This window comes from Pseudomonas sp. SST3 (assembly GCF_003325755.1).
This window is the reverse complement of sequence record NZ_QORI02000006.1, coordinates 173,015-230,685: the sequence shown is the minus strand read 5'-3', so window position 1 is coordinate 230,685 and position 57,671 is coordinate 173,015. Positions and strand designations below refer to the sequence as shown.

Sequence of the window (57,671 nt, the reverse complement as noted above, 5' to 3'; positions counted from 1 at the left end):
GTTGCCTTGGACGCGATAGATTCGCGAATCACCGGCATGAAATAGATGCGCCGTTGCCGACTTGATGACCATGGCGCTGAAAGTGCAGACGTAACCGCGATCCGGGTCGAAGCGGTCAGGGCTTCGTTGGCCCTGGGAATGCAACCATGAGTTGGTCGCCATCAGCACCCTCTGTGCTGATGTTTTGACTGACCATGCGTCGGAGGTGCAGTAGTAGTCGGCGAAGAAACCGGTGACAGCCGACTCGCTGGCAATATGGCTGACGGCGCTGCTGCTGATGCCGTCGGCCAGTGCAATGGCGACGCCCTTGCTGCTCAATTGGGGCTCTTTGGGAATGTATACACCGTGGAAGTCCTGGTTGGTGTCCTTCAGGCCCTTGTCGGTGCATTGGCCCACCGAAATCTTGAGTTGATTGGTCATTTGCTCGAAATCTAACCCAACCCAGCCTTGCGGTTATCGCTGCTGGCGCGCTTCGTAGGAGCCAGCTTGCTGGCGAAGCTGTTCCACCGTCGCGATCATTGCAGCGTCGGCCCGGCTATTCGCGAGCAAGCTTGCTCCTACGGTATGTGTTCCTACTTCAGCTTGTTGCCGCTGCCTGCCCGCTTCTGTAGGAGCCAACTTGCTGATGAGGCTGTTAGATACCGCTTGATTGCCGCCTCAACGCACCAGCGCTCGCTTCGCGCCGGTCTTGACGTGGGTGGTGTAAAGCGTGAGGCCGGTGAAGGCCAGACCGCCAACCAGGTTGCCCAGCGCGGTCGGGATTTCGTTCCAGATCATGTAATCCATGACCGAAAAGTCACCGCCCATGATCATTGCTGAGGGGAACAGAAACATGTTCACCACTGAATGCTCGAAGCCCATGTAGAAGAACAGCATGATCGGCATCCACATGGCGATCGTCTTGCCGCTGACTGTCGTGGAGATCATTGCACCCACCACGCCCATCGACACCATCCAATTGCACAGCATGCCGCGTAGGAAAATGGTGACCCAACCGGCCGCGCCGAACTCGGCATAACCCAGGGTCCGGGCTTCACCGATGGTGGAGATTTTTTCGCCGATGACGCCCGGATCGGTTGCAAAGCCTGTGGTGAAGACGAACGCCATCATGAAGGCCACGGTCAGCGCGCCGGCGAAGTTACCGAGAAATACCAGCCCCCAGTTGCGCAGCACGCCGTTCACCGTCACACCCGGGCGTCTGTCGAGCAGCGCCAGCGGGGTCAGCACGAAGACGCCGGTCAACAGGTCGAACCCCATCAAGTACAGCATGACGAAGCCGACCGGGAAGAGCATGGCCCCCACCAGTGGCGAACCGGTTTGTACCGTGATGGAGATGGCGAAGACTGCCGCCAGCGCGAGGATGGCACCTGCCATGAAGGCCCGAATCAACGTATCCCGTGTGGACATGAAGATCTTGGACTCACCGGCGTCGACCATCTTGGTGACGAACTCCGAAGGGATGATGTAGGACATATTCAATTCTCTAAGTGGCGATCCGGCCCGAACAACGTCGGGTTTATCTTTCAGCGAGCCCCTCTGCGGACTGACGCCCACACAAGGGGCCGGCGGTGCTGCTCAGCCCGTGGCGATTTCCACCGCATCGCCGTTAAGGCGCACCGGCCAGACCTGCAGACGTTGTTCGGGGTACTCCAGGCAGGCGCCGTCCTGCAGGCGAAAGTGTTGCTTGTACAACGGCGAGGCGATTACCAGATCACCTTTCAGCTGCCCGACAATGCCGCGGCCGATGACGTTAGCGCCGGACTTCGGGTCCTTGTTGGCGATGGCGAAAATCTGCTCACCGGCCTCGTTATCAGGCAGGTGAAACAGCGCCACCTGTTCGCCATCGAGCCAGGCGACCACGCCTGAATGGGCGACCAGGTCCCGGCGGCTGCACAGCGCTCGCCAGCTGGCAGATTCTCTCGATTGCATGCGTACGGCGTTGGGCTGGCTCATCAGAGCACCTCCTCGGTGACGGGAATCAAATGGAGTTCGGACGCGTGCACCGGACGTCGCTGGCCGCGTTCCTTGACGAAATGAATGTCCGGGTCGCCGCGCTGATCGTTGACGAATGTGCGGAAGCGCTTGAGCTTTTCCGGATCCTTGATGGCGTTGGCCCACTCGCATTCGTAGCGATCGACCACCAGCTGCATTTGCGCCTCGAGCTCGGCAGCGAGATTCAGGCTGTCGTCGATGATGACTTCCTTGAGGTAGTCGAGACCGCCTTCGAGGGATTCACGCCATACCGAGGTGCGTTGCAGTTTGTCCGCGGTGCGGATGTAGAACATCAGGAAGCGGTCGATGTAGCGCACCAGGGTCTCGTCATCGAGGTCTGTAGCGAACAGCTCAGCGTGGCGCGGACGCATGCCGCCGTTGCCGGCCACGTAGAGGTTCCAGCCGTTTTCGGTGGCGATCACGCCGATGTCCTTGCTCTGCGCTTCGGCACATTCACGGGTGCAGCCGGAGACGCCGAACTTGATCTTGTGCGGCGAGCGCAGGCCCTTGTAGCGATCCTCCAGGCGCAGCGCCATGCCGACGCTGTCCTGCACGCCGTAGCGGCACCAGGTACTGCCGACGCAGGATTTCACCGTGCGCAGCGACTTGCCATAGGCGTGGCCGGTCTCGAAGCCGGCTTCGATCAACTCGCCCCAGATGTCCGGCAGCTCGTGCAGCTGGGCGCCGAACAGGTCGATGCGCTGGCCGCCGGTGATCTTGGTGTAGAGGTCGTATTTCTTGGCCACCGCACCGAGCGCGATCAGCTTGTCCGGGGTGATCTCGCCACCGGCGATGCGCGGCACCACGGAGTAGGTCCCGTTCTTCTGCATGTTGGCCATGAAGGTGTCGTTGGTGTCCTGCAGCGGGATCAGTCCCGGATCGGTGATCGGCTGGTTCCAGCAGGACGCGAGGATCGAGCCCACCGCCGGTTTGCAGAGGTCGCAACCGGTGTGGCCGCGGCCGTGCTTGGCCAGCAGTTCTTCGAAGCTAATGATGCCCTCGACCCGGACGATGCCGTACAGCTCCTGGCGTGTATGGGCAAAATGCTCGCAGAGGCTCTTGTCGACTTCGACGCCGCGAGCGGTCAGCTCGTGCTCGAAGACCTGCTTGAGCAGTGCGCTGCAACCGCCGCAACCGGTGCCGGCTTTGGTTGCAGCCTTCAGCTCGCCGAGGTCAGTGATGCCAGCATCGACCTGACAGCACACCGCCCCTTTGGTGACGTTGTGGCAGGAGCAGATGGTCGCGGTGTCCGGCAGGGCATCGGCGCCCAGCGTCGGTGCGCCATCGGACAGCGGCAGGATCAGGCTGGACGGATCGGCCGGCAGCTTGATGCCGTTCTGTGCGTACTGCAGCAGGGTATCGTAATAACTGTTGTCGCCGATCAGCACGGCGCCGATGACGCGCTTGCCGTCCTCGGAGAGCACCAAGCGACGGTAACTGGCGTTGGCTTCGTCGATGAAGCGATAGCTCTTGGCGCCTGGCGTGGCGGCATGGGCATCGCCGATGGAGCCGACATCGACACCGAGCAGCTTGAGCTTGGTCGACATGTCCGCACCGCTGAAGGGCTGGTGCGGCTCGCCGCAGAGCAGGGCGGCCAGGTTGCGCGCCATGGTGTAGCCGGGTGCGACCAGGCCGAAGACCATGCCGTTCCAGGAGGCACACTCACCGATGGCATAGATCGAGGGGTCGCTGGTGCGGTAGTCAGCATCGATCACCACGCCGCCGCGCGGCGCGATCTCCAGCTCGGCGCTGCGGCCCAGCGCATCCTGCGGGCGGATGCCGGCTGAGAAGACGATCAGGTCGGTTTCCAGATACTCACATCTACCATCAGCGCCATCGTTGAAGTTCATCCGATAGGCGTACTCCTCACCGATGACGATTTCCTGCGTGGCGCGGGACAGGTGCACACCGACGCCCAGTGCCTCGATACGGGCCTTGAGCGCCTTGCCGCCTTCCTCGTCCAGCTGAACAGGCATCAAGCGCGGGGCGAACTCGACCACATGCGCTTCAAGACCGAGCGACTTGAGTGCGTTGGCCGCTTCCAGTCCGAGCAGGCCGCCACCGACGACCACGCCGCGCTTGGCGTTGTTGGCAGCGGCGCGAATCGAATCCAGATCGTCCAGGGTGCGGTAGACCAGGCGCGAACTGCCTTCGGCGCCTGGAATCGGCGGCACGAACGGGTAGGAGCCGGTCGCCAGGATCAGTTTGTCGTAGGGCTGGCGACCTTCGCGGGTGATCACTTCCTTGCGCTCACGGTCGATTTCCAGCACCTGGACGCCGAGGTGCATGTGTACGCCGTGGGCCGCGTAGTAGTCGGCTTCGCACATGGCCAGCGATTCGGCGTCGCGGCCACCGAAATACTCGGAGAGATGAACTCGGTCGTACGCCCGCTGGCGTTCTTCGCCGTAGACATGGATGTGGTACTGGCCAAGGGCGCCGCGCTCGACCAGCTGCTCGACGCAGTGATGCCCCACCATACCATTGCCGATGACCACCAGCGTTTCACTCTTGATCGGGGTGACGATTGCGTTCATGACCGGTTCCTCCGTCGAAGCCCTGTTCGGCGTCGTCGTACAAAAACAAAAAGGCGCCTGGAGCTGTCGGGCAGCTCCAGGCGCCTTTGCCTGGTATTCAAGAATTGTGAGGTGATGGTTCGAGCGGCGTTGCTCGTTGCACCCGTCCCGGGCCGCTTTCGGCTGATGGTCATCGGTGACCCCGGGAGGCTCTGTCGAATCGTTCGGCAGGCTTTGCAGGAGACTTAGCAGGTTGCATGCCAGTGTCGCGTGCAGGTGCCAGCGTCCAGGGAACCGCGGCGAGGAACTGGTGGGCTAAAGCCCGCCCTACACAAGCCTCCGTCTACCGTAGGGTGGGCTTTAGCCCACCAATGGCCCTCATCGACTTCTCGCCCGGTTCCGCTTGCAGAGGCGCGGCACTGACCCAGAAGGGTGCGTGCTCGAGGCCGGTTCCCTTTTTTGGGGCGGTATATGGCAGGCGTCTCGACCCGGAGCCGAACCTTGCGCGTTGGGCTCGGTCAGTACACCACCGCCAATACTCGGTAGGGTTGCCTTGCCTCTGGCCCCAATCTCTGACGAGGAGATCACGTGAACAAGGTCGTCGAACAACCCCTCTTGCTAGGCATGATGCGCCTGATGCAATACCCCGAACTGGCGCAGCCACAAGCGCTGCTGGGCTTTCTCGAACGCTGCGTCGAGCGCGGCCTGAGAGTCTTCGATCACGCCGATATTTACGGTGCCGGCGAATGCGAGGCGCATTTCGGTGCCGCTCTGAAGCTGCGCCCCGCGTTGCGTCAGCAGATTCAACTGATCGGCAAGGCCGATATCGTGCCTGTTTCGCAGGACAGCTCCCGCTGGCGGGTCAAGCACTACAACACCCAGGCGGACTATCTCACCCAGGCGGTGGAGGGCTCGCTGAAGCGACTGGGCGTCGAACGCCTGGATGGTTTTCTGCTGCATCGCCCAGACCCCTTGCTGCGGGTCGAAGAGGTTGCCCGGGCGCTGGACGATCTGGTCGGCAGCGGCAAGATCGGCTGGCTTGGCGTCTCCAATGCCGAGCTGCTGCACTGCCAGACGCTGGCGCGGGAACTGCCGTTGCGCTGCAATCAGATCGAACTGTCCCTGCAGACCCAGGCGGCCGCATGGGATGGGCGGCTGCACGCCATGGAAAGCGAAGGGTTGCATGTGCTGGCTTGGTCGCCGATGGGAGGTGGACGCTTCGGCCCGCAATTGCAGCAGGCGCTCGAAGAGGTTGGCGCGGCGCTGGGCGCCACAGCCAATCAGGTCGCCCTGGCCTGGCTGCGTAAACTGCCCGGCAAGCCAGTGCCGATCCTCGGCAGCCTGCGCTGGGAGCGCATCGAGGAAGCGCTGCTCGGTGCCGAGCTGCAGCTCGACACTCCAACTTGGTTCTATCTTGCGCAGGCGGCGCGAGGGCATGAGGTCGCCTGATGCGCAGTCATGGCCGGGCCGCTCGGCGCTTCTCAGTGTGCGGTGACGTCCGATTGACGGATTTTAGGCTATAGTCATATTGCTGACACAGTGATTTTCTAAGGTGGTTCTCCGGTGCCAGAGTGCCGCGCATGTCGCACGGTGCCGGCTCCAATCGGATGGAGACACTGACTCATGCGAATCCCGAAGCCATTGGTCGTGGCGCTTGCCATGGCGATTTCCGCCCCAGTGATGGCGGCCGGCAACACCTTGGTCGGCTGGGCGATGATGCCCGCCGATACTTTCTCAGATGGCCCCACCTCGGGTCAGATGGCGACCGGCAACCCTTACGGCACTTTCCAGCCGCCTTATGACGGCCGCCAGCCGGTGCAGGGGTTCTCAGCAGTGTTGCCGGGCGCGGATGAAAACAGCTTCGTGTTCATGACCGACAATGGCTTCGGTGGGCAGGGTAACTCTGCCGATACGCTGTTGCGTCTGTACAGCGTGCGGCCGGACTTCCGTACCGCCAATGGTGGCAGCGGTAAAGTCAGTGCCAGTGACTACCTCAGCGGCGCTCCGCTGGCACGTTTCACCCATCCCTCACGTCTCACACTCAACGACATCAATCAGAAGCTCGAGCTGCCCATCCAGGCGGACTACCGCTTTTATTACAACGACGGGTCGAAGCCACGTGTCGACAGCGCGATCGACTTCGGTCGCCTGCTGACTGGCGCTGACCTGGACATCGAATCGGTGCGCCGAGACAAGAATTGCGCGATGTGGTTTGGCGACGAGTTCGGGCCCTATTTGGTCAAGACCGATGCGTCCGGCACCGTCACTCGCAGCGCCATCTCACTGCCGGGTGTCTACGCGCCGCAGCATGCCGATGTGGTGGCGGGGCGAGCAACCGCCAACCTGGGCGGGTCCGGCGGTTTCGAAGGCATGGCGATCAACCCGCGTGGTGATCGCCTGTACGCGCTGCTGGAGAAAACCGTCAGCGGCGATCCGGCCGGCACCTTGCGCATCAACGAGTTCGATATCGATCAGGAGCGCTACACTGGCAAAGTGTTCTTCTTCCGGCTGCAGGCGCCCGAGCATGCGATCGGTGACATGACGGCGATCGATGAGACGCGCTTCCTGGTCATCGAGCGCAATAACGCAACCGCCACCAACGGCACCCCGTTCAAGAAAATCTACCTGATCGAAACCCGCGGTGTCGCCAGTGGCGGGGAAGTGCGCAAGACCGAAGCTGTCGACCTCATGCAACTGGCCGATCCTGATGATCTGAACGGCGACGGACAAAGGACGTTCTCGTTTCCCTACGTGACTATCGAGAGCGTGCTGCCGCTGGATTCGCGGACCTTGTTGGTCACCAACGACAACAACTTCCCCGGCGGCGGTGGTCGCGAGCTAGCGGCGGATGCCACGGAGTTTCTCAAGATCCGGCTGGCGAAGCCCATACCAGGCGTTCGCCCGCCGCACCTGCAACAGGCGAAGGGCGAACGCCGCTGCGCTGTCTCGGGTCCCACGGCTCAATATTGATTTATCCGGACCGTATTCATTTGCAGCGCCAGCTGTTGAACTGCGTCCACCGGAGCCGGTGAAACGGCCCCGAAATAGTCCGCCCCCAGCAAACTGAGGGCGGATAAGGTGAGTCTACTGGCCGATCAGGTTGATTGTGTTGTTGATGGGCATGTCCCTGACTGACTGCGCCTGGGCGAGCAGCTGTGAAACCATCGAAAGCACGGCGCCGGACTGGCCGCCAGCGGGGCCCTTGGGAATCCAGTACTGATCGCCGGCGAACTCGGTGCTGACGACCGCATCCCTGGCCAATCCGGTTTTCACGCGGATGATGGGCTGCGGCCCGGAGTGGGTTCTGATGGTCGGCAAACTGCGTTTTTCTTCCTGCACGCGCACGCATTCACCCAGGTAATCGAAGACTTCCGCCAGAGAGCGGGTGTGCAGCTCCACCTTGCCAACACCCTCGGCTTCGAAGTACACGCGGCCTCCGCCCACACTGCCAAAGAAGTCGGGATCATCCAGCTGAAACTCTTTCCGGCCTTCAAGTTCGCAGCGGGCGCGCTTGAACAGCTTTTCGCGGGGCCGCACGAAGCAGAACCGGGCGCTCTCCACCGCTTCAGTGAGTTGGTAGCGGTTGTTTCCAAGGGCACTGAAGGCAAGGTTCTCCTTGCGCGCGGAAACCAGCTGATCGATCGAGGGGGCTTGCTCAAGCTCAAGTACCGGCCCGTAGCGGCTGAGAACCAACGCGGTTTCCATGGTGATGCCCTGGTCCACGAAACGATTCACCATCTGTTGGAATCGCTCGAAGTCGCTGACCTTTGACGGATTGTTGTAAAAGCGCTCCGTCCCGTTCGGACTCTGGATATGCACGCTTTCGAGGAACAGCGAAAGAATCAATTCCGGCGCGTGGTCCTGGCGCAACATGAATGCCAACGACGCGGTGCTGATCGGGGCCACGTAGCCCCGGTAGAACTCCTGATTATCCTGGGTCGAGACATCGAACCCGGGCCCTTGCTCGACGGATACATGCGGATTGAAACTGAAGTCCGATGGTGCCTCGCCACCGAATGGCAGGGTCAAGTTGGCGCCGGCGAAAACACGGCTACGGCCACGGATGGTCGTCACCGTCGTGAAGTGCGCTGGCAGTGAAGCACTACGGCGTACGATGTTCAGCAGTAACGCTTCGTCCTGCAGCCGGCTGTAGTCCTGGTTGATCGTCGCCATCGCCGAGGCAAGGCGTTCGGTTCCTACGCAGCCTGCCAAAAGGGTGAGCGAGGCGGCTACCAGCAGCCGTCCTGCCCGCATCGAGCGGCTCATGTGCATTGCATTCCCGATTCGCTTTCAAAGTGATTGGATAGCGAAACGGCCAGACCCACCGGGCATATTCGCCAACAGGGCGGTGCATACCTAACGCCACGGAGCTCTGGTGAGCCGACATGGCCAAGTTCCGTGCAGGCATTTCCATGCGAGTGCGGTGCCGCCTGCTTATCAAGGTTGCCCTATTCGAGTTCGCCCGGGCTCGCCGATTCATGCGGCGGATCATCGGTAACCGTTTCCTGCTCGGTGCGATGCATGTTCCGGTTGGGCACCGTTTCCTCGTCCTGCATGCCTTTAACAACGCGACCATCCTCAGTCACGATCTGACCTTGCTCGTTGCGGTGGGTCTCGAGTTTCTCCATCGGCGTAGGGTTACCCATCGGGCTCGGCCTAGCGCCGGTATCCTCTCGTGGCGTGCCTGCTGGCCATTGTGCAAAGGCAGCTTGGGTGGCGGCCAGCAGCGTGGCCATCGTCAAGGATGCTAAAAGGGATCTGGTCATTACGATCTCCTGTCTATCGGCAGGTGGATGGCGGACTTTCTGGTCGTCACTGTTCTGGAGTGCCTTCCGGCTTGCACACCAGCAGGGCGATTGGCCCACCCGCGGAGTATTTGCCCGGCACACGCATGACGACTTGCTCATTGGGGTTCACCGAAAACGCCGGCGCTGCTGTCATGACGGTTTCTTCGGGCAGCGCGTGGAACTGACACGACGCAATTTCGTTGCTGCGGTTGGTTACCTTGACCGCCGGCACGCCAACCAGATCAACCTTGCTGGACTCTGCCTCTGGTACCCCGAGGGGCGTCACTTCGATGTCCATCCCGTTGAGCCGAGTGGACACTTCAACATCCTGCGCAATGGCTGGGATTGCTATGGCCAGGCTGGCCAGCGCCAAGAGTGGGCTTTTCATCTAGATCTCCGCATGAGCGATATAAATATGTGAACAGCACTGGCACGCTGAGTTCGGGGCGGGTGACTCGGTTTTAGCTGCGTTTAGATTCGCACGACGCCATAAGCGCCTTGCCTGGCTCATTCCAGACTTCACCATCTTCGTGCTGATAACGATTCGTGTTTTGGCGTGTCAATAGCCAATGCACGTTTTGTGCGTCCTTTCATTGCCGTGCAGTGAACCTCCTCGATCTACGTCGGTCGGAGCTGAGCGCTGTGCCTAAATCCGGAAAAACTGCCGCAACGGCGTCCAAAAATCGATATACCACCGCCGGCAGTTGCTTGTCTGAAATGACCTGCCTCTCGCTCAGAGACCAATCGCCCCATGGATCAGATATACGCTGTCGTACTCTCGTACAAACGCAAGCATCTGCTTGAGCGCTGTCTGGCCGGGATCAATGCCCAGAGCCGACCATGCGACGCCATCATAGTCGTGGACAATGCCAGCAATGACGGCACCGAAGAGATGCTGCTCGAGTCGAAGCTCGAAAATCTCAAGGTATACGTCCTATCGCACAACACCGGCGCCTCGGGTGGCTTCAGCGCCGGGTTTCGCATCGCCTATCAACAACGTGCCGACTTCGTCTGGATGATGGATGACGACGTCATACCTGAGCCCGACGCCCTGCAAAAGCTGCTCGATGCCGATGAACAACTTCATGCACTCGGCAAACCGCGCTCGTTCCTGATTTCGATGGCGTATACCGAAGAAGGGCTGCTGACCAACGTTCCGCGAGTCGATGAGCGTCCCAACGCGATCGCCTATGAAAACTGGCCGGCACTTCTGGACCTGGGCATGATTCCGGTGCGCCCGGCAACCTTCGTCTCGATTCTGGTTCCCAGGGCCTCGCTGCAAACCTTCGGACTGCCGATTGCCTCGATGTTCATGTGGGGAGATGACACCGAGTTCACCATGCGCATCAGTCAGGATGCACCCGGTTACCTGGTCGCGGCGAGTAAAGTGCTGCATATGCGACAGGTTAGCGGGGCCATTGATATCCACCGGGAGACCGATCCGAATCGGGTCGCATTGCATCGTCATCTGGTGCGCAACGAGCTGTTCGTGGCACGTAAATATTTCCGCAAGCGCCGTGTTCTGGGCCTATTGATGTCGCGCCTGGGCCTGATAGCGCAGATGCTCCAGCGTCGCGAGTTCAATAAAGCAGGAATCGTAATGAATGGCCTGGTTGAGAGCTTCCGCTTTTCTCCAGAGCCAGAGCCGGCCGACGCGCCGGTTGAGGCGCTTGGTGTCACCATGCGCGAATTGGTCCTCAGGCCGCAGAGCGCTATCTCGGCCGCGAACGCATCACTCTTTTCCGCCGATGCGGCACCGGTTGCCGCAGCGAATACGCCCTCAGGGGAAGCGCACGAAGAGATATCGGAGCGCCCACGCGCACCCAGGTCAAACATGCGCGTCCTGATATGCGGAGCCGGCGGCCAGGTGGGGCATTGCCTGGTCAATCAGGCTGCGAGCTTTGGGCTGGAGGCCATCGGGCTGATGCATCAGGATCTCGACATTCGATCCGCGGAGCAGATCAGCCAAACGCTCGAGCGTTACCAGCCTGCCCTGATCATCAATGCGGCGGCTTATACCAATCTGGATCATGCTGAAGCCGAGGTCGCGCAAGCCGAGGCGGTGAATCGCGATGGCGCCGCAAATCTGGCCCGCGCCGCCAGGCACTTCGATATACCGTTGTTTCATCTGTCCAGCGAACATGTTTTTGCCGGTGACAGCTCGGTGCCTTACCGAGAGACCGATGCGGCTCTGCCGATCAGCGTCTATGGAGAAACTCGGCGGGCGGGGGAAATCGCGATCCGCGAAACCCTGGATCGGCATCTGATATTGCGCACCAGTTGGATCTACGGCGAGCACGGCAACAATTTCGTCAAGACGATGCTGAAGCTCGGCCGTAAGACGGACGAGGTATCGGTCGTCAGTGATCAGGTTGGCTGTCCGACACGTTCGCGCAGCGTGGCGCGCGTACTGATCGAGCTTGCGCTGCGCTACTGTCGCGACGGCAATCTCGAATGGGGTCTTTACCATTACAGCGGTTCATCACCTTGCTCATGGGCCGAATTCGCCGTTGAGATCTTTCGCGAAGCCGAACGGGCAGGCCTGGTCGACAAGGCGCCAAGGGTGCTCCCGGTTACCAGCGGAAGCCTGCCGCGCGCTGCAGCTCGGCCAGCCTGGTCGGTCCTCGACTGCAGTCGGATCGAAAGCACGTTCGGAATCAAGCCCAAACCATGGCGAGACGAGCTGCGCCATGTGATAAGGCAAATGGGCGATCTTCCTTCGACACCCTTCGGGCCGGCGCACAGTCGCGTGCCATTCCGGACTTATCCGCAAGCTGGAGGAGAGGAACCGAGCCTGGCGCGGTTCGAGGTCGCGCAAGCAGCAAGCCAACAATGAGGCCGTTCAAATCGGAAAACTTTTGCTAAATGTTACGGTCTGATCTTCACATTAAAAACAAATGGAATTCTGTGATGGCCGATTCAGCGGTTACACGCGTGGGTGTTTCAGGCACAGGGATGATCTCGCATTGTTTCGTTCGCTTGATCATGGGGCACTACAAGGATCTGCAGATCAGCCGGGTCCTGACGCGTCGAAACACCGGAACGCTGGCCGATTTTCCACTGCCGGACGTGCTGACCAACTCCATTGACGAACTCATCGCACATTCGGACATCATCGTCGAATGCACTGGCGATGTGTTTTTCGGAACGGAAGTGATTGAGCGCGCTTTCGAAGCCGGACTGCCAGTCGTCACCGTCAATGCCGAGCTGCAGGTCACCACGGGTTCCTATCTGGCGGGCAGGGGATTGCTCACCGAAGCCGAGGGCGATCAGCCCGGCTCCCTCGCTGCGCTGCGCGAAGACGCGCTGCAGATGGGTTTTCAGCCGCTCGTCTACGGCAATATGAAGGGATACCTGAATCACAATCCAACCCCTGAAGACATGGCTTACTGGGCCAAACGGCAAGGCATCAGTATCGACCAGACCACATCCTTCACCGATGGCACCAAGGTGCAGATCGAACAGGTGGTGGTGGGTAATGGCTTCGGCGCGACCATATCGCGGCGCGGGCTGGAGGGCTTGGCGTCCACCGATCTGAACCGCAGCGGCAATATTCTTGGCTTGATTGCCGACGGTATTGGCCAGCCCATCGTCGACTACGTCGTGCCCAACGGTTATCCCGCTGGTGGGGTTTTCCTGGTCTGTCGCCACGATGAGGTCCAGGCGCCGGCGATCGAGTATTTCAAGCTAGGCACCGGCCCCTATTACGTGCTGACGCGTCCCTTCCATCTCTGCTCGCTGGAAGTCGGAAAGACCGTACGCCGCGTGCTGGCCGGTGGCAGTGTGCTGTTGAACAATTCCGTCGAGCCCACGCTGGGCGTGGCGGCCATAGCGAAGCGTGAAATGAAAGCGGGCGAACTGATCAGCCGGGGGATCGGCGGTTTTGATGTTCGCGGCGAAGCAGTGCGGCTTGCCAACGAAATCGACCATGTGCCCATTGGGCTGCTGCGCAACACCGTCCTGAAAAGAACCGTTGAGCCAGGTCAGATGATCACCTTCGACGATATCGAGATTCAGCCCAGTCGGGTGCTGGATATCATCTTTCAGCAGCGCCAGAGAGTGATACGACAGGTCGAGGCTGCGACGCAGGCGGATCGCGTGATGCAGCAAGCGTGCAGTTGAGGGGCATTCGCGACGAGGCGGAAGTCTGGGCCGATGGCCATGGGTTCGTTGAGTTCCAGCGAACCGGGACCGGTCTTATCCCCTATCACTACGAGCCGGGTGCGTCATTGACGCCGCCTGCGCAAGGCGCTGTTTCAGCTGAGGGCAAATCGCAGCAAAGCGAGATGCCATCCAGCTTTTTGGCCTGATCAGCGGCTTATCAGGCCTGGCGGCTTCTCGAGAAGCGCCTCGATGTTCGCCGATCCGCCAGACAAAGCATCTGTACCAATCACCGGGTGCCTCAGCTCAAGCATTTCCACGCGGTTCGCCCGGGTGCGTTTCGTGCCCCATCGGGGTGGTATCCGGAAGGGCTACTTCTGGCTTTTCGAAGTCGGGACTGTGCACTTCCGAGTCGAGCGGCATATGACTATAGCGCTGCTTCTCCGCCAGCTCTTGATTGGGCTGCGGCTGCTCCGTTTCGGTGAGAATTCGTTTGGCCTCGCAGCGTCCGCTGATACCACGCGCCAAGGCCATGCCGCCCATGGCCAATTGCAGAATGCCGCTCACGCCACCATGCCGCAGGCCACGGCCCAACAGCATCAGTCCTCCGGCAATGGAAGCGGTGCGTTCCCAGCCGTGCACGTTCTGTGGAGCGGTCTTGTTGAAGAGTCGGTTCATGATGATTTCCTTGAGTTCAATGTCGAATGCCAAGATACGAGCCAACAGCATGATCGGCGCGGTGACAAGGCGTTCATGACCGCCGTATCGCCCGGAATGCGCTGGCTTCGTCCTGTCCGTCGTTACGGCTCGCCTCGCGTGCATAAATTCGGCACCTTGCCGGGCGGATTCGTTCTATATGAGGGACGAGCGGCGCTTCGCGGCGGGCGGCTCGGCTTCGGCGCTGGCCGATAAGGGCTTGACAGTCGAGCGAGGCTCCCGCAGATTTCGCTAAACGTAATTCGATTACGCAAAAATAACAGAGCACTCGCAAGACGAAGTGCGACCTTGCAGGCGTGGCATCAAATATGGATCCATCCAGCTATCACCGTTCGGCTCGAATCGCCTCGATGAGCGAGCAGTCATCCAACGGGACGAATCCGGTCAATACCCTTTGCGTGGCCGGCACGAGCGGGCGCGCTGTGCCCGTCGGGCTGGGCGACCCGATTATTTTTCTCGCCGCGATCACTCAACGTCCTGGCGAGCTGCTGAGATGAAAACGCTCGGCTTTCGATTGATTCTTGGCGATCACCTCGGCCGCAGCGTCCGTGGGATTTCCTGTGCACCGCCGGGCTGATGTTTCTCACGTCATCCCTTTCTCACGCACAGCCAAGTCAAGGAGCCAATCATGGCCGACCTATTTGAAAACCCCATGGGCCTCATGGGCTTCGAATTTATCGAATTCGCCTCGCCAACGCCCAACGTCATCGAGCCTGTTCTGGAAAGCATGGGTTTCACCCATGTCGCCAACCACCGCTCCAAGGATGTAGCGCTCTATCGTCAGGGCGAAATCAACGCCATCGTCAACCGCGAAACCACTGGAATTCCGGCTTATTTCGCAGCCGAGCATGGCCCGTCGGTGTGTGGCATGGCGTTCCGTGTGAAGGATGCGCAAAAAGCCTACGCTCGGGCGCTGGAGCTGGGTGCGCAGGCCATGGAACTGCCCACTGGCCCCATGGAGTTGCGCCTGCCAGCGATCAAGGGCATCGGCGGTGCACCGCTTTACCTGATCGACCGTTTCGGCGAGGGCAGCTCGATCTATGATATCGACTTCGTCTTCCTGGACGGCGTTGATCGCCATCCGGTCGGCGCCGGACTGAAGATCATCGATCACCTGACCCACAACGTGTACCGCGGCCGCATGGCCTATTGGGCGGACTTCTACGAGAAACTGTTCAACTTCCGCGAGATTCGTTACTTCGATATCAAGGGTGAATACACCGGCCTGACGTCCAAGGCCATGACCGCGCCGGACGGCATGATTCGCATCCCGCTCAATGAAGAGTCATCGAAGGGCGCCGGGCAGATCGAAGAGTTCCTCATGCAGTTCAACGGTGAGGGCATCCAGCATGTGGCGTTTCTCACCGACAACCTGATCGAGACCTGGGACAAGCTGAAGGCCAGCGGCACGGTGTTCATGACCGCACCGCCGGAAACCTATTACGAGATGCTGGAAGGGCGACTGCCCAACCACGGCGAGCCGGTCGAAGAACTCAAATCTCGCGGCATCCTGCTCGATGGTACGTCCGAAGACGGCGAGCAGCGCCTGCTACTGCAGATCTTCTCCGGCACGCTGCTGGGCCCTGTGTTCTTCGAGTTCATACAGCGCAAGGGGGACAGCGGTTTCGGCGAAGGCAACTTCAAGGCACTGTTCGAATCCATCGAGCGCGACCAGATCAAGCGTGGCGTGTTAAGCACCGCTGAGTGATCGAACCAACGGCAGCCGGGGTGGTTCGCCTTCGGTTGCCGTTTCGGTCCAGCCCATCCGTTCCTGGCCCGGCTCTGGCGATCGCGAACATTTCTGTCTCGCCTATCAGCGGCTCGATGACATCCCTCCGGCACCACTATCTGAGTGAGAAGCGGGCAGGCACAGCTGGCGTCTGATCAAACCCGCAGTGCGCCGCGAAACCCTCGTGCGGCGTAGTAGGACTGCGCGCCGTTGTGATACAGGAACACACAGTCATAGCGTCGATCGCAAAAGAGGGCTCCACCGAGCGCTCTGATGGCAATAGGCGTTTTCACCCAGCTGGATGTCTTTGCATCAAAGCAGCCCAGTTTCTGTAGCGCCCGATACTGCTCTTCCGTGAGGATCTCGATGCCCATGTCGGCCGCCAGATCAGTGGCGCAATTGGCAGGCTTGTGCTCCTTTCTCGACTCCAATGCCTCGCGGTCATAACAGAGGCTCCTGCGGCCAGCGGGACTCTCTGCGGAACAGTCCACGAAGATGAACTCGCCGGTATCCATGTCATGAAAAACTACGTCAGGCTCGCCACCTGTGGTTTCCATTTCCTGGAGCGCGCGCAGCTTCTCCGGTGCCGACTCCAGCCTGGCATGTACCTGGTTCCATTCAATCCCTTCATGCCGGCTCGTATTCCTATCGAAACGAACCTTCAACGTGCTGAGTAGCGCCTCGCGCTGCTTTTCGTTCATGCGCTGGACCTCCCTTCGATTTGCGAGCTGCACACGATCTCTCGATCCCTGGGGCGCAGGATCGCGGCAGATTTCAAATGTTCCGCTACTGGCCGACGAATCAGCCAAACGGGTGACTCGCCAACTGTTGATAAACAGCCAGCAAGTATTGCTCATATAGGCGAATCGCTGCCCCGATGAGTTTCACCCAGGCAGTGAACGTTCGGCCCTCGGGAAGTCGAGTGGCAGTACGCGGAAACCGGTGATGCTTACGACATAGCGCCGATTCCCAACGAAGCTCGACGAGTTGCCCGAAGTCAGGTGCTCACTCGCAGGCTGCGATTTTCCGGTTCAGCGGCGCTGAGCTCTGTGGATACATTCATTCGTCTCGTGATTGATGCGGCCTATCCGGTGCTGCCGAGAGCGCCGTACAACGCAGCTCTGCGCGTAGCTTGGGCAAACTGGCTTAGAACGAACTGTTACAGGCAAGATGGCTCCACATGCACGGAGCGAATCCACGGGAGATTGCTCTCGCGGCGGCATCTCCGTTTAAAAATGAAAGTTCGCATGGAGTCGTTCAGTGCTTGTCATACCCAATGCTTTTTCGCGCAGATGCCCTATCTCGACCACTGCGGTAACGCTGTTGACCCCCCTCAGCGAGGTGCAGCAGTGAATCCGCATGCCAACGACCGCATCGGCACGATCCAGCAGCTATATGACGGCGCGCTCATGCCTGATATTCAGGTAAACACCTTGCGAAACATCGAGCGGCTGTTCGCCACCGCAACGGTCAGGCACGGCGCCGCTGTCCTGCCGCTTCCCGCTGCGGCGAAGTCACTGGGAGACGTCGGATTCGACTCCGGGGGCAAGCGATACGATCTGTATGACTACGTGTCGCTAAACCGTGTCAGCGGGTTGCTGGTGATCAAGGACGGCAGGATCGCCCACGAGAGCTATCAGTTCGGTAACACCCCGCAGACGCGCTGGACATCCATGTCGCTGGCGAAGTCGATCACCGCCACCCTGGTCGGCGTCGCCATCCAAGACGGGTATATCGAGTGCATCGACGATCCCATCGTCCAGTATTTACCAGCCCTCGAAGGCAGCGCCTACGACGGTGTGAGCGTACGCGATCTGTTGCAGATGGCCTCTGGGGTGGGCTGGAACGAAACCTACACCGATCCGCTGTCCGACCGCCGCCGCATGCTCGAAGTGCAGGGCACCCAGACACCCGGCGGCGTGCTGAAACTGATGGCCAAGCTGCCACGCGTGGCCGCACCGGGAACCCGCTGGAACTACAGCACTGGCGAAACCCACGTCGTCGGTGCCTTGGTCCGCGCTGCAGTCGGTAAGCCGGTGAGCCAGTACCTCTCGGAGCGGATCTGGAGCAGGGTCGGCATGGAATCGGACGCCAGCTGGTGGCTCGAGTCGCCGAATGGCCTCGAAGTCGGCGGCAGCGGCCTGTCGGCGACGCTGCGCGACTATGGACGCTTCGGCCTGTTCCTGCTCGATGATGGCCTGGCCGGAGGCGAGCGAGTCCTGCCCAACGGATGGATCGAGGAGGCGAGTTCACCGAAAATCATCAATGGAGAGCAGGTCGACTACGGCTACATGCTGTGGCCGATTGCGGACACGAAAGGCACGCCGAACGAGAGTGCCTTCGAGGCACGCGGCATCTTCGGCCAGCATCTCTACATGAATCCGCGGGCGGGTGTGGTAATCGTGGTTTGGGGCGCGCTGCCCAAGCCCAAAGGCATGGCACCGATCAAGGACGATGACTTCTTCGCTGCGGTCGTCGAAGCGCTGGGGCCCTAACCGTCATTCCCGCTTCGCCCACGGCGTTGTGGGCGAGGGCGGTTTCGAGTTGCCGGGTGGGATGCTCAAGGAGTTCCGGGACGCCGTCACTGATCCTGCGTTAGCGACGGATGCGGTGTTCGATTCGGTGCTGGTCGGCTTTTTCGTCGGCCTCTCGCTGGCCCTCGCTCAGGCTTGCAACTGGAAAAGGCCTACTGGGTGCCGGTCAGCTGTCTGGCGGTAATTCAGGGGGCGTCGCTGCGGGCGGTGTGGAACAAACAATTGCAGCGCGTCATCGGCACTGGCCTCGGCCTGCTCGTCGCTTGGAGCATGCTACTGATGCCGCTGGACAAGTGGACCATTCCGCTGATGATGATGGTGCTGTGTTTCGTGGTGGAAACCGCCGTCGTGCGGCACTACGCCTTCGCGGCGATCTTCATCACCCCGCTGACGATCCTCCTCGCCGAGGCCGCCACGCTGGGCCACGGCTCGGCTGGGACACTGATCGAGGCGCGCTTTTACGATACGGTGCTGGGCTGCCTGGTTGGACTGCTCGGCGCCATCTGTTTGCATAACCCGCGCTTTCGTCAGCTAATGGGCGACCTGATGCGGCGTTTGATTCCGGCGCGTTTCGAGTCGATATCCTCTAGTCAGGAACAATGATCGGTCGCCGGGCCTGCTCGGGTAATGGCGGGGTGCAAGCCAGGCCATCAGCCTATCGATCCTCGATCAGATGGGATATCGCGAAAACCTTCACTTTGCAGGCCAAGCCGTCATGGGCGGGACGGAATCTCTGCACCCATCCGCGCGCTGATCTTATCGGCCACCTGAAGCAGTCGTTGCGCTTCCACGCCACCCGGCTCGGCCGTGAAAGCGGGTTCTGCGCCGACGACCGTGATGACCCCGGCCAATTTCTGCCCGCCGCTGAACAGCGGTGCCGACAGCGCATTGACGCCCGCCATCAACAGGCCGTGCACGGGTTGGATATGGGTGCGCTGCAGCGCACTCATGGTGGCGAGCAGGGCATCGGAGGAGGGGGCTGATGGCAGCTGCATTTCGGCTTCGCGCAGCTGGACGGTTTCCGCGTTCGGCATGAAGGCGTTGAATACCAGGCCGGTTGATGAGCCCAGCAACGGCAGCACCGAGCCCACCTGCGTCACCAGCGTGACGGCGCGTACTGCCTGTTCAACATGCACCACCGCCGGACCGCGGTTGCCCCATACCGCGAGAAAGCAGGTCTCATTGAGTTCATCGCGCAGTTGCGCCAGATGCGGTGTTGCCAGCTTGACCACGTCCAGTCGCCCCAGCGCCGCCAGCCCAACGAACAGCGCGGCGCGGCCCAGACCGTAATGATTGGTCAGCGGATCCTGCTCGGCGAAGCCGCTCGCCATCAGTGCTTGCAAGTAGCGATGCACCTTGCTGGCAGGCATGCCGACGTGCTCGGCCAGGCGCGACAGGGAGGTCGCCGGGGCTAGTTCCGCCAGTGCCGTGAGGATCTCCGTTCCCACCTCTGCCGCCTGGACTTTCTGCCGCCTTGGCGCTGTTTCCGCGTTGTTGTCTGCCATGAGTTCGATTGCCTGCCCGTGAAGGCGCTGTTTATAGCTTGACGCTGGAACGAGTTCAAATTACTTTTTGCGTAATACGGTTACGCAGATCGAGAGGCAGCCATGCTCAGCCAAGAACAAGATATTCAGGCTCATCGATACCAGTCCGGCTTCGGCAATGAATTCAGCAGCGAGGCGTTGCCCGGTGCGCTACCGGTCGGGCAGAACTCGCCGCAGAAGGTGCCTTACGGGCTCTACACCGAGCTGCTTTCCGGGACGGCCTTTACCGTCTCGCGCAGCGAGGCGCGGCGGACGTGGCTGTATCGCATTCGCCCATCCGCCAACCACGGCCAGTACCAGCGGCTCGGCCATCAGCTGAACAGCACGCTGGGAGCGGTCACGCCCAATCGGCTGCGCTGGAATCCCATGCCGATGCCCGAGGTCGCGACCGATTTCATTGATGGCCTGATGTGCGTTGCCGCTAACGGCGAGCCGGGCCAACCGGCAGGCGCGAGCATTTATCGCTACGCGGCGAATCAGTCGATGGAACGGGTGTTCTTCAATGCCGATGGCGAGCTGCTGATCGTGCCGCAGCAGGGCGCGCTGAAGCTGGTCACTGAGCTGGGCGTGCTCGAGGTGGCGCCGTTGGAGATCGTCGTCATTCCACGCGGCATGCGGTTCCGTGTCGAGCTGGTGGATCGAAACGCCAGCGGATACGTATGCGAGAACCACGGCTGTGCGTTGCGTCTGCCCGACCTTGGCCCGATCGGCAGCAATGGCCTGGCCAATCCGCGTGATTTCCTGGCGCCGGTTGCGTATTTCGAAGAGCGTGACGAGCCGGTGCAGCTGGTGCAGAAATTTCTCGGTGAACTCTGGGCGACTGAGCTTGATCATTCGCCGCTGGACGTGGTGGCTTGGCATGGTAACAACGTGCCGTACAAGTACGACCTGCGCCGTTTCAACACCATCGGTACGGTCAGTTTCGACCATCCTGATCCGTCGATTTTCACGGTGCTGACTTCACCCAGTGCCATCCATGGGATGGCCAACATCGACTTCGTGATTTTCCCGCCGCGCTGGATGGTGGCGGAGAACACCTTCCGTCCGCCGTGGTTCCACCGCAACTTGATGAACGAATTCATGGGGCTCATCGCCGGCGCCTACGACGCCAAGGCCGACGGCTTCTCGCCGGGTGGTGCCTCACTGCACAACTGCATGAGCGCTCACGGGCCGGATCACGTTTCGACTGAACAGGCGATCAACGCCGAACTCAAACCGCACAAGATCGAGAACACCATGGCCTTCATGTTCGAAACCGGCCAGGTGCTTCGCCCAACGCGCCAGGCGCTGGAAAGCCCGCAGCTGCAGGATGATTACGACAGCTGCTGGGCCTGCCTGACCAAGACCTTCGACAAGAACAGGAAGTGACATGACCGCACAAAACGAACTACGCAGCTGGGTCGAGTCCGCCAATGACCATTCGGACTTCTCTCTGGCCAACCTGCCGCTGGGTGTGTTCAGCCGCGACGGCGGACAGCCACGGGGCGGCGTCGCCGTCGGCGATTACATTCTTGATCTGGCTGCTGCCTGTGAGGCCGGCCTGTTCGAAGGGCGAGCCGCCGAAGCGGCAACAGCCGCCAGCGCCAGCAGCCTCAACACCTTCTTTGCCCTGGGTGTGTCGGCTCGCAAGGCGCTGCGTGAAGCGCTGCAAGGATTGCTGGCCGAGACCAGCGAACACCGCGAGCGCCTGCAGGGCATGGGTGAGTCCCTGTTGAAGCCGATGGGCCAGTGCCAGATGCACTTGCCGGCCCGGGTTGGCGACTACACCGACTTTTATGTCGGTATTCATCACGCTAACAACGTCGGCAAGCTGTTCCGCCCGGATAATCCATTGCTGCCGAACTACAAGTACGTGCCCATCGGCTATCACGGCCGTGCATCGACCGTCGATGTTTCGGGCGCGACAGTGAAGCGGCCCAACGGCCAGACCATGCCGCCGGGTGCCACCGAGCCGAGCTTCGGCCCGAGCAAGCGCCTGGATCATGAGCTCGAACTGGGGATCTGGATTGGCGAAGGCAACGCCCGTGGCGAGGCTATCCCGATCAGCGAGGCGGGACGTCACGTGGCGGGCTTCTGCCTGCTCAACGACTGGTCGGCTCGTGATCTGCAGGCCTGGGAATATCAGCCGCTGGGTCCGTTTCTCTCCAAGAGCTTTGCCACCAGCGTCTCGCCTTGGATCGTGACGCCGGAAGCGTTGGAACCCTTCCGCTGCGCCCAGCCGGCGCGTCCTGAAGGCGATCCGCAACCGCTGCCGTATCTGTATGACGAAAAGGACCAACAACAGGGTGCTCTGGATATCGAGCTGGAAGTGTTGCTGCTGACCGAGGCCATGCGCGAAAAGGGTTTACCGCCGCAGCGCATCACCCTGAGCAGCACCCGGAACATGTATTGGACGGTGGCCCAGATGGTGGCGCACCACAGCGTCAACGGCTGCAGCCTGCAACCGGGCGACCTGTTCGGCTCGGGCACATTGTCCGGCGAGAGCACCGACAGCTGCGGCAGCCTGCTGGAGATCACCCAAGGCGGCAAGCAGTCGCTTGAGCTGGCCAGCGGCGAGACGCGTACCTTCCTGGAGGACGGCGACGAGATCATCCTTAGGGCGCGCTGCCGGCGCGAGGGTCATGCCTCGATTGGCTTCGGCGAGTGCCGAGGTCGGGTCCTGCCTGCTTCGCGCTAACTCAATGAACAAGCCCGGTGGCTACTAAGCACCGGTTTTTTTCAGGGCGTTCAACGAATCAAGGTACCCCCGCTGTTTCCAGGGCTGGCGCAGGCCCTGGTCCGGTAGCCGCTTTTTGCATCTGCTCAGCCAGGGCAGCCGAGAACTCCTGGACGGCGGACCAGCGCATATGCACGGCATCGACGAACGAGGTGACCGGCGTGCTCCAATCCTTGTCGGCGTTCCAGTAGGTGCCGCTGGCGCCCAGACTCTCGACAATGCGCTGGTCGAAGTCGGCGAGGAAGGTACCGTCCGGGTCGTATTTTTCCTTCCATTGCGGATGCAACGGGGTGGAGACCACCATTAATTGCCGACCTTCCTGCTGTAGGCGCGCGCTCAGTTCGCGCAGGGCGTCGAAGCAGTTGCGGTCCAGCGCGTCTGGACGGCCGTACATCAGCTTGCGGGTGTTTTCGGTTACCAACGGGCCATCACCAAAGCGATTGAAGACCAGCGGATCCCATTCGATCTGTCCGGCGCGCTGAGCTTTGACCGTCAGCGCGTTTCGCGCCAATGACTTTGGCGAGAAGTAGCGCATGTAGTAATTCCAGCGCGAGGCACCCTGATAGACGTAGGGGTCGACATGCTCGCGGCTGAAAACCGCGTCTTGCACCTTCCAGCAGCCGGCGAAATCCTGCGGGTCGGCGATCATGACCACGCTGCGGATGCTCGACTCCCGGTCGAGTAGCCAGTGCGCGACATAAGCGGACTGATTGGCGAACAGACCGCAGAAGGCGCCATTCATTGGTCGAACCTCCGGCAGCGCCTGCGCCAGTACGTGGCCGTTCACGTGGCGCCAGGCCACGGAAGAACCAATCACCAGCAGGTTGGGAGACTCGATCCGGTTGGCACGCATAAAGCTGAGTTTTTCGTCGACGCACAGGTTGTTGGAGAATGCTGGCGGCGGCAGGTTGCCGGTTCGGTCGAGACTCAGCAGTGTCAGACAAAACAGCGTCAGGGCACCGACCAGACCGGCAAACAGGGACAACAAATACAATGAGCACATCTGGCCCGGCGCGCTGGCCGCGCTTGCATCTCCGCTTTGGGCGGTGCTCCCGTTCCCGGGTAATCCAGCGGCATGGGCCATGGCTATTTCCCTTCGAGTTTTGCGCTGATGACTTGAGCGAAATGGCCAACGTTGCGCAGCGACTCAAGCTCCGCCGTCCGAAACTTGATACCGAAGCGTTGCTCCGCCGCGACGGTGAGCATCACGTGAGCTTGGCTGTCCCAACCGTCGATGTCGTTGGCAGTCATTTCCGGTGAGAGGATGATGCTGTCATCGTCGAATATGTCGTGGAAAACCGGGGTGAGCGCGGTGAGTACTTCTGATTCGGTCATGCCGTTACCTCGATGAAATGGCAGGGAATGCGGGTGGTGTTGAGGTCATAGCGCCAGAATGTCGCCTGGCTGGAGGAATCGGTGGGCGCGGGGTATTGATCAAACCCCAGTCGTGGATAGTGTTCTGCGACCATGCCATTGCGTTCGGTAGGTCGGTATTCGCCGACCAACGCGCGGTAGCCGGCGGCGGTTGCGGCACTGACGAGCACCTGAAGCACGGCTTCTTCGACCTGTCGACCGAGCACGCGGCAACTCATCAGCCAGCTGTCGATGAGCAGTTCATCCTCGGCGATCGCTTCGTCCGGACGCGCCAGCACCACACTGATCAACCCGTTGTCGCCAAATTTGTCGGCCAGCCGGATGGCGAGCGCCACACAGCGCGGATCGCTGGCGATGCGCTCGATCTCCGCCTCGCTGTAGCGACGGGTGGTGAGATTGAACTGGTTGGTCTTGTTGATCAGTTGGGTGCTTCGCGCCAGCTCGGGGGCGCCGATCGGGGTCGCGGTCAGCACCATTTCCAGCCCGCGCAGATAAACTTCCATATCGGTGGCCTGGCTCATCGCCGCCTTGCGTTCGGCATTGAGCGCATAGTTGCGGCCACGGGTAGCGTCGTCGGGCGTGAAGGAAACCGCCTCGAAGTAGCCGGCCGCGGCCACTCGCGCCGGGTAATCGGCGACGTCATCGGGCAACTCGGGCACAGCGACTTCCGGCAATTCGCGGCGCACGATGTCGCGCTCGGCCGGGTTGTCGTCGACGAAAACCAGGCTGTCCAGGCCGATGTCCAACATTGACGCGATACACCGCAGGTTGCCGGCCTTGTCGTCCCAGTTCGCTATGAAAGCGGCAATGTCGCTGCGTTTGAGTGCCATCTCTGGATGGTTGAACGCCGACTCGGCGACGCTCAGGTCGTTCTTGCTACACACGGCGAGGATGACACCGCGCCGGGCAAGCAGCGCGGCGTAGCGCTGGAAGGCAAGGAAGGCCTCGCCGCTGGGTGAACCTTGGCCCAGGTGAATGCCGCCAACACTGTCGTCACCGACCACGCCGCCCCACAGCGTGTTGTCCAGGTCCAGCACCAGGCATTTACGCGACAGGCCAACGCTTGCCGCAGCGATGCGTGCCAACTGATCGCCATACAACGGTGCCAGGTTGGGGCTGACCAATTGCTTGGCCTGATGCCAGCGCAGCGGTTCGGCCAGGCCATCACCGTAGCTGCCGCGTGCCGTTTCCCAGGCGAGATCCATCAACAGCACGCCGTCTTCACGAGCGGCGGCGCGAATGGCGGCGTTCAATCGGTCGATTACTGCGTAGGGCGCGGCCGGCACCAGCGCTTCGAAGGAGCCGAAGATCGGCGGATCGGCCGGCACTAGCGTTTGCTGCACCACCTGCGCGGCGAAGCGCTCACGCGCTCGTCGCCAAAGCAGGCGCAGCTCGTCGATTCGCTCGGCCACTGCTGCATCGACCTCGGCCTGCGACGCTTCCAGTGGCAGCTGCAAGGGGGCATCCCGGGCATCCAGCGCCAGCACCAGCAGTTGCGGGGCAAAGGCAGCCAGCTCGGCATTGTCCGTCAACAATGCCTGGCGATACATGCCATAGGGCGCAACGTGAACGGAGAGCGCCAGACGGCGCTGCAGGCCTGCGATTCGGATAGCCGGCAGCAGGTGGTCCACCGTGTGTGAGGAGAGCAGGGCGATGCGTAAAGAGCACAATCCCGACACGGATGCCTCGCCGCGGGCCACACTGCGCAGGCCCTCGCTTGCCAGGCGATCCAGGCGCATCGTTTGGGTGAAGTCGCGGCGGTAGCCGGCCAGGCGTGCGGCTTCGGTGAGCCGCGCGATCGGGTCGAGTTCGCGTTTAGCCTCGCCGATGGCGGCGCCCAGGTCTTGATGTCGGGCTAGCCAGAGAAGCTGATCCATTAGCCATTCACTCCTTGCAGATTAGAACTGGAAGTAGAGAAACTCGGTTGGGGCCACGGAGAACGCGACGGCCAGCGCGAAGAAACCCAGCACGCCGATGGCTACGCCGATTGCCGGGGTCGGGCTCCACAAGGCGACCGGGAACCAGCGCAACAGCCAGTTTTCGCGGGGCTGCGCATCCAGGGCGGTACGAAAGCGCGCCATCCATTGCTGCACGTTGGGCATCAGCCAGACGAAGGCGAGCAGCAGTGCGATGGTGAGGAAATCCGATTTGTCGAACTTGGTGGTCTGCTCGCTCAGCCCAACCATGCCGGAGAGCATCGCCATCGCCGCCGGAACACTCGCTGCGCGGAAAAACACCATTGCCACGACCACGCAGAGGAAGGTCAGCAGGACGGCGCCGGTGTGATGCCAAAGCTTGTCGCTGTCGAGAGGCAAGCCCTGGCGCGCCTTATAGGCCCGGAAACCGTGCGCAACCACCAGATAGAAGCCATGTAACAGGCCGAACACCACGAACTGCCAGCCAGCGCCATGCCAGACGCCGGAGATGAACATGGTCAGCACCGTCGGATAGGCGACCAGCACGACGAAGGTGCTCAGGCTCATCTTGCCGCGACGTGGCAGCGGTTTGCCCGCCGCCATCCGAGAGCGGGTGATGCGCATGACTATGGGGTTGTAGAGGTAGGCGGTCAGGAAGCGCGTCAAGGTCATGTGCCAGCGCGACCAGTAGTCGATCACGTTGTGTGCCTTGAACGGGCTATTGAAATTCACTGGCAAGCGCAGGCCGAAGAGCAGTCCGAGGCCGATGGCCATGTCGCTGTAGCCAGAGAAGTCGAAATAGATCTGCAAGGTATAGGTGAGGGCACCGAACCAGGCGTCGTAGAGCGCCGGCACCGTGCCGTCGGCGGCGACGGCGAAGATCGGCGAGGCATTGGCGCCCAGCGGATCGGCAATGATTACCTTCTTGAACAGGCCAAGCAGGAATACCGTGAGGCCCAACGAGATGTTGTCGATTCGCGGGCGGAAGGTGCTGCTGTCGTTGAACTGCTTGAGCATCTCGCCGTGATGGGTGATTGGGCCAGCGATCAGCTGCGGGAAGAAGCTGATGAACAGGCAGTAATTGACGAAATCATGTTCGCTCACTTCCCCATCGTGGGCGTCGACCAGATAGGCGATCTGCTGGAAGGTGAAGAAAGAGATCGCCAGCGGCAGGATGATGTCGCCTACAGACCAGCCCAGGCCGAACGCATCGTCGAGCGCGCCGAAGAGGAAACCGGTGTACTTGTAATAGCCCAATAGTGCGACGTTGGCAGCGACGCCGAGCACCAGCAGCAGTCGCGACGGCCGGCGCAGCAGATATCCGCCGATCAGGTAGTTGACCACCATGCTGCCGACCAGCAGCGGCACATAAGCGGGGTTCCACCAGCCATAGAACACCAACGATGCCAGCGTCAGCCAGATCGCCGCGTAGCGTTGCCTGCCTGTGCCCGCGAAAAGAATGAAACCCAGTAACGCGACCGGAAGAAACCCGGCGATGAACACCACGGAGTTGAAGAGCATCGTCCTTTTCCCTATCCCTGAACATCCGCCGCCGTTCTAGGATCAGAACCGCGGCTTAGCGGTGAACCACCACATACCGATGACTGCCTATCGGTGCGTTCGCTGAAGACTCCTCGCCCTTTGCTGCATGCCCGAAGGGGGATTGCAGTCAGGCCTATTTCCTTTGCTTCACAGATGCGCTGCGCTGTCTGTTAACTGCGACACGATTGTGTAAGAAAAAGTTGCTGTCTGGATATGGCAAGAAACTCCATTCAGACGAGCGGATATGTCGGGAAATTAAGCGAAACGCCCGTGCCAGAGCGGCTCATCAGTTGACGGTTCGTTCAAGATGACCTATCGCCGCATGCCGCGCGCACGGCATGTAATGCACGCAGCCCGGCGGATGATGGCGAGCGTTCAGGCGGGCTGGTTCGTCTCAGAGCCGGCGGCGTTTACCGACCTGTAAGGTAGGCTTCAGCCCACCATTGTGTGGTTGCCCTGATTCCTGATGGGTGAAAGGCTGCCGCCTACATGGAGAGAGGCTGACGCCGTTGCGGCGTCAGCCTTTTTTGTCAGCCGAGGAAGTACAAACAGCCCGAAATGACGATGCCCGAATACACCAGCATCAGCAGGCAGTAGCCCATGATGTCCCGCGCGCCAAGGCCAACGATGCCGAGGATCGGCAATGCCCAGAAGGGTTGGACCATGTTGGTCCAGGCATCGCCCCAGGCAATCGCCATGGCCGTGACTGCTGGCGTCACGCCGAGTGCTTGGCCGGCAGGCAGCATGATCGGCCCTTGCACCGCCCATTGACCGCCACCGGACGGCACGAAGACGTTGACCAGACCGGCGCTGAGGAAAGCCAGCACCGGGAAGGTATCGGCCGACGACCAGGCGATGAAGGTGTCGGTGATCTGCTTGCCTAGCGAAAGCCCGTCAGCGTTGGCACCGACCATCATGCCCATGATCCCGGCGTAGAAGGGAAACTGAATGACGATGCCGCTGATGCCGCCAATACCGTCCTGGACGGCGCGCATGTAGCGCTCCGGTGAACCATGCAGCGCCAGACCGATGAACAGGAACAGACCGATGACGATGTTCAGCGTCAGGGCGAAGCCGTTCTCAGCGAAGTAATAACCGAAGTAGATGGCACCCAGTGCGACGATGATCAGGTTGAGGATACGGCTGTCGTCCAGGCGTTGCGCCAAGGTGCCGCGCGGCAAGGGCTCATGTTCGGGATCAAGCAGCAGTGCCGGGTCGGCGACCTTCGGCTGCTTGGGGTGCATCGCCCAGTTGAGAATGGGCAGGCCGATCACCAACAGGGCAATGATGGTCAGGTTCAGGGTGGTAAACAGCGTGTCGCCAACGCCGATGGCGGCTGTCACGACCCCGCCGGTCATACGTTCGACGTCCGCGCCGCCGGTGGCCAGTGACAGCGGAATGGAGCCGGACAGGCCGCCATGCCAAATCAGGAAACCCGAGTAGGCCGCCGCCACCAGCAGGGGGTAGTCGACGCCTTTGACCTCACGCGCCAGGGCGCGGGCGAACACCGCGCCGATGACCAGACCGAAGCCCCAGTTGATCCAGGAACCGGCCAGCGCTATCAGCGTGACCAGCACGACGGCTCGGCCGGGTGTTTTGGCGGTACGTGCCAATCCGGCAAGCAGACGATGTATCAGGGGGGCGCTGGCCAGTGCATGACCGGTGACCAGAATCAGCGCCATCTGCATAGCGAAGGTCAACAGATTCCAGAAGCCGGTGCCCCAGTGCTTGGCCATCGCCGGCAAGCCTTGGCCGGTGATGAGCATGCTGGTGGCGAGCACGATGAGGCTCAGCAGTATGGCGAAAACGAAGGGGGAGGGAAGGTAGCGCTGTACGAGCTTGACGCTCCACGCGGTTACGGTGTTAAGCATGGTGATCCTGCATTATTTTTCTTAGGGAGGGCGGCACCGGTCTCCCAGGGTGCCGCAGTTGAGGTGAAGCGGTGTAATAGGCTATCCGGCCACCGTGACAGGACAGCGAACCTCGATGGCGGAGGCGGATGAGCCTCTTCAGTCGCGCTCAATTGCCAGTGCGACGCCTTGCCCGCCGCCTATGCACAAGGTGGCGAGCCCTTTCTTAACGTCGCGGCGAATCATTTCGTGCACCAGCGTGACCAGGACGCGGCAGCCCGAGGCGCCTATCGGGTGTCCCAGGGCGATGGCGCCGCCGTTGACGTTGACCTTGCTGGCGTCCCAGCCCAGCTCCTGACCGACCGACAGCGCTTGCGCGGCGAAGGCTTCGTTGGCCTCGATCAGATCGACGTCCTCCAGCGACCAGCCGGCCTTGTCCAGGCAGCGGCGGGTCGCCGACACCGGGGCGATGCCCATGATCGCCGGGTCAACACCAGCATTGGCGTAGGCCTTAATCCGTGCCAGTACCGGCAAACCGAGAGCTTTGGCCTTGTCCGCGCTCATCAGCAACACCGCGGCGGCGCCGTCGTTGAGACTGGAAGCGTTACCGGCCGTGACGCTGCCGTCTTTCTTGAAGGCAGGGCGCAACTTGGCCAGCGCTTCGGCGGTCGTACCGGCGCGCGGCTGCTCGTCGGTATCGAAACGAAGCGGCTCACCCTTGCGCTGAGGAATCTCAACCGGAGTGATCTCGTCCTTGAAGCGCCCGGCCTCAATGGCCGCAACCGCTTTTTGCTGCGAGGACGCGGCAAAGGCGTCTTGCGCCTCGCGGCTGATGCCGTATTTGTCCACCAGATTTTCGGCAGTGATGCCCATATGGAAATCGTTGAACGCATCCCACAGCCCATCGCTGATCATCGAGTCGACCAGTTCGGCATGGCCCATGCGCAGCCCGGTGCGGGCCTTTGGCAGTACGTAGGGTGCCAGGCTCATGCTTTCCTGGCCGCCGGCAATGATGACCTCGGCGTCGCCGCAGCGAATCGCCTGGGTGGCCAGATGCAGCGCCTTGAGGCCGGAGCCGCAGACCTTGTTCAGGGTGAACGAGGGCACGGCGTGTGGCAGGCCAGCCTTGATCGACGTTTGCCGTGCCGGGTTCTGGCCGGCCCCTGCGGTCAGCACCTGGCCGAGGATCACTTCGTCCACGTCGGCGGGGTTCAGCCCGGTATGGGCGAGCAGATTCTTGATGACCGCCGCGCCCAGGTCCGGCGCGGCGATATTGGCCAGCGCGCCCTGAAAGGAGCCGATGGCGGTACGGGTCGCTGCAACGATGACGACGTCTTGCATGTTCTTGCTCCGGTTGAGTCGGGTGTTGTAGAGAGCGAGCGGTTGCTGGGCTCTGTAGAGTCTGCGAGCAAGCTCGCTCCTACAGGGAAGCGTGTGCGCTCAGAACGTCATTTCCGGCACGTGTTCCGGTACCACCAGCTCGCCGGCAGTCTTGGCGACGATTTCTTCGACGCTGACGCCCGGCGCGCGCTCCTTGAGCACGAAGGCGCCATTCTCGATCTCCAGGTAAGCCAGATCGGTCAGTACGCGCTTGATGCAGCCAGCGCCGGTCAGCGGCAGGGTGCACTTGGGCAGCAACTTGGACTCGCCGTCCTTCGAAGCGTGCGTCATCAGCACGATGATGTTCTCGGCACCGGCGACCAGGTCCATGGCGCCGCCCATGCCTTTGACCAGCTTGCCGGGGATCATCCACGAGGCGATGTTGCCCTGTACGTCAACCTCGAAGGCGCCAAGCACGGTGAGGTCGATGTGCCCGCCGCGGATCATCGCGAAGGATTCCGCCGAGTTGAAGATGGACGCGCCGATGCGCGCCGTAACAGTCTGCTTGCCGGCGTTGATCATATCGGCGTCGAGCTCTTCCTCAGTAGGAAAAGTGCCCATGCCGAGCAGGCCGTTCTCCGACTGCAGCATCACTTCCATGCCCTTGGGCACGTAGTTGGCGACGAGGGTCGGGATGCCGATGCCGAGGTTCACGTAGTAGCCGTCCTGCAGTTCGCGGGCGACGCGCTGGGCCATTTGTTCGCGAGAGAGTGCCATCGTCTATTCCTTATTCTTTTGATTAGCTACGGACGGTGCGCTTTTCGATGCGCTTCTCGAAGGTGCCGCAAATGATGCGGTCGACGTAGATGCCGGGCGTGTGGATCTGGGTGGGGTCGATCTCGCCGGGCTCGACGATCTCCTCGACCTCGACCACCGTGATCTTGCCGGCGGCTGCCGCCAGCGGGTTGAAATTCTGCGCGGTATGCCGGTAGATCACGTTGCCGTAGCGGTCGGCCTTCCATCCTTTGACGATGGCGAAGTCGCCGGTGATGGCGTGTTCGAGGATGTGCGGGCGGCCGTTGAACTCGCGGACATCCTTACCTTCGGCGATGGGCGTGCCATAGCCGGTGGCGGTGTAGAAGGCCGGAATCCCGGCGCCGCCTGCGCGCATCTTCTCGGCCAGGGTGCCTTGGGGCGTTAGCTCGACTTCCAGCTCGCCGTCGAGCAATTGCTTCTCGAACAACCCGTTCTCGCCGACGTAGGAGGCGATCATCTTGCGAATCTGACGGTCTTCCAGCAGCACACCCAGGCCGAAGCCATCGACGCCGCAGTTGTTCGAAACCACCGTCAGGTCGCGGGTGCCCTTGCGCTTGATCTCGGCGATCAGATTTTCCGGGATGCCACACAGACCGAAGCCACCGGCCAGCACGGTCATGCCGTCCTGGAGCCCGTCGAGGGCTTCGGCGTAGGTGCTGACGCGCTTGTCGAAACCAGCCATGAACCATTCCTCTTATTGTTGGAGACGCATGTCGTGCGACCGAGTGTTCCTGCTGATAAGTGATTTGTTAAGTTGATTTTTAAGCGATATTGATTGATAAAACGAATCAAAATAATGCGATGACTGTGAATCGCACGTCCCGTGGATCGGACCTTATGACCGTAAAACAGCTGCGCGCCTTTCTCGCGGTGGCGCATACCCTGAGCTTTGCCCAGGCGTGCGAGCGCCTGCATCTATCGCAATCGGCGCTGAGTCTGACTATCAAGGCGCTGGAAGACGGCCTGGGGGGACGGCTGTTCAGCCGTACTACGCGCGCGGTAAGCCTGACGCCCGAAGGCGAGGCGCTGTTGCCACTGGCGCGTCGGTTACTGGCCGATTGGGACAATGCCGAAGACGAGTTGCGCCAGCGCTTCACCTTGAAACAGGGCCGGGTTGCGTTGGCATCGATGCCATCATTCGCCGGCAATCTGTTGCCGTCGGTGCTGCGTACCTTTCGTGATCAATACCCCTCGATCAGCGTCACGGTGCATGACGTGATCAATGAACAGGTCATGGAGATGGTGCGGGATCGGCAAGTCGAACTGGGCATAGCCTTCGAGCCGGAGCCCAGCTCACCGCTGAGTTTCACTCCGCTCTACACGGATCGCTTCGTCGCGGTGGTGCCGGCTGATTCGGCCTTGGCTCATGATGGTGAACTGAGCTGGTCTGAATTGCTCCAGCATCCCTTCATTACGCTGCAGCGACCCTCTACCGTGCGCTACATGCTCGAAGATCACCTGCGCCAGCGTGGCTGCAGCCTGCCGGTGCAGTTCGAGAGTCATCAGCTGGCCACGGTCGGGCGCATGGTCGCCAGCGGCCTGGGGGTCAGTGCGGTGCCGGCGCTGTGTCGCGAGCAGATGCTGGAACTCGGTGCGCGGTGTGTGGCCTTGGGCGACCCTGTCATCGAAAAGCCGGTTGGCATCCTGACCAAACCCGGGCATGAGCTCTCGGTGGCTGCCCAGGCCATCGCTGACACCCTGTGCGCGGAGCAGGGCTATCCGCGCGTGCTCGCCTGATTGCCGCAGGGTACGAAAGCCGGGGCGTCCACCGGTCAGCGGGATACGAAAACGTGCGGTTACCGGACGGTACGGATGTTGGCCGTTCGTCCAATCTCCTATGCTTGGCAGCAGCGATATGCTTCGCGCACAGGCTGAGCGACCACAGTCCCGGTCCCGTGCGACGAGGGCAGGCGTCACCTCACGATGACGCCTGCCTAACTATAAAAAAGACAAAGAGTGCCTTGAGATGGATAGTCTGCTGAATGCAAGAAGCAGGATCTTCGAGCGTGCCGATCCCCATGCCGTATCGGAGTACGTCAATCAGCATGTTGGTGCGCACTGCATTCAATTGCCACGTACCGGCAGTCCGCAAGCCAGCCTGAGTCACTGCACGTTTGGCAAGCTTGACCTGTGCCGGCTGAGTTACGGTGGCAGCGTGCACGTTACGTCCGCGGCGCTGGAAACGATCTACCACCTGCAGTTGTTGCAGCGCGGTCACTGCCTCTGGCGCGGCCGTGGTCAGGAGCACTATTTCACGCCCGGCGAGCTGTTGTTGATCAACCCGGACGATCCGGTCGATCTGACCTATTCAGATGACTGCGAAAAGCTCATCGTCAAGCTGCCGGCCTCGTTTCTGGAAAAGGCCTGTGCCGAGAACCAGTGGCGCGCACCAGGCGAGGGCATCCGGTTCACCGCCAGCCGCTACGATCTCAAGCAGCTCGAAGGGATCGAAAGCCTGCTCGGGCTGATCTGCCAGGAAGCCGAAGCTGAACACTGCGTGCCGCAGTTACAGGAGCAGTACAGCCGCATCATCGCCTCGAAGCTGCTATGCACGCTGGCTAACAACATCTATCGCGAACCGTTGGGCGACAGTTGCCCATCATTCGGGCGCATCGCCGACTACATCGACGAGCATCTGAAGAGAGACATCTCGATCGAACAGTTGGCGCAGCTGGCGAACATGAGTGCGCGTTCGCTGTACATGCTGTTCGACCGCAAGGTCGGTACGACGCCCAAATCATACATTCGCCAGCGCAAGCTGGAGCAGATCCACGGCCGCCTGAGCGATCCCTCGTCCAAGGTCCGCAACATCACTGAAATCGCCATGGACTATGGATTCCTCCATCTCGGCCGTTTTTCCGAAACCTACAAGAGCACGTTCGGCGAGCTGCCGTCCGATACGTTGCGCAAGCATCACTGATAAGTTTGGTAATCGCGCTGATCGGGGCGCGATTACAAACAATAACTTCACGAATCTTTCATTCCAGCGTTTCGCTAACCATAATCCTGATCAAATCAATCGGGAGTTGGAGTTTCCATGCAAGAGATGACACCGTTCGACGTGTCATTGATCGCGCAGGATAGATATCGACTACTGGTCGACGCTGTAACTGACTACGCCATCTACATGCTCGACGCCAACGGCCATATCGTCAGTTGGAATGCGGGCGCAAGGCGCTTCAAGGGATACGAAGAGGCCGAAATCATCGGCCAGCATTTCTCCCGTTTCTACACCGATATTGACCGTGCCGCGGGGCTGCCCCAGCGCGCACTGGCTACCGCTGTCAGCGAAGGTCGCTTCGAGGGCGAAGGCTGGCGGGTGCGCAAGGATGGCGCCCGCTTCTGGTGCCATGTGGTGGTCGATCCGATCTGGTCGCCAACCGGCGGTTTGCTCGGCTTCGCCAAGATTACCCGCGACCTGACCGAGCGAAAGCTGGCCGAGGACTCGCTGAAGCAGAGTGAGCAGCAGTTTCGTCTGCTGGTCCAGAGCGTCACCGACTACGCAATTTACATGCTCGATCCGACCGGGCGGGTGACCAACTGGAATCTCGGTGCCGAACGCATCAAGGGCTATCGGCCGGATGAAATCATCGGTCAGCATTACGCCGTCTTTTTCACCGAAGAAGATCGGCTGAACGGCGCTCCACAGCGTGGCCTGGATACGGCCCTGAGGGAAGGGCGGTTCGTGAGTCAGGGGTGGCGTGTGCGTAAAGACGGCTCGCGCTTCTGGGCGAGCGTGGTAGTCGATCCGATCCGCAGTGACATGGGCACCCTGATCGGGTTCGCCAAGGTTACGCGTGACATCACCGAAAGCGTCGAGGCGCAGCGCGAGTTGGAAAAGGCGCGCGAGGCGCTGTTTCAATCGCAGAAGATGGAATCGCTCGGTCGGCTTACCGGCGGCATCGCCCACGATTTCAACAACCTGCTCATGGCGGTGGTTGGCGGGCTGGAGATCGTGCGCCGGCGAGTGCTGGATGACCCCCGCATCATGCCACTGCTGGACAATGCGATTCAGGGTGCACAGCGCGGCATATCGCTGTCCCAGCGCATGCTGGCGTTCGCACGGCGCCAGGAGCTGCATCTCGAGCTGGTCGATGTCGCCGCGCTGGTGCGCGGCATGGCTGATCTGCTTAGACAGTCGCTTGGCCCTCGGATTGAAATCGAGACGCGGTTTCCGCTTTCGCTCAAGCCGATTCTGGCGGATCCCAATCAGGTCGAGATGGCTTTGCTGAATCTGGCGGTTAACGCGCGGGACGCGATGCCCAATGGCGGCACCGTCACTATCTCCGCACGCGAATACCGTTTCGCTACGAAGGGCGGGCCGTTGGAGCCGGGCGACTATGTGTGCCTGGCGCTGGCCGACGAAGGCACGGGTATGGACGAAGTGACGCTCGAGCAGGCGATGGAGCCTTTCTTCACTACCAAGGGCGTCGGCAAGGGAACGGGGCTTGGACTCTCGATGGTCCACGGCCTTGCCGCTCAGTCGGGTGGCCGCCTGTTGCTCAAGAGCGAGAAAGGCCAGGGCACGACCGCCGAGCTGTGGTTGCCTCTGGCGGTCAACGCCCCCGTGGCCATGGAGGCCGAAAAGCTTCAGCAGCCTGAGTCCCGATGCCTTATGGCCGTGAAGGTACTGGCGGTGGACGACGACCCTCTGGTGTTGATGACCACCGCAGCAATGCTCGAAGAGCTTGGCTGCGAGGTGGTCGAGGCAGACTCTGCCGAGCAGGCGCTGAAAGTACTGACGCAGCACAGCATCGATCTGGTCCTGACCGATCAGGCCATGCCGCATATGACTGGTGCACAACTGGCTGACTTGATCCGGGACCGCTATCCGCAACTGCCGGTTATTCTCGCCACTGGCTATGCCGATAAGCTTGTCGGGCGTGCCGGCAAACTTCCCGGGCTCGGCAAGCCTTTCGATATGGACGCCTTGGCAGAGAAAATCTTAGCGGTCATGAGCCAGTCCTGACAGCTGGTCCATCGACCGAGTCCTCCCTCAGACAATGCTGAATCGCCGCGACACGCAGTCTTTTGATAGTCACGAAACGTGCCGCGAGGTCGCTCGACCTTGCCGGGCCACGCCACCCCGTTGTTTTGCAGAAAACGGATAAAGGTGCTGCAGGAATCGGATATTGATGCCGTCTCCCGAGCCGTAGCCTTCATCACGTAGACACAATAACAATGGAGGCCCCGGTCATGTCCCTGGGATTCGACTACCTTGATTCGCTTGTTGAAGACGACAAAGAGAAGGGCATCTTTCGCTGCAAGCGCGAGATGTTCACCGACCCTCGGTTGTTCGAACTGGAGATGAAACACATCTTCGAGGGCAACTGGCTGTATCTCGCTCATGAGAGCCAGATCCCCGAAAAGAACGACTACTACACGACCTACATGGGTCGTCAGCCGATCTTCATTGCGCGCAACAAGGAAGGCGAACTCAACGCCTTCATCAATGCCTGCAGTCACCGTGGTGCCATGCTCTGCCGCTTCAAGAGCGGTAACAAGGCTACCTACACCTGCCCCTTCCATGGCTGGACGTTCAATAACTCCGGCAAGCTGTTGAAGGTCAAGGACCCGAAGGAAGCCGGCTACCCGGACAGCTTTAACTGCGATGGCTCGCATGATCTGAAGAAGATCGCCCGCTTCGAGTCCTATCGCGGCTTCCTGTTTGGCAGCTTGCGTGAGGATGTCGCTCCGCTGGACGAATTCCTTGGCGAGTCGAAGAAGATCATCGACATGGTCGTTGACCAGTCGCCCGAAGGCATCGAGGTGCTGCGTGGCTCTTCCAGCTACGTCTTTGGCGGCAACTGGAAGCTGACGGCGGAGAACGGCGCCGATGGCTACCATGTCACGGCCGTGCACTGGAACTACGCCGCCACGCAGAACCAGCGCAAGCTGCGCGAAGCCGGTGAAGAGATCCGCACCATGAGCGCCGGTGGCTGGGGCAAGAAGGGCGGTGGCTTCTACTCTTTCGAGAACGGCCATCTGCTGCTCTGGACTCGCTGGGACAACCCGGAAGACCGGCCGCTCCACGCGCGCCGCGAAGAAATGATCGCTGAGTTCGGTCAGGCACGTACCGACTGGATGATCGGCAACTCCCGCAACCTCTGCCTATACCCGAACCTGTATCTCATGGATCAGTTCGGCTCGCAGCTGCGCATCGCCCGGCCGATCTCGGTCGACGAGACTGAAGTCACCATCTACTGCATCGCACCCAAGGGTGAGAGTGCCGAGCGCGAGCCACCCGCATTCGTCAGTACGAAGACTTCTTCAACGTCAGCGGCATGGCCACGCCGGATGACCTGGAAGAATTCCGCGCCTGTCAGGCCGGCTTCCAGGGACGCGCCATGGAGTGGAACGACATGTCCCGCGGTGCCAAGCACTGGATCGAAGGGCCCGACGAGGGTGCGAAGGAGATCGATCTGCATCCCAAACTGAGCGGCGTTCGCTCGGAAGACGAAGGCCTGTTCGTCATGCAGCACCAGTACTGGCAGCAGCAGATGATCAAGGCCGTCAAGGCGGAACAGGATCAGCTGATCCATGTGGAGGGCGCATAAATGACCATCTCCTACGACGCTGCGCGCGACTTCCTCTACCGTGAGGCGCGCTACCTCGACGACAAACAGTGGGAAAGCTGGCTGGAAATGTACGCGCCGGACGCCACCTTCTGGATGCCGGCCTGGGACGATCGTGACCAACTGACCGAAGACCCGCAGCGTGAAATTTCGCTGATCTGGTACGGCAATCGTGGCGGCCTCGAAGATCGGGTTTTCCGCATCAAGACCGAGCGCTCCAGCGCCACCGTTCCGGATACCCGCACCAGCCACAACATCAGCAACCTGGAGTTGCTCGAGCAGTCCGATGGCTTCTGCAAGCTGCGCTACAACTGGCACACGATGAGCTTCCGGTACAAGACGGTAGATCACTTCTACGGCACCAACTTCTACACCCTCGACACACGCGGCGAAAACCCGCTGATCAAGGCCAAGAAGGTCGTGCTGAAGAATGACTACATCCGCCAGATGATCGACGTATACCACCTCTGAGGGCGCCGCCATGACCCACAAGATTGCATTGAACTTTGAAGACGGCGTCACTCGTTTCATCGACGCCAATATCGGCGAAACCGTAGCTGATGCGGCTTATCGTCAAGGCATCAACGTGCCGCTGGACTGCCGTGACGGCGCGTGCGGCGCCTGCAAATGCTTCGCTGAGAGCGGCAGCTACGACCTCGGTGAGGAATACATCGAGGATGCGTTGAGCGAAGACGAAGCCGAGCAAGGCTACGTGCTGACCTGCCAGATGCGTGCCGAGAGCGACTGTGTGATTCGCGTGCCAGCCGCCTCGGATATCTGCAAGACCCAGCAGGCCAGCTACGAAGCTTCGATCAGCAATGTCCGCCAGCTATCCGAAAGCACCATCGCGCTGTCCATCCGGGGCGAGTCGCTGAATCAGCTGGCGTTCCTGCCAGGGCAGTACGTTAATCTGCAGGTGCCGGGCAGTGACCAGACCCGCGCCTATTCCTTCAGCTCGCTGCAGAAGGATGGCGAGGTCAGCTTCCTTATCCGCAACGTGCCGGGTGGGCTGATGAGCAGTTTCCTGACCGGGCTTGCCAAGGCGGGTGATAGCGTCAATCTGGCGGGGCCACTGGGCGCTTTCTATCTGCGCGAGATCAAGCGGCCGCTGTTGCTGCTGGCTGGCGGGACGGGCCTCGCGCCATTCACCGCGATGCTGGAGAAGATTGCCGAGCAGGGTAGTGAGCACCCGCTGCACCTGATCTACGGCGTCACCCACGACCACGACTTGGTGGAGATGGACAAGCTCGAGGCCTTCGCCGCGCGCATACCCAATTTCACCTACAGCGCCTGCGTCGCCAGCCCGGACAGTGCCTACCCGCAAAAGGGCTATGTGACTCAGCACATCGAGCCCAAGCACCTCAACGACGGCGAGGTGGATATCTACCTTTGCGGCCCGCCACCGATGGTCGAGGCGGTCAGCCAGTTCATTCGTGAACAGGGCCTGGAGCCGGCGAATTTCTACTACGAAAAGTTTGCAGCCAGCGCCTGAGGGCAAGGTGGGCAAGGTTTTGCTGTAGGAGCGAGCTTGCTCGCGAATGGGCCGGCACGCCGCCAACCGTCTGGATCTGCACCGAAAAGCTTCGCGAGCAAGCTCGCTCCTACAAGGGGCGTGCGTGGCTTCGAACACATCGAGGATGGGTAGATGAACAAGCGTTTTGAAAACAAGGTTGCAGTGATCACCGGCGCCGCGCAGGGCATCGGTCGTCGCGTGGCCGAGCGTATGGGAGAGGAGGGCAGCCGCCTATTGTTGGTCGACCGCTCCGAACTGGTCCACGAGCTCGCCGACGAGCTGGGCGCGAAGGGTGTCGAGGTGCTGACACTGACAGCCGACCTCGAACAGTTCGCCGATTGCCACCGCGTGATGAGTGCGGCCAAGGAGCGCTTCGGGCGCATGGACATCCTGGTCAATAACGTCGGCGGGACCATCTGGGCCAAGCCGTTCGAGCATTACCAGGAGCACGAGATCGAAGCCGAAGTCCGCCGCTCGCTGTTCCCTACGTTGTGGTGCTGCCATGCCGCGCTACCACACATGCTGGAGCAGGGCTCGGGCGCCATCGTCAACGTGTCCTCGATTGCTACTCGCAGCGTAAACCGCGTGCCCTATGGCGCGGCCAAGGGCGGCGTGAATGCGCTGACTGCCTGCCTCGCCTTCGAGAACGCCCAGCGCGGCATTCGCGTCAACGCCACCGCACCGGGCGGTACCGAAGCGCCACCGCGTCGTATCCCGCGCAACAGCGCCGAGCAGACCGAGCAGGAGAGAGTCTGGTACCAGCAGATCATCGACCAGACCGTCGATTCAACCCTGATGAAGCGCTACGGAACCATCGACGAGCAGGCTGGCGCGATTCTCTTCCTCGCCTCCGATGATGCGTCCTACATCACCGGCGTGACCCTGCCGGTGGGTGGCGGCGACCTGGGCTAGAGATCCGAAAGACAAGGTCGCTTGGGCCTTGCCGCTCTGCAAGCAGTAATCCGTCGCGCAGCTGGCATGCGCGGCGCAGCGACGAGAGCTGAGCCGCTACGGCCGGCGAATAAAAGACATACAAAAACAATAGAGAGTCATGCCATGCGAAAGATAGACGTACACGAAGTCATCGATAACGCCCGCTTCAGCGGGTTTCACTGGTTGGTCGTGAGCCTGTGCGCATTGCTGTTGATATTCGACGGCTATGACCTGTTCATCTATGGCGTGGTGCTGCCGGTGATCATGAAAGAGTGGGGGCTGACCCCGCTGGAAGCCGGCGCTCTGGGCAGCTACGCGCTGTTCGGCATGATGTTCGGTGCCCTGGTATTCGGCACCCTGGCCGACCGCATCGGCCGCCGGATGGGCATCGCCATCTGCTTCGTGCTGTTCAGCGGCGCGACGGTGCTCAATGGCTTCGCCAGTACGCCAACTGAGTTCGGCATCTTTCGCTTCCTCGCCGGTCTCGGCTGCGGTGGCTTGATGCCCAACGTCGTCGCGCTGATGAACGAGTACGCGCCGAAGAAACTGCGTAGCACCCTGGTAGCGGTCATGTTCAGTGGTTACTCGCTGGGCGGCATGCTCTCTGCGGGACTGGGCATCTACATGCTGCCGCGTTTCGGCTGGGAAGCCATGTTCTTCGCCGCTGCCGTGCCGCTGCTGCTGTTGCCGGTGATTCTCTGGCGCCTGCCGGAATCCGTAGGCTTCCTGGTTCGTCAGGGGCGTACCGATCAGGCGCGTGCGTTGCTCAACAAGGTCGATCCGAGTCGCCAACTGACCGCAGCCGACGACCTGGTGATGACCGACGTCAAGGGCAAGAGCGCCTCGGTACTCGCATTGTTTCGTGACGGCCGTGGCGTGCGCACGGTGTCGATCTGGGTTGCGTTCTTCTGCTGCCTGCTGATGGTCTACGCGCTGGGTTCCTGGCTGCCCAAGCTGATGGCCAATGCCGGCTACAGCCTGGGTTCGAGTCTGTCCTTCTTGCTTGCGCTGAACTTTGGCGGCATGGCCGGCGCGATTCTTGGCGGCTGGCTGGGTGATCGTTTCAATCTGTCCAAAGTGGTGGTGGCGTTCTTCGCGGTGTCCGTGGTTTCCATCAGTCTGCTGGGCTTCAAGACCCCGATGCCGGTGCTCTACACCCTGATCTTCATCGCTGGCGCCACCGTGATCGGCACTCAAATTCTGCTGTACGCAGCCGCTGCGCAGTTCTACGGCCTGTCGATTCGCTCCACCGGTCTTGGCTGGGCATCGGGCATCGGTCGCAACGGCGCGATCGTCGGTCCGCTGTTAGGTGGTGCGCTGCTGGGTATCAATCTGCCGCTGCAGCTGAACTTCATGGCGTTCGCCGTACCAGGTGTCATTGCTGCCGTGGCCATGACTGTCTTCACCATTTCCGGCAGGCGCAGCAGTGCGACCGCGCCGGTGATGATGTCGGCGGCCAAGGCCTGATCCCTGATCTCGAAAAACTGGAAATCGGAAATCGATATGAGCCCCATCCTGATTGAAAGCATCCAGGCGATCGTCGTCGACCTGCCGACCATTCGCCCGCACAAGCTGGCCATGCACACCATGCAGAAGCAGACGCTTGTGGTGATCCGTGTCCGCTGCAGCGACGGTATCGAAGGCATCGGCGAATCCACCACCATCGGTGGGCTGGCCTACGGCAACGAGAGCCCGGAAAGCATCAAGCAGAACATCGACAGCCATCTCGGCCCGCTGCTGGTGGGTCAGGATGCGGCGAATATCAACGCAGCCATGCTGCGTCTGGACAAGGCGGCGAAGGGCAACACCTTTGCCAAGTCCGGCCTGGAAAGCGCGCTGCTCGACGCCCAGGGCAAACGCCTCGGACTGCCGGTCAGCGAGCTGCTCGGTGGCCGCGTTCGCGACAGTCTGGAAGTGGCCTGGACCCTGGCCAGCGGCAATACAGCCAAGGACATCGAAGAAGCCGAGCACATGCTGGACATCCGTCGCCATCGTATCTTCAAGCTGAAGATCGGTGCCAACGAGCTGAACGCCGATCTCAAGCACGTCATCGAGATCAAGAAAGCGCTGGGTGACCGTGCCAGCGTGCGCGTCGATGTGAACCAGTACTGGGATGAATCCCAGGCCATCCGCGCCTGCCAGATTCTCGGCGACAACGGCATCGACCTGATCGAGCAGCCGATCTCGCGAATCAACCGCGGTGGGCAGATTCGCCTGAACCAGCGCAGCCCCGCGCCGATCATGGCTGATGAGTCCATCGAAAGCGTGGAGGACGCCTTCAGCCTGGCAGCCGACGGCGCGGCCAGCATCTTCGCCCTGAAGATCGCCAAGAACGGCGGCCCGCGTGCCGTACTACGCACCGCGCAGATCGCCGACGCTGCGGGCATTGCGCTGTATGGCGGCACCATGCTCGAAGGCGCCATCGGCACCCTGGCCTCGGCGCATGCGTTCGTCACCCTCAACAAGCTCACCTGGGCAACCGAGCTGTTCGGCCCGCTGCTGCTCACCGAAGAAATCGTCACCGAGGCGCCTGTTTACCGCGACTTCCAACTGGAAGTGCCGCGCACGCCGGGTCTCGGCCTGACCCTGGATGAAGAGCGCCTGGCGTTCTTCAGTCGCAAGTAACCGGAGGCTGAAAAGATGCTGTTCCACGTAAAGATGATCGTAAAACTGCCGGTGGACATGGACGCCGCCAAGGCCGCCAAGCTCAAGGCCGACGAGAAGGAACTGGCCCAGGGCCTGATGCGCGAAGGCAAGTGGCGCCACCTGTGGCGCATCGCCGGCCAGTACGCCAACTACAGCGTGTTCGATGTGGCCAGCGTGCAGGAGCTGCACGACACCCTGATGCAGCTGCCGCTTTATCCCTACATGGAGATCGAGGTCAACGCCCTTTGCCGGCATCCCTCGTCGATCCGTGAAGACGATAGCTGATCCTGTTATTCAATCGACCGGGTGCACCGGTCCGTTGTCAGCGTGACCAAAAATTACAAGATGAGGCCTGAGCCATGACTGTGAAAATCTCCCATTCCCCTGAAATCCAGCAGTTCTTCAAGGAAGCCAGTGGCTTCAACAATGACACGGGCAGCTCCCGTATGAAGAACATCGTTAATCGCATCCTGCTGGACAGCGTGAAGATCATCGAAGACCTGGAAATCACCCAGGACGAATTCTGGAAAGCCGTCGACTACGTCAACCGCCTCGGTGGGCGCAATGAAGCGGGACTGCTGGTGGCCGGGCTTGGCCTCGAACATTTCCTCGACCTGCTCGAAGATGCCAAGGACGCTCAGATCGGCCTGACCGGTGGCACCCCGCGTACCATCGAAGGCCCGCTGTACGTCGCCGGTGCGCCGATCGCTGAAGGAGAAGTCCGTATGGATGACGGCAGCGAAGATGGGGCTGCCACGGTAATGTTCCTTCAGGGCAAGGTCACCGGACCCGATGGCAAACCGCTGGCCGGCGCTGTCGTTGATCTGTGGCACGCCAATACCCAGGGCAACTACTCCTACTTCGACAAGAGCCAGTCCGACTACAACCTGCGCCGTCGCATCGTTACTGACGCCGAAGGCCACTATCGCGCGCGCAGCATCGTGCCGTCCGGTTATGGCTGCTCGCCGGATGGCCCGACCCAGGAGGTGCTCGACCTGCTCGGTCGCCATGGTCAGCGTCCAGCGCACATCCATTTCTTCATCTCCGCGCCGGGTCATCGCCACCTGACCACGCAGATCAACCTGTCGGGCGACAAGTACCTGTGGGACGACTTCGCCTACGCGACCCGCGACGGGCTGGTCGGCGACATCCATTTCAACGACGATCCGGAAGCGGCGCGTGCGCGTGGCGTAGACGGCCGCTTTGCTGAGGTGGTGTTCGACTTCCAGCTGCAGCAGGCGCCGGCACCGGAAGCGGAGCAGCGCAGCAGCCGTCCTCGCGCGCTGCAGCAGGCGTGATCCGAACAGGCCGGTAACCTGATCGCATCGATCTGCGCTGCAGATCGATGCGACTCCAGATGCCTAACCGGCCGTAGGGTGGATGGCGCTCTTTTCATCCACCGGCTTTTGCGGAGTTCGACGGTGGATGGTTGAAGCGTCACCCCACCCGACGCAAGGATGCGTCCGATGAGCTGTTGGATGCATCGGTCTGCGCTGCAGATCGACGCGACCCCAAATGCCTAACCGGCCGTAGGGTGGAATGGCGCTCTGTTCTTCCACCAGCTTTTACTGAGTACAACGGTGGATGGATGAAGCGTCATCCACCCTACGTTCACGGTTTCAAATGCGTGATCTACAACAAGAGCGATCCGGATACCGTCGCGGATAGCCAGGCCTGACTTGCGAGGCTCCATGAATACGCTACTCAGAGACTTCTCCCTCTCCGCCGTGGTTGCCGGTTTCATTGCGACGGTCATCTCTTACGCCGGCCCGTTGGTGATCATCTTTCAGGCGGCGAAAGCGGGCGGGTTGCCACACGACGTACTCTCGTCTTGGGTCTGGACCATTTCCATCGGCAGCGGCGTACTCGGTATCGTCCTTAGCCTTCGCTACAAGGTACCGATCATCATCGCCTGGTCCGCGCCGGGATCGGCATTGCTGGTGACCATGTTGCCCGACATCAGCATGAACCAGGCGGTCGGCGCCTACCTCGTATCGAGCCTAATTATCCTGCTGGTGGGACTATCCGGCGCGTTCGACAAAATCATCCACAAGCTGCCCGCGGCAATTTCCGCCGGGATGCTGGCCGGCATCCTGTTCCGCTTCGGCACTGGCTTGTTCGTTTCGGTGAAGGAGCAACCTTGGCTGGTGCTGGCGATGTTCGGCACCTACCTGCTGTTCAAACGGATCATGCCGCGCTACGCCGTGATGGCGGTGTTGGTAGTCGGCGTTGCGATCGCCGTCGGCAGTGGCGAGTTGCGCAGTGAGGCACTGGTGATCGGCCTGGCCGTACCGGTGTGGATAACGCCAGAGTTCAGCTGGCAGGTCATCCTCGGCGTGGCCTTTCCGCTGGTGATGGTGGCCCTGACCGGGCAGTTCGTGCCTGGCATGGCCGTGCTGCGCAACGACGGTTACCAGACCCCGGCGAGCCCGCTGATCAGCAGCAGCGCGCTGGGTACCTTGTTGCTCGCACCCTTCGGTTGTCACGGCCTGAACCTGGCGGCCATCACCGCGGCGATCTGCACCGGTAAGGAATCCCACGAGGACCCCAGCAAACGCTATGTCGCCGGTGTTTCCGGTGGGGTGTTCTACCTGCTGCTGGGCGCGTTTGGCACCACGTTGGTTTCCATTTTTACGGCGTTTCCCGCCGCGCTGATCGCGGCGTTGGCTGGCCTGGCACTGCTGGCCGCCATTGGCGGTGCACTGAGCGCGGCCATGTCGGTGCCGGAAGACCGTGAAGCGGCGCTGATCACCTTTCTCGTCACCGCTTCGGGGATGTCGTTCCTCGGTTTGTCCGCAGCCTTCTGGGGATTGATCTTCGGTATCGCCGCGCACCTGCTGTTGACGCTGAAACGAGCGCCGGCTCCCTTGCCGGCCAGTCCGCCCGCATCCCTGGAAGAGGAGCAACCCGCCGGCTGATTCCGCGCCGCAGCGGTTCATTTTCGCAACCCCGAACCTTTGTCGTTCCTGTCGGCCTGTGCCGGCGGGGCGGCGGCGTGCACCTGAAAAACAACAACAACGAGTTCAAAAACCATGAAGAACAAACCAGAACGCTCCATTATCGCGTTGGCCATCGGCGCCGCTCTTTACGTCCCATCGGCCTTCGCCGCCGAAGCGGGCTTCGTCGACGGCACCACGGCGACGCTGCAAGCGCGCAACTATTATTTCAGCCGGGATTTCTCCGATATCGTCGGCGCAAATCAGCAATCAAAGTCGGAGGAGTGGGCCCAAGGCTTTATTCTCAACGTGAAATCCGGTTACACGCCCGGTACGGTCGGTTTCGGTGTCGACGTGCTTGGTCAGCTTGGGTTCAAGCTCGACAGCGGCGGTAGCCGCGTCAATACCGGTCTGCTGCCCACGGGCAGCGATGGCAAGGCCGCGGATAACTTCGGACGCATCGGTGCGGCGCTCAAGGCGCGGGCGTCGAAGACCGAGCTTAAGATCGGCGAGCTGACGCCGAACCTGCCGGTGCTGACGTTCAGCGACATCCGTCTGCTGCCGCCGACCTACCAGGGCGCCAGCATCATCTCGCAAGAACTCGACGGGCTAATCCTGCAGGCCGGCCAGTTCCATTCCGGCAGCGTGCTGAACGAGGCGGGCGATGGTGCGATGCGGGCGAAGCTAGGCCATGTGCCGCAACTGGGCGGCGACGCGGCAACCGATCGCTTCAACTATGCTGGTGTCGACTACGCCTTTAACGACAAGCGCACATCAGCGGGCCTCTGGTACGCGCAGCTCGAAGACATCTACAACCAGCGCTTTTACAGCCTCAAGCACAGTGAGCCGGTGGGCGACTGGGTGTTTGGCGCCAACCTCGGCTACTACGACTCGCAGGAAGATGGCGAGCGGCTGCTCGGCGATATCGACAACCGTGCGCTATTCACGGCGCTTTCTGCCAAGCGCGGCGGCCACACTGTCTCCGTCGGTTATCAGGCAATGTTCGGCGATGACGCCTTCCCGCGAGTGTTCAACAACGTCAGTCCATTGGGCAATGAGGTCCCCACCTACGAATTCGCCGGCGCGGATGAGCGCTCCTGGCAGGTGCGGCATGATTTCGACTTCTCCGTCGTCGGCATTCCGGGCCTGGTATCCACGGTGCGCTATATCCGCGGCGATAACGTCGACACCGGCCGCGGCTTCGAGGGCAAGGAATGGGAGCGTGATCTGGACCTCGGCTACACCTTCCAGCGCGGTGTGCTGAAAAACCTCGGGGTGCGGGTACGTAACGTCACGGCTCGATCCAATTACCGCAGTGATATCGATGAGAATCGGCTGATTTTCAATTACACCTGGCATTTGCTGTAGCGCAGCGACCAAACGTGCGCGCTGGAAGACGTCTTTTACTGGCGAGTATTTGGCAGGATTTATATAGCGATCATTTTCTGCCGATGCTGTTTTCGTTAATTAATCTGCCAATCATTTCCTGGGTTAGGTATATGCATATTGGATTCGTAAAATCAGTTGCTGCAGTTCTGTTTATTACTTCTGTAACAGGGACGGCGGCTGCTCAAGGCTGGGTTGAACAGGCAGCAAAGGATGTCAACGCGCAAGTAGTTGCTTGGCGTCATGATATCCATCAACACCCGGAACTCGGGAATATGGAGTTCCGTACCTCCCAAATGATCGCTCAGCAGCTGGAAGACTTTGGTCTGCAAGTACATAGCGGCATTGGTAAGACCGGTGTGGTTGGGGTTTTAAAGGGCGGAATGGATGGTCCGGTGGTGGCGCTGCGCGCGGATATGGACGCATTGCCGGTCAAGGAAGAAACAGGGTTGCCATATGCAAGCCAAGCCAAAGGCATATTTCACGGCGAGGAAGTCGATGTCATGCATGCATGTGGCCATGATGCGCATGTCGCTATGTTATTGGGAGCGGCGAAAATCATGGCGGCCAACAGCGAAAAGATTCCGGGTACCGTCGTGTTTGTGTTTCAGCCGGCAGAAGAGGGTGCGGCAGATATAGATGTTTTTGCCCAGCCAGATGAGCTGTACGGGGCGCGGCGGATGATCGAGGAGGGCGTTCTCGACAACCCGAAAGTCGAGGCGATGTTTGGGCTTCACGTCATGGCAGGAATGAACAGCGGGCACCTGTTTTATAAAAAAGGGGCCACGCTTAACAGTTCAGATAGTTTCCGCATCACGTTGCAGGGTGACCAGACGCATGGTTCGATGCCGTGGGCAGGGACCGATAGCATTGTCGCTGGATCGCAGGTGGTCAACGCAATGCAAACGCTGGTTAGCCGGCATACGGATCTCTCAAAAGGCGCTGGTGTCGTCAGCGTCGGCAGCATACACGCCGGAACGGCAGATAACGTAATACCGGAGTTATTGCAAATGGGCGGAACCATACGCAGCAACCATCCGGAAGTACGCTCGGTGCTGCTTGAAAAACTTCCTGCGATCGTGAAGAACACAGCTGAGGCTAACTTCGTTAAAGCCAATGTTCAGATTGCCACTCTGATGCCGGTCACCATGAATGACGAAGCCCTTACTGAAGAGGTCATCCCGGGGCTGAGGGAAGCTGCCGATGGAAGACTCGAAGAGCTGCCCGCAAATCTTTCTCCAAGTGAGGATTTCGCCTTCTATGCGCAGAAGGTGCCCAGCCTATTTGTTTTCTTAGGCGTATCCCCGCAAGAAGCGGATGCTAGCGAGGTGGCCATGAACCATAACTCGAGGTTTATGGTGGATGATGGTGCGTTGGCTACAGGCGTCAGAGCGCATGTCGAGTTCGTCCTGGCATTCGCCGAGGCTAGTTGAGGCCGGTCGGATTAGACGTGGATTATTTTCAGGCTTTAATCCACACGGCTCGCCGTCATGGCTTCCATGCTTCGCCAGGGATTGTTTCTGGCAAGCGCAGTGATGTGTCGCAAGCTTGCCAGCGAGCGCAAGGGGTCAGAGAGGAGGGCTTTGCGATTATCGGTCGGTAGTACGATAATCGCACAACGCATTCCAGCAAGGCTGCCCGCTATGAACGACGAGTCCCATTCCCGCACTGCCCCGATGGCGCCAGCGATCATCGCCTCGCCAGCCAAACGGATCGAGGCGCTGACGGGCGATCCGAACTTCATGACTTCACTGGCACGCGGGCTGGCGGTGATCCATGCATTCCAGGAGCGCAAGCGCCATCTGACCATCGCGCAGATCAGCCACCGCACGGAAATCCCGCGAGCGGCCGTGCGGCGCTGCCTGCACACGCTGATCAAACTTGGCTACGCCACCACCGATGGTCGCACCTATTCGCTGCTGCCCAAGGTGCTGACCCTCGGACACGCCTATCTATCATCGACCCCGCTCGCGGTCACCGCGCAGCCGATTCTCGATCGACTCAGCGACCAGCTACACGAAGCCTGCTCCATGGCCACGCTGGAAGGTGATGAGGTGCTCTACGTGGCCCGCTCGGCTACCCCGCAGCGGTTGATTTCGGTCGATCTGAGCGTAGGCAGCCGGTTGCCGGCGTATTGCACTTCCATGGGGCGAATTCTCCTGGCGGCGCTGGACGACGCAGCATTGGACGATTATCTGGGCCACGCGGACCTGCAGATCAAGACCAGCCGTACCCTGCATACCCCCGAGGCTATCCGTGCTTCGATCGCTGAAATTCGCCAGCAGGGATGGGTGATCATCGATCAGGAACTCGAGGTTGGGCTGCGATCGCTGGCCGTGCCGCTGAAAGATTCCGCCGGCCAGGTGTTGGCTGCGCTTAACGTCGGCACCCATGCCAGTCGGGTGACCAAGCAGGAGCTGGAAACGCGCTTTTTGCCGGTGTTGCTGGAGGCAAGCAAGGAGCTGAGCACTCGCCTGTTCCATTGACTGGCGGCTCAGAGCGGCAGCTTTCAGGCGAGATGAACCAAGGGAGACGTGGGGCAGCGCAGTCCTCGGGTATTTGAGGTTGTGTTCGTTAATCGCACAGTGATTCGATTATCGGATTGTTCTGTCGCGGCTCGATGTTTAGTGTTTGCCTCAAGCGCAGAGTCGTTCGCGCACCCGGACACCAACACGAGACATGACCCATGGCCGAGCTCCTACCCCTAAACGAGGCAATCGATCGCTTCGTCAGCAACGGCGACACCGTCGCCCTTGAAGGCTTCACCCATCTGATTCCCACCGCTGCCGCTCACGAAATCATCCGCCAGGACAAGAAAGACCTGACACTGGTTCGGATGACCCCCGACCTGGTCTACGACCTGCTGATCGGTGCCGGCTGCGCGAAGAAGCTGGTGTTTTCTTGGGGCGGCAATCCTGGCGTCGGCTCTCTGCATCGCCTGCGCGATGCGGTCGAGAAACAATGGCCGCAGCCGCTGGAAATCGAAGAGCACAGCCATGCCGACCTGGCCAACGCCTATGTCGCCGGCGCGTCCGGTCTACCCTTCGCGGTGCTGCGTGCCTACCTCGGTTCCGATTTGCCGAAGGTCAATCCGATGATCAAGTTCATCGAATGCCCGTTCACTGGCGAAATGCTGGCTGCCGTACCGAGCGTGCGCCCCGATGTGACGGTAATCCACGCGCAGAAAGCCGACCGCAAAGGCAACGTATTGATTGCCGGGATTCTAGGTGTGCAGAAGGAGGCCGCACTGGCCGCCAAACGCTGCATTGTCACTGTCGAGGAAATCGTCGACGACCTGAACGCACCGATGAACGCCTGCGTACTGCCAACCTGGGCGCTGAGCGCCGTCTGCCTGGTGCCCGGTGGCGCGCATCCGTCCTACGCTCATGGTTATTACGAGCGCGACAACCGCTTCTATCAGCAGTGGGATCCGATCGCGCGCGATCGTGACAGCTTCACTGCTTGGATCAATGAGTACATTCGCGATACCGCGGATTTCACCGCGTTCCAGGCCAAACTGGCCGCGCAGCAGGAGGCCAAGTGATGAGCGCTCACGCCAGTAACTACAGCACGAATGAAATGATGACCGTTGCAGCCTCCCGCCGCCTTGGCAATGGCAGCGTCTGCTTCGTTGGGATCGGCCTGCCGTCCAAAGCGGCCAACCTTGCACGCCTGACCCACGCACCGGAAGTCGTGTTGATTTATGAATCCGGCCCAATTGGCGCGAAGCCGTCGGTGCTGCCGCTGTCCATTGGCGATGGCGAGCTGGCCGAGACCGCCGATACCGTCGTGCCGACTGGCGAGATCTTCCGCTATTGGCTGCAGGGCGGCCGTATCGATGTCGGTTTCCTCGGTGCCGCGCAGGTGGACAAGTACGGCAATATCAACACCACGGTGATCGGTGACTATCACCAACCGAAAGTCCGCTTGCCAGGGGCGGGCGGCGCGCCCGAAATTGCGGGGTCGGCCAAGCAGGTGCTGATCATCCTCAAGCAATCGCACCGCACCTTCGTCGACAAGCTGGCGTTCGTTACCTCGGTCGGCTTTGGCGAGGGCGGGGAACATCGCAAGCAACTCGGGTTGCCAGGCAACGGGCCGGTCGGAATTATCACTGACCTGTGCATCATGGAACCCGAAGCCGGGTCCAACGAGTTCGTGGTGACCTCGCTGCATCCGGGTGTGACCCGCGAGCAGGTGATCGAGAACACCGGCTGGGCGATTCGTTTCGCCGATGAGTTGGGCGAGACTGCAGCGCCGACCGAGAACGAACTGGAGGCTCTGCGCGCCCTGGAAGCCCGCACGGCCGCCGCCCATGGACAATCTGGAGGTGACGAGTGACACGCGAAGTCTTTATCTGCGACGCCGTACGTACGCCCATCGGCCGCTTTGGCGGTGCCCTGGCCGCGGTGCGAGCCGACGACCTGGCGGCAACCCCGATCAAGGCCCTGCTGGAGCGCAATCCGACGCTCGATCCGGCGGCCATCGAAGAAGTGTTCATGGGCAGCGCCAACCAGGCCGGCGAAGACAACCGTAACGTGGCGCGCATGGCCGCGCTGCTGGCCGGGCTACCGGAAACCGTGCCGGGCATCACCCTTAATCGCCTTTGCGCTTCGGGCATGGACGCAGTGGGCAGCGCCTTCCGCGCTATCGCCTGCGGTGAGATGGAGCTGGCGATCGCGGGCGGCGTCGAGTCCATGACCCGTGCGCCCTACGTAATGGGCAAAGCCGATACGGCCTTCGGCCGCACGCAGAAGATCGAAGACACTACTATCGGCTGGCGCTTCATCAATCCGAAGATGAAGGAAATGTATGGCGTCGACGCCATGCCGCAGACTGCCGATAACGTGGCCGAAGAGCACAAGATCAGCCGCGAGGACCAGGATGCCTTTGCCCTGCGCAGCCAGCAGCGCACCGGCAAGGCGCAGGCCGCAGGGTTCTTCGCCGAAGAAATCGTGCCGGTGGTGATCAAGGGGCGTAAGGGCGAGACCATCGTCGACACCGATGAGCATCCCCGCCCTGAGACTACTGCCGAAGCGCTGGCCAAACTCAAGCCGGTCAACGGCCCAGACAAGACGGTCACCGCGGGCAACGCCTCGGGTGTCAATGACGGTGCCGCTGCGCTGATTCTCGCCAGCGCCGAGGCGGTGCAGAAATACGGCCTCAAGCCCCGCGCCAAGGTTCTCGGCATGGCCAGCGCGGGCGTCGCGCCGCGTGTCATGGGTTACGGCCCGGTGCCGGCGGTGCGCAAGCTATGCGAGCGGTTGAATGTGGCGGTGAGCGACTTCGATGTGATCGAGCTCAACGAAGCCTTCGCCGCGCAAGCATTGGCGGTAACTCGCGATCTGGGCCTGGAAGACGACAGCCCGAAGGTCAACCCTCAAGGTGGTGCCATCGCCCTCGGTCATCCGCTGGGCATGAGCGGCGCGCGCCTGGTCTTGACCACCGTGCATGCGCTGGAAAAATCGGGTGGCAAGCTCGGCCTGGCGACCATGTGTGTCGGCGTGGGGCAGGGGTTGGCACTGGTTGTTGAGAGGGTCTGACGCTTTGCGCGGCCATGGCGGGCTTCAGCCCACCGTTAACTCGTGTTGCGACACGCCGCAAGCCCGTCGTTTTTTGCTCGTTTGCGGCTACCTTTAGATCAGCTTCCAAGAGAGATTTCCCATGCCCAGCGTCCAACTCGCCGATGGCGAACTTAACTACCGTTTCGATGGCCCGGTCGATGCACCGGTCTTGGTGCTGTCCAACTCGCTCGGGACTACGCACGAAATGTGGGACGCGCAGGTGCCTGCGTTCAGCGAACACTTCCGGATACTGCGCTACGACACGCGCGGCCACGGCAGCTCGTCCGTCACGCCAGGGCCATACACCATTGAGCAACTTGGCCGCGATGTGCTGGATCTGGTTGACGCGCTGGGTATCGACCGCTTTGCGTTCTGCGGCCTGTCCATGGGCGGCCTGATTGGCCAGTGGCTCGGCATCAATGCCGGCGAACGTCTAACGCGCCTGGTGATCTGCAATACAGGCGCGAAGATCGGCACCGACGAAGTCTGGAACGAGCGCATCGATACGGTGCTCAAGGGCGGCGAGCAGGCCATGCGCGACATGCGCGATGCGTCGATTTCACGCTGGTTCACCCCGGTCTTCGCCGGGAACGATCCCACCCAGACCAGCCGCCTCACCCAGATGATTGCCAGCACCTCGCCGGCCGGCTATGCCGCCAATTGCGCAGCGGTGCGTGATGCCGATTACCGTGAGCAGCTGGGCGCGATCAAGGTGCCGACGCTGATCGTGTGCGGTGCCAAGGACCCGGTGACCACGCCTGAGCATGGCCGTTTCATCCAGGAGCGCGTCGCTGGCGGCGAACTGGTGGAGTTCGAAGCTGCGCATCTGTCGAACGTTGAAGCTGGCAATGATTTCACCCAGCGCGTGCTGACGTTTCTTCGCGGTTGATCAAAAAAACCGGGCCGCACGGGCCCGGTAAATCCAACGAGTGGATCGTGCATGTTGCGCTCTACTCTTACCAGAGCGGCAGGGTGTAGCTGAGGATGAGGCGGGTTTCGTTCAGGTCGGCGCCAAAGTTGCTGCGCACCGTGGCATTGCGCACCTTCATGCCGAAGTTCTTCAGCAGGCCATTCTGGACCACGTAGGCGATGTCAGTGTCGCGCTCCCACTCTTCGCCTTCGCCTCCCACGGCCAGGTTGACGTTGTCACCGGACACATAACGGGTCATCAAGCTCAGACCCGGCACGCCCATGGCGGCAAAATCATAGTCGTAGCGAACTTGCCATGACTTCTCATCTTCGTTGCCGAAGTCGTTGATCTGCAACAAGTTGATCAGCATGTTGTCGCCGCCACTGACGTAGGCGAAGCCGGTGTCGCCGCTCATTTTTTGATAACCGCCGGTGAAGCCGTGCCCGCCGATTTTGTAGGTAAACAGCGCGCCGAAGGCATTGTTGTCGACGTTGCTGCCGCCATCATCGGTGGAGCGCACGTAGCGCAGGTCGGTCTTGAAACTCTGGTTATCGCCGATCGGCATGACGTGGACCAGCTGCATGTTGTGCTGATCGTAGATGCCGTCCAGCCCGCCGTAGTAGTAGCTGCCGGTCAACTCCGGGCTGAACTGGTACTTGCCGCCGGCAAACAGGAACTCGTCGCTGGTCTTGGTGTTGCCCAGCTGGATATTCCGTGCGCCGCCATTGAATACCGTCATCTCCTCGTAATCGGACGAGTCGCGATAACTGGTGCGGTCGAGCATGCCGAGATCGAGCGTAAGCCCGTCGACTTCTTTGCTCTGCAGCCAGGCGCCGCGGTAGACGTTGGGCAACAGGCGGCTGTCGTTACGCATCACCACCGGGATGATCGGTTGTAGGGTGCCGACGTGCAACGTGGTGCTGGAAAGCTTGGCTTTGGCCGTCAGGCCTGCGGTGCCGTAGTCGTCCGATGGTTGGTTGGATGAATTCTTTTGCAGGATGCCGGTGCCAGAGCGGTCTGGGCTGGAATCAAGCTTGACGCCCAGCAGGCCGAGGGCATCGACGCCAAAGCCGATCGGCCCGTCGGTGTAGCCCGATTCGATCTTCATAATGAAGCCCTGAGCCCATTCATCGGCCTTGGACTGGGATGCACCGCTCTGGCGGAAATCACGGTTCATATAGAAGTTGCGCAGTTCGATGCTCGCCTTGCTGTCTTCAAGGAAGGCCGCGCTGGACGGTCCGGCAATGGTCAGAGCGGCGCCTGAACACAGCAGATGGCAGATGATTTTGCGGTCATGTCGCATGGTGTTTCCTCTTGTTGTTATGGATGCAGCGTTGCGGATGAATCAGTGCCAGAAGTTCATGGGACGATCGGAGCCAGCGCCATGCCTGTCCGTCCTTTCAGCTTTGTTGTATCAGCAGGGCGCCGAAGGGCGTGCGTGCCCAAGTGAATGGGGCAGAGCGAATGCCGTGCCAGCATCGGCAAGCGAGGTGGAAAAACATCAGGGCAGCCCGCGATATGCGAGGCAGAGCAGTTCGGACCGTTCACCCGAAGGCAACTGCGAATCTGAATGGCGGGCAAGCCTGTCGGGCCGGCTGGACATGCTCAGAAATCGGTTCGCCGATGTCCGGGTAATTGGACAGATCAGCCGTATGGGTTGGAGCGCGATAGAGGGTACGGCCGTGACCAAGCTGCAATGGCTTGATCACGGCGTAGGCTTCGCCAGCGAAACCATCCGGCCAGCGCCGCAGGATGCTCCCGGCTGGATCCTGCCGATCAGTGCTGGCCTTTCTGGCTCCTCACGCAAACGAAGCTCGATGCGTTGTTTACATCACCACCTTTGTACTTGTGCCAGGCGGGGTATTCACAAAGCGGTCGGGTACGGCCCGGTACGGCGACGGTATCGGTGACCAGCTGCCGCTTGGGCGCGATGCCTTCTTCAACCCAGTTTTCCAGTGCCGACAGTGAATCCCATGCAGCGTTGAACACGGTGCTGGCAGCGTGCGCGTAGCCTGGAATCTCGTAGTAGCGCATAAACCGGCGGGTCTGACCGACGCCCATGTCCTGTTGAACACGCCGGTAATACTCGGCGGTCGCGCGGGTACTGACCAACTGATCCGACGTGCCGTGAGCCATGAGAATCTTGCCGCCATTGGCGACAAAGGCCGAAAGGTCGGTTTGGTTGACGTCTTGGCGCAACGACAGCGCATCGACCCGTGCCTGCCACGGCCCCAGATTGGCCGGGTCCAGCGTCAGCGAGTTGAACGTCGGATTGCGCGTGACAAAGTAGCGAACCCACTCATCCCAGAAACCTGAATGGTACGGTGCGCCTTCGGCGAAGCCTGTGCCGTGCACCGGCATCGGATAATTCGGCTGGAGCGTATTCAGCCCCAGCCTGTTGACGATCAGTTGTAAACCCTCGCCGGGACGGCCGAGATCGGTTCCCCATGTATTGAAACCGGGATAACCACGCTCGCCGCTGGCCAGTGGTTGGCTGAAGCGGATCGGTGTGTCGAAGACCTTCAACGCGTTGATCTGTGCATCGGACAGGCAGCGCTCGCCGCTGTCGGCCCCGGCAGGGCAGCGCAATGGGCGGCCGTTCAGCGTGGCTTTCGCCGGGTCGAAGCGGGCATTGCATGCCGCCTGGTTGCTGATCACTCGATCCTCTGCACCGTCCAGCCCGTCGCACGCCTGCATCGCTGCCTCCAGCAGTGCTGCACGTTTTTCCAGGCTGGGATAGGCACCTGGCGCGGCCAGCGCGCGGGTGATACGCCCGAACTGCAGGTCCAGTGCCGCCGCATTGTAGGCCGGGTAGAGGGCGATGGCGCCGTGGAAGTCCTTCGGCCATTGCTGCACCACCGCAAGCGCCTCGCGGCCTCCGGTGGAACCGCCAGCGAAGTAGCTGCGTACCGGTGGCTGACCGTAACGTTGTTCGATCAGGTGCATCGCGGTATCACGGGTTTTCTTCAGCGCATCGTGGGCGTAATTCGCCAGTGCCTCTTCGTTCCAGGCGAAATCGCCCGGATTGATCGGATTGGCCACGTGGCCCGAATCGCTGGCGAACACTGCATAGCCGCGTCCCAATGGGGTCGGTTGGTCGACGGGGCCAGCCGGGACGTTGCCGGCGACGTTGGGGACGGTGCCGTTGTAGCCACCGCCGCCGTACATCATCGCTTTGCTGTTCCACTGCTCAGGCAGCACGATGCGCATTCTGATCGTTGGTGCGCTCGGGTCGACCGGGGCAATTTCAACGTTCAGGTCGCAATGCGGGCCGAACGTCTGCGGTGCGCTGCCACCACCCGGCACCGGTGTCACGGACGTGACTCGGGCGCCTGAGGTCGGTAGTGCGATGGCGGCTGCAGGAACCCGGATGCCGGACAGTTCGTTGCAGCTGGCCGCGAGGGCAGGCTCGGCAATCGCCACTGCCAGCAGGGCCGGGGCTGCCAACAAAAGACGCGACGACACTGCGCGTATGCAGCTTGCACGTGGTGCTTTCATGAGGGCTTCCTTCTTATTGTTGTCGTGCCGCGCGGCAGACGCCACGAGGCGAGTGCGCCCGGGCGAATGAGTACGGCAGCGGCCAGGCGTATCGATCGGAGCCAAAGGCATGCCAGCAGCGACCACTTAGGCTCCGCTTCCGATGGCCGGTCGTCGGGGCCCCAGCGAACGGCTCTAGCGTCACGAAACCAAGCGTAGATGGGATATGCCCCCGTGCTGTCGAGTGTCCATTGGATGCGACATGGACAGCTACGGTGTCCCG

The 57,671-nt window shown here is 61.1% G+C and carries 47 protein-coding genes and 1 pseudogene (1 of these 48 cut by a window edge); 28 read left to right on the top strand and 20 right to left on the bottom strand.

What is annotated here, in order from left to right:
- From DQ405_RS08560 to nirB, 4 genes are all read right to left on the bottom strand, one after another.
- A protein-coding gene (locus DQ405_RS08560; protein WP_168423804.1) for a bifunctional protein-serine/threonine kinase/phosphatase crosses the window boundary here: on the bottom strand, positions 1 to 420 show its 5' end (the start). The gene continues 1,302 nt to the left of window position 1, outside the view; 420 of the gene's 1,722 nt are visible here — the first part of the coding sequence; its start codon is at positions 418 to 420; its stop codon lies off the left edge, out of view.
- A gap of 237 nt (positions 421 to 657) precedes the next feature.
- Positions 658 to 1,473: a formate/nitrite transporter family protein gene (locus tag DQ405_RS08555; protein ID WP_168423803.1), complete on the bottom strand. Its 816-nt coding sequence runs from the start codon at positions 1,471 to 1,473 to the stop codon at positions 658 to 660.
- A gap of 102 nt (positions 1,474 to 1,575) precedes the next feature.
- Positions 1,576 to 1,953: a nitrite reductase small subunit NirD gene (nirD, locus tag DQ405_RS08550; RefSeq protein WP_168423802.1), complete on the bottom strand. Its 378-nt coding sequence runs from the start codon at positions 1,951 to 1,953 to the stop codon at positions 1,576 to 1,578.
- Positions 1,953 to 4,526, bottom strand: a complete 2,574-nt coding sequence (gene nirB, locus DQ405_RS08545; RefSeq protein WP_168423801.1) for a nitrite reductase large subunit NirB — start codon at positions 4,524 to 4,526, stop codon at positions 1,953 to 1,955. Before nirB ends, nirD begins: the two co-directional genes overlap by 1 nt.
- A gap of 603 nt (positions 4,527 to 5,129) precedes the next feature.
- Here nirB and DQ405_RS08540 point away from each other — a divergent pair.
- On the top strand, positions 5,130 to 5,954 hold the full coding sequence (locus tag DQ405_RS08540; RefSeq protein ID WP_168423832.1) for an aldo/keto reductase: 825 nt from the start codon (positions 5,130 to 5,132) through the stop codon (positions 5,952 to 5,954).
- 174 nt (positions 5,955 to 6,128) lie between these two features.
- Complete coding sequence (locus tag DQ405_RS08535) at positions 6,129 to 7,475, top strand: esterase-like activity of phytase family protein (RefSeq protein ID WP_168423800.1); 1,347 nt, start codon at positions 6,129 to 6,131, stop codon at positions 7,473 to 7,475.
- A 114-nt stretch (positions 7,476 to 7,589) separates the two neighbouring features.
- Here the strand turns inward: DQ405_RS08535 and DQ405_RS08530 are convergent, their stop codons facing one another.
- The 3 genes from DQ405_RS08530 to DQ405_RS08520 all read right to left on the bottom strand — a co-directional run bounded on the left by DQ405_RS08530 (position 7,590) and on the right by DQ405_RS08520 (position 9,680).
- Entirely contained in the window at positions 7,590 to 8,771 is a 1,182-nt protein-coding gene (locus DQ405_RS08530) for a hypothetical protein (protein WP_168423799.1), read from the bottom strand.
- Positions 8,772 to 8,953: 182 nt separating this feature from the next.
- Positions 8,954 to 9,271, bottom strand: a complete 318-nt coding sequence (locus tag DQ405_RS08525; protein ID WP_241729874.1) for a hypothetical protein — start codon at positions 9,269 to 9,271, stop codon at positions 8,954 to 8,956.
- Between the two features lie 46 nt (positions 9,272 to 9,317).
- Positions 9,318 to 9,680, bottom strand: a complete 363-nt coding sequence (locus tag DQ405_RS08520; protein ID WP_168423798.1) for a hypothetical protein — start codon at positions 9,678 to 9,680, stop codon at positions 9,318 to 9,320.
- A 363-nt stretch (positions 9,681 to 10,043) separates the two neighbouring features.
- Here DQ405_RS08520 and rfbD point away from each other — a divergent pair, with 363 nt between their 5' ends.
- The gene (gene rfbD, locus DQ405_RS08515) at positions 10,044 to 12,128 is read left to right on the top strand and encodes a dTDP-4-dehydrorhamnose reductase (RefSeq protein ID WP_168423797.1); all 2,085 of its coding nucleotides are present in this window, start codon (positions 10,044 to 10,046) and stop codon (positions 12,126 to 12,128) included.
- 119 nt (positions 12,129 to 12,247) lie between these two features.
- Positions 12,248 to 13,414: an NAD(P)-dependent oxidoreductase gene (locus DQ405_RS08510; protein WP_168423796.1), complete on the top strand. Its 1,167-nt coding sequence runs from the start codon at positions 12,248 to 12,250 to the stop codon at positions 13,412 to 13,414.
- Positions 13,415 to 13,699: 285 nt separating this feature from the next.
- Here the strand turns inward: DQ405_RS08510 and DQ405_RS08505 are convergent, their stop codons facing one another.
- Positions 13,700 to 14,074, bottom strand: a complete 375-nt coding sequence (locus DQ405_RS08505) for a YgaP-like transmembrane domain (protein WP_168423831.1) — start codon at positions 14,072 to 14,074, stop codon at positions 13,700 to 13,702.
- Between the two features lie 664 nt (positions 14,075 to 14,738).
- On the opposite strand from DQ405_RS08505, the gene hppD reads away from it, so the two are divergent.
- The gene (gene hppD / locus DQ405_RS08500; protein ID WP_168423795.1) at positions 14,739 to 15,818 is read left to right on the top strand and encodes a 4-hydroxyphenylpyruvate dioxygenase; all 1,080 of its coding nucleotides are present in this window, start codon (positions 14,739 to 14,741) and stop codon (positions 15,816 to 15,818) included.
- Positions 15,819 to 15,994: 176 nt separating this feature from the next.
- On the opposite strand, the gene DQ405_RS08495 is transcribed toward hppD, so the two are convergent.
- Positions 15,995 to 16,540 carry a DUF4256 domain-containing protein gene (locus tag DQ405_RS08495; RefSeq protein ID WP_168423794.1) on the bottom strand — a complete coding sequence of 182 codons (546 nt, stop codon included), beginning with the start codon at positions 16,538 to 16,540 and terminating at the stop codon, positions 15,995 to 15,997.
- A 648-nt stretch (positions 16,541 to 17,188) separates the two neighbouring features.
- Between DQ405_RS08495 and DQ405_RS08490 the strand changes: the two genes are divergently transcribed.
- The gene (locus tag DQ405_RS08490) at positions 17,189 to 18,334 is read left to right on the top strand and encodes a serine hydrolase domain-containing protein (RefSeq protein ID WP_342030404.1); all 1,146 of its coding nucleotides are present in this window, start codon (positions 17,189 to 17,191) and stop codon (positions 18,332 to 18,334) included.
- 174 nt (positions 18,335 to 18,508) lie between these two features.
- Positions 18,509 to 18,976, top strand: a complete 468-nt coding sequence (locus tag DQ405_RS08485; RefSeq protein WP_241729872.1) for an FUSC family protein — start codon at positions 18,509 to 18,511, stop codon at positions 18,974 to 18,976.
- Positions 18,977 to 19,086: 110 nt separating this feature from the next.
- Here the strand turns inward: DQ405_RS08485 and DQ405_RS08480 are convergent, their stop codons facing one another.
- Positions 19,087 to 19,878: an IclR family transcriptional regulator gene (locus tag DQ405_RS08480; protein WP_168423793.1), complete on the bottom strand. Its 792-nt coding sequence runs from the start codon at positions 19,876 to 19,878 to the stop codon at positions 19,087 to 19,089.
- Between the two features lie 102 nt (positions 19,879 to 19,980).
- Here DQ405_RS08480 and hmgA point away from each other — a divergent pair, with 102 nt between their 5' ends.
- Positions 19,981 to 21,285, top strand: coding sequence for a homogentisate 1,2-dioxygenase (gene hmgA / locus DQ405_RS08475; RefSeq protein ID WP_168423792.1), 1,305 nt, complete (start codon positions 19,981 to 19,983; stop codon positions 21,283 to 21,285).
- 1 nt (position 21,286) lies between these two features.
- Entirely contained in the window at positions 21,287 to 22,594 is a 1,308-nt protein-coding gene (fahA, locus tag DQ405_RS08470) for a fumarylacetoacetase (protein ID WP_168423791.1), read from the top strand.
- A gap of 58 nt (positions 22,595 to 22,652) precedes the next feature.
- Here fahA and DQ405_RS08465 read toward each other — a convergent pair whose 3' ends face one another.
- From DQ405_RS08465 to DQ405_RS08430, 8 genes are all read right to left on the bottom strand, one after another.
- Entirely contained in the window at positions 22,653 to 23,636 is a 984-nt protein-coding gene (locus DQ405_RS08465; protein WP_241729895.1) for a hypothetical protein, read from the bottom strand.
- An 83-nt stretch (positions 23,637 to 23,719) separates the two neighbouring features.
- On the bottom strand, positions 23,720 to 23,968 hold the full coding sequence (locus DQ405_RS08460; RefSeq protein WP_168423789.1) for an acyl carrier protein: 249 nt from the start codon (positions 23,966 to 23,968) through the stop codon (positions 23,720 to 23,722).
- A complete protein-coding gene (locus DQ405_RS08455) occupies positions 23,965 to 25,884 on the bottom strand; it encodes an HAD-IIIC family phosphatase (protein WP_168423788.1) in 1,920 nt (639 codons plus the stop codon). Before DQ405_RS08455 ends, DQ405_RS08460 begins: the two co-directional genes overlap by 4 nt.
- A gap of 21 nt (positions 25,885 to 25,905) precedes the next feature.
- Positions 25,906 to 27,444 (bottom strand): MBOAT family O-acyltransferase, encoded by a 1,539-nt coding sequence (locus DQ405_RS08450; protein ID WP_168423787.1) that lies wholly within the window; start codon positions 27,442 to 27,444, stop codon positions 25,906 to 25,908.
- Positions 27,445 to 27,995: 551 nt separating this feature from the next.
- A complete protein-coding gene (locus DQ405_RS08445) occupies positions 27,996 to 29,336 on the bottom strand; it encodes a short-chain fatty acid transporter (protein ID WP_168423786.1) in 1,341 nt (446 codons plus the stop codon).
- Positions 29,337 to 29,474: 138 nt separating this feature from the next.
- Positions 29,475 to 30,656, bottom strand: a complete 1,182-nt coding sequence (locus DQ405_RS08440; protein ID WP_168423785.1) for an acetyl-CoA C-acetyltransferase — start codon at positions 30,654 to 30,656, stop codon at positions 29,475 to 29,477.
- Positions 30,657 to 30,755: 99 nt separating this feature from the next.
- The gene (locus DQ405_RS08435) at positions 30,756 to 31,412 is read right to left on the bottom strand and encodes a CoA transferase subunit B (RefSeq protein ID WP_168423784.1); all 657 of its coding nucleotides are present in this window, start codon (positions 31,410 to 31,412) and stop codon (positions 30,756 to 30,758) included.
- A gap of 22 nt (positions 31,413 to 31,434) precedes the next feature.
- Positions 31,435 to 32,133, bottom strand: a complete 699-nt coding sequence (locus DQ405_RS08430; protein WP_168423783.1) for a CoA transferase subunit A — start codon at positions 32,131 to 32,133, stop codon at positions 31,435 to 31,437.
- 155 nt (positions 32,134 to 32,288) lie between these two features.
- Here DQ405_RS08430 and DQ405_RS08425 point away from each other — a divergent pair, with 155 nt between their 5' ends.
- The 19 genes and pseudogenes from DQ405_RS08425 to pcaD all read left to right on the top strand — a co-directional run bounded on the left by DQ405_RS08425 (position 32,289) and on the right by pcaD (position 53,890).
- Positions 32,289 to 33,188, top strand: coding sequence for a LysR family transcriptional regulator (locus tag DQ405_RS08425; RefSeq protein WP_168423782.1), 900 nt, complete (start codon positions 32,289 to 32,291; stop codon positions 33,186 to 33,188).
- A gap of 229 nt (positions 33,189 to 33,417) precedes the next feature.
- A complete protein-coding gene (locus DQ405_RS08420; protein WP_168423781.1) occupies positions 33,418 to 34,371 on the top strand; it encodes an AraC family transcriptional regulator in 954 nt (317 codons plus the stop codon).
- A 117-nt stretch (positions 34,372 to 34,488) separates the two neighbouring features.
- Complete coding sequence (locus DQ405_RS08415; protein WP_168423780.1) at positions 34,489 to 36,420, top strand: hybrid sensor histidine kinase/response regulator; 1,932 nt, start codon at positions 34,489 to 34,491, stop codon at positions 36,418 to 36,420.
- Positions 36,421 to 36,647: 227 nt separating this feature from the next.
- Positions 36,648 to 38,008: pseudogene (gene benA / locus DQ405_RS08410) on the top strand (benzoate 1,2-dioxygenase large subunit).
- Complete coding sequence (benB, locus tag DQ405_RS08405; protein WP_168423779.1) at positions 38,009 to 38,497, top strand: benzoate 1,2-dioxygenase small subunit; 489 nt, start codon at positions 38,009 to 38,011, stop codon at positions 38,495 to 38,497.
- Between the two features lie 10 nt (positions 38,498 to 38,507).
- Positions 38,508 to 39,518, top strand: coding sequence for a benzoate 1,2-dioxygenase electron transfer component BenC (gene benC, locus DQ405_RS08400; RefSeq protein ID WP_168423778.1), 1,011 nt, complete (start codon positions 38,508 to 38,510; stop codon positions 39,516 to 39,518).
- A gap of 153 nt (positions 39,519 to 39,671) precedes the next feature.
- Positions 39,672 to 40,451, top strand: coding sequence for a 1,6-dihydroxycyclohexa-2,4-diene-1-carboxylate dehydrogenase (locus tag DQ405_RS08395; protein ID WP_168423777.1), 780 nt, complete (start codon positions 39,672 to 39,674; stop codon positions 40,449 to 40,451).
- A gap of 144 nt (positions 40,452 to 40,595) precedes the next feature.
- Positions 40,596 to 41,939 carry an MFS transporter gene (locus DQ405_RS08390; protein ID WP_168423776.1) on the top strand — a complete coding sequence of 448 codons (1,344 nt, stop codon included), beginning with the start codon at positions 40,596 to 40,598 and terminating at the stop codon, positions 41,937 to 41,939.
- A 36-nt stretch (positions 41,940 to 41,975) separates the two neighbouring features.
- Complete coding sequence (locus DQ405_RS08385) at positions 41,976 to 43,097, top strand: muconate cycloisomerase family protein (RefSeq protein WP_168423775.1); 1,122 nt, start codon at positions 41,976 to 41,978, stop codon at positions 43,095 to 43,097.
- A 15-nt stretch (positions 43,098 to 43,112) separates the two neighbouring features.
- Entirely contained in the window at positions 43,113 to 43,403 is a 291-nt protein-coding gene (catC, locus tag DQ405_RS08380; protein WP_168423774.1) for a muconolactone Delta-isomerase, read from the top strand.
- A gap of 74 nt (positions 43,404 to 43,477) precedes the next feature.
- Positions 43,478 to 44,416 carry a catechol 1,2-dioxygenase gene (catA, locus tag DQ405_RS08375; RefSeq protein ID WP_168423773.1) on the top strand — a complete coding sequence of 313 codons (939 nt, stop codon included), beginning with the start codon at positions 43,478 to 43,480 and terminating at the stop codon, positions 44,414 to 44,416.
- A gap of 393 nt (positions 44,417 to 44,809) precedes the next feature.
- The gene (locus DQ405_RS08370) at positions 44,810 to 46,036 is read left to right on the top strand and encodes a benzoate/H(+) symporter BenE family transporter (protein WP_168423772.1); all 1,227 of its coding nucleotides are present in this window, start codon (positions 44,810 to 44,812) and stop codon (positions 46,034 to 46,036) included.
- A 114-nt stretch (positions 46,037 to 46,150) separates the two neighbouring features.
- A complete protein-coding gene (locus tag DQ405_RS08365) occupies positions 46,151 to 47,422 on the top strand; it encodes an OprD family porin (protein WP_168423771.1) in 1,272 nt (423 codons plus the stop codon).
- A 14-nt stretch (positions 47,423 to 47,436) separates the two neighbouring features.
- Positions 47,437 to 48,873 (top strand): amidohydrolase, encoded by a 1,437-nt coding sequence (locus DQ405_RS08360; RefSeq protein ID WP_342030403.1) that lies wholly within the window; start codon positions 47,437 to 47,439, stop codon positions 48,871 to 48,873.
- Positions 48,874 to 49,083: 210 nt separating this feature from the next.
- Entirely contained in the window at positions 49,084 to 49,926 is an 843-nt protein-coding gene (locus tag DQ405_RS08355) for an IclR family transcriptional regulator domain-containing protein (RefSeq protein WP_168423770.1), read from the top strand.
- 200 nt (positions 49,927 to 50,126) lie between these two features.
- Positions 50,127 to 50,984, top strand: coding sequence for a CoA transferase subunit A (locus tag DQ405_RS08350; RefSeq protein ID WP_168423769.1), 858 nt, complete (start codon positions 50,127 to 50,129; stop codon positions 50,982 to 50,984).
- Positions 50,984 to 51,778 carry a CoA-transferase subunit beta gene (locus DQ405_RS08345; protein ID WP_168423768.1) on the top strand — a complete coding sequence of 265 codons (795 nt, stop codon included), beginning with the start codon at positions 50,984 to 50,986 and terminating at the stop codon, positions 51,776 to 51,778. Before DQ405_RS08350 ends, DQ405_RS08345 begins: the two co-directional genes overlap by 1 nt.
- Positions 51,775 to 52,980, top strand: coding sequence for a 3-oxoadipyl-CoA thiolase (gene pcaF, locus DQ405_RS08340; protein ID WP_168423767.1), 1,206 nt, complete (start codon positions 51,775 to 51,777; stop codon positions 52,978 to 52,980). Before DQ405_RS08345 ends, pcaF begins: the two co-directional genes overlap by 4 nt.
- A 121-nt stretch (positions 52,981 to 53,101) precedes the next feature.
- Positions 53,102 to 53,890 carry a 3-oxoadipate enol-lactonase gene (gene pcaD / locus DQ405_RS08335; protein ID WP_168423766.1) on the top strand — a complete coding sequence of 263 codons (789 nt, stop codon included), beginning with the start codon at positions 53,102 to 53,104 and terminating at the stop codon, positions 53,888 to 53,890.
- A 67-nt stretch (positions 53,891 to 53,957) separates the two neighbouring features.
- Here the strand turns inward: pcaD and DQ405_RS08330 are convergent, their stop codons facing one another.
- Together DQ405_RS08330 and DQ405_RS08325 are read right to left on the bottom strand one after the other, a co-directional pair.
- Positions 53,958 to 55,214, bottom strand: a complete 1,257-nt coding sequence (locus DQ405_RS08330; protein WP_168423765.1) for an OprD family porin — start codon at positions 55,212 to 55,214, stop codon at positions 53,958 to 53,960.
- A gap of 473 nt (positions 55,215 to 55,687) precedes the next feature.
- On the bottom strand, positions 55,688 to 57,409 hold the full coding sequence (locus tag DQ405_RS08325; protein WP_168423764.1) for a tannase/feruloyl esterase family alpha/beta hydrolase: 1,722 nt from the start codon (positions 57,407 to 57,409) through the stop codon (positions 55,688 to 55,690).
- Between the last annotated feature and the right edge of the window lie 262 nt (positions 57,410 to 57,671).

Excerpts from the sequence above, each read along its gene's own strand:
- DQ405_RS08555 (WP_168423803.1), bottom strand. The coding sequence starts at position 1,473 with ATGTCCTACATCATCCCTTCGGAGTTCGTCACCAAGATGGTCGACGCC.
- nirD (WP_168423802.1), bottom strand. The coding sequence starts at position 1,953 with ATGAGCCAGCCCAACGCCGTACGCATGCAATCGAGAGAATCTGCCAGC.
- nirB (WP_168423801.1), bottom strand. The coding sequence starts at position 4,526 with ATGAACGCAATCGTCACCCCGATCAAGAGTGAAACGCTGGTGGTCATC.
- DQ405_RS08540 (WP_168423832.1), top strand. The coding sequence starts at position 5,130 with ATGATGCGCCTGATGCAATACCCCGAACTGGCGCAGCCACAAGCGCTG.
- DQ405_RS08535 (WP_168423800.1), top strand. The coding sequence starts at position 6,129 with ATGCGAATCCCGAAGCCATTGGTCGTGGCGCTTGCCATGGCGATTTCC.
- DQ405_RS08530 (WP_168423799.1), bottom strand. The coding sequence starts at position 8,771 with ATGAGCCGCTCGATGCGGGCAGGACGGCTGCTGGTAGCCGCCTCGCTC.
- DQ405_RS08525 (WP_241729874.1), bottom strand. The coding sequence starts at position 9,271 with ATGACCAGATCCCTTTTAGCATCCTTGACGATGGCCACGCTGCTGGCC.
- DQ405_RS08520 (WP_168423798.1), bottom strand. The coding sequence starts at position 9,680 with ATGAAAAGCCCACTCTTGGCGCTGGCCAGCCTGGCCATAGCAATCCCA.
- rfbD (WP_168423797.1), top strand. The coding sequence starts at position 10,044 with ATGGATCAGATATACGCTGTCGTACTCTCGTACAAACGCAAGCATCTG.
- DQ405_RS08510 (WP_168423796.1), top strand. The coding sequence starts at position 12,248 with ATGATCTCGCATTGTTTCGTTCGCTTGATCATGGGGCACTACAAGGAT.
- hppD (WP_168423795.1), top strand. The coding sequence starts at position 14,739 with ATGGCCGACCTATTTGAAAACCCCATGGGCCTCATGGGCTTCGAATTT.
- DQ405_RS08495 (WP_168423794.1), bottom strand. The coding sequence starts at position 16,540 with ATGAACGAAAAGCAGCGCGAGGCGCTACTCAGCACGTTGAAGGTTCGT.
- DQ405_RS08480 (WP_168423793.1), bottom strand. The coding sequence starts at position 19,878 with ATGGCAGACAACAACGCGGAAACAGCGCCAAGGCGGCAGAAAGTCCAG.
- hmgA (WP_168423792.1), top strand. The coding sequence starts at position 19,981 with ATGCTCAGCCAAGAACAAGATATTCAGGCTCATCGATACCAGTCCGGC.
- fahA (WP_168423791.1), top strand. The coding sequence starts at position 21,287 with ATGACCGCACAAAACGAACTACGCAGCTGGGTCGAGTCCGCCAATGAC.
- DQ405_RS08465 (WP_241729895.1), bottom strand. The coding sequence starts at position 23,636 with ATGTGCTCATTGTATTTGTTGTCCCTGTTTGCCGGTCTGGTCGGTGCC.
- DQ405_RS08460 (WP_168423789.1), bottom strand. The coding sequence starts at position 23,968 with ATGACCGAATCAGAAGTACTCACCGCGCTCACCCCGGTTTTCCACGAC.
- DQ405_RS08455 (WP_168423788.1), bottom strand. The coding sequence starts at position 25,884 with ATGGATCAGCTTCTCTGGCTAGCCCGACATCAAGACCTGGGCGCCGCC.
- DQ405_RS08450 (WP_168423787.1), bottom strand. The coding sequence starts at position 27,444 with ATGCTCTTCAACTCCGTGGTGTTCATCGCCGGGTTTCTTCCGGTCGCG.
- DQ405_RS08445 (WP_168423786.1), bottom strand. The coding sequence starts at position 29,336 with ATGCTTAACACCGTAACCGCGTGGAGCGTCAAGCTCGTACAGCGCTAC.
- DQ405_RS08440 (WP_168423785.1), bottom strand. The coding sequence starts at position 30,656 with ATGCAAGACGTCGTCATCGTTGCAGCGACCCGTACCGCCATCGGCTCC.
- DQ405_RS08435 (WP_168423784.1), bottom strand. The coding sequence starts at position 31,412 with ATGGCACTCTCTCGCGAACAAATGGCCCAGCGCGTCGCCCGCGAACTG.
- DQ405_RS08430 (WP_168423783.1), bottom strand. The coding sequence starts at position 32,133 with ATGGCTGGTTTCGACAAGCGCGTCAGCACCTACGCCGAAGCCCTCGAC.
- DQ405_RS08425 (WP_168423782.1), top strand. The coding sequence starts at position 32,289 with ATGACCGTAAAACAGCTGCGCGCCTTTCTCGCGGTGGCGCATACCCTG.
- DQ405_RS08420 (WP_168423781.1), top strand. The coding sequence starts at position 33,418 with ATGGATAGTCTGCTGAATGCAAGAAGCAGGATCTTCGAGCGTGCCGAT.
- DQ405_RS08415 (WP_168423780.1), top strand. The coding sequence starts at position 34,489 with ATGCAAGAGATGACACCGTTCGACGTGTCATTGATCGCGCAGGATAGA.
- benB (WP_168423779.1), top strand. The coding sequence starts at position 38,009 with ATGACCATCTCCTACGACGCTGCGCGCGACTTCCTCTACCGTGAGGCG.
- benC (WP_168423778.1), top strand. The coding sequence starts at position 38,508 with ATGACCCACAAGATTGCATTGAACTTTGAAGACGGCGTCACTCGTTTC.
- DQ405_RS08395 (WP_168423777.1), top strand. The coding sequence starts at position 39,672 with ATGAACAAGCGTTTTGAAAACAAGGTTGCAGTGATCACCGGCGCCGCG.
- DQ405_RS08390 (WP_168423776.1), top strand. The coding sequence starts at position 40,596 with ATGCGAAAGATAGACGTACACGAAGTCATCGATAACGCCCGCTTCAGC.
- DQ405_RS08385 (WP_168423775.1), top strand. The coding sequence starts at position 41,976 with ATGAGCCCCATCCTGATTGAAAGCATCCAGGCGATCGTCGTCGACCTG.
- catC (WP_168423774.1), top strand. The coding sequence starts at position 43,113 with ATGCTGTTCCACGTAAAGATGATCGTAAAACTGCCGGTGGACATGGAC.
- catA (WP_168423773.1), top strand. The coding sequence starts at position 43,478 with ATGACTGTGAAAATCTCCCATTCCCCTGAAATCCAGCAGTTCTTCAAG.
- DQ405_RS08370 (WP_168423772.1), top strand. The coding sequence starts at position 44,810 with ATGAATACGCTACTCAGAGACTTCTCCCTCTCCGCCGTGGTTGCCGGT.
- DQ405_RS08365 (WP_168423771.1), top strand. The coding sequence starts at position 46,151 with ATGAAGAACAAACCAGAACGCTCCATTATCGCGTTGGCCATCGGCGCC.
- DQ405_RS08355 (WP_168423770.1), top strand. The coding sequence starts at position 49,084 with ATGAACGACGAGTCCCATTCCCGCACTGCCCCGATGGCGCCAGCGATC.
- DQ405_RS08350 (WP_168423769.1), top strand. The coding sequence starts at position 50,127 with ATGGCCGAGCTCCTACCCCTAAACGAGGCAATCGATCGCTTCGTCAGC.
- DQ405_RS08345 (WP_168423768.1), top strand. The coding sequence starts at position 50,984 with ATGAGCGCTCACGCCAGTAACTACAGCACGAATGAAATGATGACCGTT.
- pcaD (WP_168423766.1), top strand. The coding sequence starts at position 53,102 with ATGCCCAGCGTCCAACTCGCCGATGGCGAACTTAACTACCGTTTCGAT.
- DQ405_RS08330 (WP_168423765.1), bottom strand. The coding sequence starts at position 55,214 with ATGCGACATGACCGCAAAATCATCTGCCATCTGCTGTGTTCAGGCGCC.
- DQ405_RS08325 (WP_168423764.1), bottom strand. The coding sequence starts at position 57,409 with ATGAAAGCACCACGTGCAAGCTGCATACGCGCAGTGTCGTCGCGTCTT.